This is a genomic window from Acinetobacter sp. 8I-beige (assembly GCF_902505955.1).
In the GTDB taxonomy this organism is placed as follows: Bacteria; Pseudomonadota; Gammaproteobacteria; order Pseudomonadales; family Moraxellaceae; genus Acinetobacter; species Acinetobacter johnsonii.
This window is the reverse complement of sequence record NZ_LR732790.1, coordinates 2016251-2073921: the sequence shown is the minus strand read 5'-3', so window position 1 is coordinate 2073921 and position 57671 is coordinate 2016251. Positions and strand designations below refer to the sequence as shown.

Below are 57671 nucleotides of genomic sequence, written 5' to 3'. Positions count from 1 at the left end.
TGAAAGCGCTGGTTGAACTGGTCGATGGCCAGATTATGGCCTTGATCCAAACGGTTCAGTTCATCTACCTTTTGATTGTAGGCATTCACTTGCAGGTTAAAGCTGGCAATTTGTTGGTCTAAAACGTGTTGCTGTTGACGCAGCTGCACCAAACTCTGTTGTACGGCCGCTTGCTGCGAAGCAGGGACTCCGCCGTGCTGGTTATACTGACGGATCATGGCATTATAGTTTTGGCTAAGGTCTTGTAGACTCTGTTTTTGCACATCTAAAGCCCCTGAGTGACGTGTCAGATTTTGTTGCATGGCTTTGAGTTCAGTATTTTTTTGACTCAGTCCTTGTTCATTTTGTGTCAGTTTAGACAGTTGATCGCGGCGTTGTACCGACTCATCTTGACGTTGGTCATAAATGAGTCGAATACTGAGCCGAGCATTGGGGTCATAGACAAAGTAGTCTTGGCCCAAACCCTGTTTCCAAATGTCCGTGGCTTGCTGGCTAATCTGCTTTAACTCATGTTCACTAAGAGCAAAACGTGGATCGACTTCCGCAATACGATAGCGAATACGTTGATCGAAAGGATGGGTGAGTCGATCCAGCAGGGGATTGAGGCGCAGCTGAGGCTGTTGCATATTTTGATACAGAATCAAACCTAAAAAGCCCAGCAAAGCAAACAAGAGACTTTGACGCATATTTCATTCATATATCTTTATTTTTAGCTACTTTAGCGTAAAAAATACCTTTGCAACATAAAAAATACGTCTTCTCTATGGGCTTAAATTATTCCCAGTGCTGTCAGACTTTGTTTGACCAGTTGCTCACGCACGCTGGCTGAAATTCCTGTTTTCATATGCATATTCAAAGCAAAATACACTTTTTCACCTGTTGCTGTTTCGACCCAGCCTGTCCACCAGCCCACTTGCGGTTCTAGGTCCATGCCCCAACCAGATTTGGCGTAGAGTTTATAATTCGGTTTTTGTTCAATCAGCAGCATGTCTTGTACGGTATGTTGCACATCTGGCTTAAAAGCGAGTTGCGTATTGGCCAGCTTCTCTACAAAAAGGACTTCTTGAACAGGCGTAATTTGCAGTGGACCGACTAACCAAAAATTATCGACAACGGTGCCAATCTGTTGATTGCCATATCCAATGCGCTGTACTTCTTTTTGCATTAGATCTAGGCCAATGCGCCGTGCTAGCTCCTGATAAACAGGAACGGCAGATGCTTGCATGGCTTGCCCTAAAGTCATGTCTTTTTCCCAAGCAGGGAAGCTGTTCTTTTGACCATCCCATTTAAACACCTCGGTGCTGGTTGCTTTACCATGTTCTAGTCCGATTAAGGCATTCAGCATTTTAAAGGTAGAGGCGGGTACATAGGGTGTCTGAGCACGGCTCAAGTCATTGCCGTAGCTGTGTAAGCCATGCTTATCCTTTATGACAATCACCCCCGTGGTTTGGAGTTGATCGAAGGCCTGTTGGATCTGCTGCTGCGCACTTTGTTGCTCATGGTTTTTAGCTGTTTCTATGGAGGGGCTTCTTATTATGGTACATGCAGAACCGAAGGTAGTAATGAGGACGATGAGGCCCAACTGTAAAGTTTTCATGGGTAGCTAAGATCTAAATTTTTTATCAGCCTAAGGTAAAAGTGGAATGTGAAACAACAATATTTAGGTAATAAAAAACCGCGCTTTCGCGCGGTTTTTTATTAAAGAGACAAATTATTTTTTGTCATCTTTTACTTCAGTGAACTCAGCATCTACAACGCCATCGTCCGTTTTCTGTTGTTGACCAGCGTCACCGCCGAATGCATTCGGGTCGAAACCTTCAGCACCGCCTTGACCTTGCGCAGCTTCATACGCACGTTGTGTGATTGGCATGATGATGTTTTGAAGTGCTTCAGTTTTCGCTTTGATGTCTTCTACATCATTTTCTTTGGTCGAGGTTTCAAGCTCAGCGACTGCAGTTTCAACAGCAGTTTTTTCATCGCTTGTTACTTGCTCGCCTAGATCTTTCACTGCTTTTTGAGCAGAAGATACTAAAGCATCCGCTTCGTTACGTGCTTTAGCAAGTTCTTCGAACTTACGGTCTTCTTCAGCATTTGCTTCAGCATCTTTGATCATTGCTTCGATTTCAGCATCAGACAAACCTGAGTTTGCTTTAATCTGGATGGATTGCTCTTTACCAGTGCTCTTATCTTTAGCCGATACTTTTAAGATACCGTCAGCGTTAATGTCGAACGATACTTCAATTTGTGGCACACCACGTGGAGCAGGTGGAATGTCGCCCAATTGGAAGTTACCTAACAATTTGTTTTGCTGTGCCATTTTACGTTCACCTTGGAACACAGAAATGTCTACAGCAGGTTGGTTGTCCGCAGCAGTTGAGAACACTTGAGATTTCTTCGCAGGAATCGTGGTGTTTTTCTCAATAATTGCTGTTAACACGCCACCCATGGTTTCGATACCAAGTGTCAACGGAGTAACGTCAAGAAGAAGTACGTCAGTTTTGTCACCAGACAATACCGCACCTTGAATTGCAGCACCCATTGCTACCGCTTCGTCAGGGTTCACGTCTTTACGTGGTTCACGACCGAAGAATTCTTGTACTTTTTGTTGTACAAGTGGCATACGAGACTGACCACCCACCAAGATCACATCAGAAATCTCAGACGTTGAAAGACCTGCATCTTTAAGTGCAATACGGCAAGGTTCGATTGTACGTTCAACTAAATCAGCCACTAAACCTTCAAGTTTTGCACGTGTTACGTTGATCACTAAGTGTTTAGGACCAGTTGCGTCCGCCGTGATGTACGGTAGGTTAATTTCAGTTGCATTTGATGAAGAAAGCTCAATTTTTGCTTTTTCAGCTGCTTCTTTCAAACGTTGTAATGCAAGTGGATCTTGTTTCAAGTTGAAGTTTTGTTCTTTCTTGAACTCTTCAACCAAGAACTCGATTAAAGCATTATCGAAGTCTTCACCACCAAGGAAGGTATCACCGTTAGTCGACAATACTTCAATTTGTTGGTCGCCATCAAGGTCTGCGATTTCAATGATAGATACGTCAAAAGTACCACCACCTAAGTCGTAAACTGCAATTTTACGGTCGCCTTCTTTTTTGTCCATACCGAACGCAAGTGCAGCAGCCGTTGGTTCGTTGATGATACGTTTAACTTCTAAACCTGCGATTTTACCCGCATCTTTAGTTGCTTGACGCTGTGCATCGTTAAAGTAAGCAGGAACCGTAATCACGGCTTCAGTTACTGTTTCACCTAAGTAATCTTCTGCAGTTTTCTTCATCTTTTTCAAGATTTCAGCAGAGATTTGTTGTGGTGCAAGTTTCTTGTCGTTTACATCAACCCAAGCATCGCCATTGTCTGCTTTGATGATTTTGTAAGGGACAAGACCGATGTCCTTTTGAACCGCTTGGTCTTGATACTTACGACCGATCAAACGTTTGATCGCGAATAATGTGTTTTTAGGGTTAGTCACTGCTTGACGTTTTGCAGACTGACCCACCAAGATTTCGCCATCTTTATACGCAATAATCGATGGTGTTGTACGTGCACCTTCAGCGTTGTCGATCACTTTAACTTTGTCGCCTTCAAGTACAGCGACACAAGAGTTTGTTGTACCTAAGTCAATACCAATGATTTTAGCCATTTGGATGATTCCTCAAAAATTTTTGCAATGTTTTTGCTTGTTATTCGATATGAGAGCCTTTCAATTTTTTTCAAGTGATAATCACGAAAAAATTTCACAAACTCTCGAATTTATAGGGCTTATGCGCCAACCATGACCATTGCTGGACGGAGCAAACGACCATTTAAGGTATAACCTTTTTGCAATACCGTTCCGATCTCGTTGGCTTTCGCATTTGGATCAATCCCGACTGCTTGATGCAAGTCCGCATTGAAACCATTTGCTGTATCAACTGCAACCACACCAAATTTTTCCAGTGCAGTAAGTAACGATTTCAACGTCAGTTCCACACCTTCAAACATTGGTGTTTTTTCTTCACCCGATGCGCTAAGGGCACGTTCTAAATTATCCACTGAGTCGAGTAACTCTTTTGCGAATTTTTCGAGAACGGTGTCTTTATGCTTATCTGATTCACGTTGAATACGCTCTACACTTTTTTGTGCTTCGTATACAGCATTTGCAGTGCGTGCTTTTTCAAGCTTTAAGCTTTCTTCAAGATTGGTAATTTGAGCTTGTAAATCCTCAACTGAAACTTCAGCTTGCTCCGTTTCAGCTTGAGTTTGCGCTGTTTGTGAATCCGCTTGCTCTTGCCCTAGATCTTGAGCTTCTTGATTGTGCTCAGTCGCCATTGATTTACTCCGTTTAAATGGGTTCTTAAACATGTACAGTCCTTCAGGCATCAGTGTTAACTGGGTTAATCTGAACTGCCATGCGTTATTGAATTCAGGATTACTACAAAAGGTCGGGGCAACAGCCAAAAATTCAAGCGGCTTCAGTGATTAATTCATGTATTTTTGGTAAAAAATTGCTGAAATCAGACTTTCTTGGTGCTTATTCTGTCCGAAGGTCCATTTCCAATCCTGCTTGAGTTTTTTTATGTTGAAAAAGGCTAATCGTTACATTGAATTATTTTAATCAAATTTATCTGTTTTACTAATTTTTCGATTGTCCACATAATGAGTTCATCAGCGGTAATCATACTTTGTGGAGAGAGCAAAGTATGGTGACTGCGACCTATTTACATAGCTTGGGGAAACCCTCCTAATTTAGAGATTTAGGTTTGTGAATAGTACGTCTCCCAAAAGTACTTTATTCAGTGCAAAGGTATAATGCTGTCAGGATGCTTCGAGCTTTGCGCTCAAAATTCGATTTTTAAGGCTGTAGTTTCTTTATTTTTGTATGCTTTTTCGAGCTTAATCCGCCTTGGGTTAAGCTTTTTTTTTGCTTAAAATTTAAAAATAACATTATTTAATCGTGTATCAGCATACAAGAGTTCTGCAATGCTGAAGAGTTGATGGGCCAAGTATGGATTTCCTTTTGTGCTGCTAATCGAAGAGAGAAACAAAGAAGAATCAGTACATTAACTTGCGTTGCTGTTGAGATGTAGGATTAAGGCTGCATTTGTGCGCAATTAATAAAAAATTGCACAAGTTGTACTCGAGTCTGCAAAAACTACAACTCAGCACGTGTGTAAAAGTTTTCGGATTTGACAAAGATAGGCAGGGCAAAGTTTGGCTTTGCTATTTTGTATAACGTAAAAGGAAATGAAAGAATGTTAAATAAGAAAACTGCATTATTGTCTCTAGCGCTCTTAGGTTCAGCATTTGCCATTGTGGGCTGTAGCTCAAATGAAACCACTACAGCGCCTGAGTCCGCTCAAGTGACCACTGCACCAGATGCAGCAGCAACCGTTGAGGGAAGTGCTGGAGTAGAGGTTCAAGCGGATCCTGCTGCTCAGGTTGAACCCATCCAATCTGCACCTGCGACAACACAACAATAAAGCTTAAAAGAGCGTTCTCTTACACTCGCTTTGTTAAAGACCTTCACAGGATGCCGTGAAGGTCTTTTTTTTAAGGGTAAGTCACTAAAGCTGCTCAGCCGTGTTATTTCATCAGTCTGATGTACGATGACGATTTTCTCGTTCTTGACGTGAGTTATCCCAACCTTTGTTTTGATCGCGGCGTTGATCATCGGTACGTTGCTTACGATCGTTATTGGATTGTTTGCGTCGATCTTCAGTACGTTGACGCTCTTGCTCTCGACGTTGGCGTTCGGCATTTTGTCGTTGCTGACGTTCAGCATCATAACGTTTACGTTCTTGGTTTAATCGCTCTTGATCACGCTTTTTCTGTTGCCAGTCTTGATGACGTTGATTGGCGATCCGTTTGCGCTCAGCTTCAATACGTTGCCGTTCTTGTTCGCGGTTTTGGCGTTCCCATTCAGCATGTCTTTGGCGGTTTCGGTCTGCCTCGCGACGTTCACGTTCGATGCGGTTTTGTCGTTGTTGGTATTCCCAACGTTGGCGGTCTCGTTCACGTTCATAGCGATCATGCTGGTTGTAGCGTCGATCATCATAATCATAGCGGTGGTCATAGCGTCCGTCATAATAGCCATCCTCAGGAAAAGCCACACAGCCAACAAACAGGGTGCTGATGAGTGAGAGGAATATTATTTTTTTAGTCATGGCAGATCTCCTTCATAAAACGGAGTAGCAAAACACTCCTAAATCGGCATAAAAATTGTCAATGACAAGCTCTTAAAAGAAGATTAGCGTATAGGGCGTATTGCTATGTATCTTGATGTGAAGACTTATATAAGAGAATGGTCACGTAAGTGCTGATCATGTAGAGAATATGAAGAACGATAAAAGGATATTATTGACATGGGCGTGTTGAATCAAACTTTACAACAATGGATGGAACAAGGCCAAGGCAGTGCGGCACGAGTGATTGATCGCTTACCGACGGTAGCACAAGAAGGCTTGGTTAAAGCGCTGGGTTATCCTTACCAGTTTGAACAACTGGACCCCTTTATTAAATGCTTAATGGCAGCTCAATATAAGCAAGGCAAATCGGGCTTTATTTTTGAAGACTACCATCGTTCGCGTAAATTGTTTGATCATCAAATTCAAATGTTGACCGCGAAACCCAGCGCGGTAAAACAAGTGGAGGATTTACGTCTACCTTTACAAAGTGGAACTGTTTTTGCACGGCATTATCATCCTGCACCGAATAAGAAACTTCCGATGCTGGTGTTTTATCATGGCGGCGGCTTTGTGGTTGGCAGTCTCGACAGTCATGATGAAGTCTGTCGCTTACTGGCAATCCATGCCAAAGTGCAGGTGCTCAGTATTGATTATCCTTTGGCGCCAGAAGTTGGCCCGAACTTATTGATTCAATCTTGTGAAGATGCTTTGGCTTGGGTCTATCAAAACCGTCGTCAGTTCAAAATTTTGAAAAACCGAATTGCGGTGGCTGGCGATAGTGCTGGTGGTAATATCAGTGCCGTGGTGGCGCAGCGAACTGCTGCAAAAGCTTATGCGCCAAGTGCACAACTGTTAATTTATCCTGTAGTCGATTTCAAAAGTCGACATCCATCGTTCTTTGCTTATAAAGATGGACTGACCTTAACCGGGCAAGATGTTGATAGGGTGACGTCGTTGTATGCTGAACAACATCAGGTAGCTCTGGATGATCCTATTGTTTCGCCGACTTATGGCGTATTAAAAAGTGTCGCACCCGCTTTTGTCATCACCGCAGGTCATGATTTATTGCATGATGAAGGTGAAATTTATGCCATCAAATTAAAGCAGCAGGGCAATAAGGTTTATTATCAGAATTATCTAGATCAACCTCATGGGTTTGTGAACTTCACCATCATTTCTCGTCGAGCAAAAAAAATCACCATAGAAATGGCAAAGAACTTTAGGAAATTTTGGGTTAAGAATGCCAAATAAAAAAGCATGAATTTTCAAAAGAATGTTTCACGTGGAACATTCTTTTTTTATTTAGAGCGGATTTTGGCTTTTGGAAAAACCAGCTGAAAGCTCGGGACATAAAAACTTTGTAGAGCCTTGGCTTGGCCAAAGTCTGGAAAGAGAGTGGTATGGTTTTGCCATTCAAATTTTTTCAGTTTCATTAGTTTTGCGCGAAACTGTGGAGAAAACTCATAACGTTGACCTTGCCACGCTTGCTGTATTTTGAGCATAGAACGTGGAATGTGATGACTATTAATATAAAACGGACGTGCCTTTTTACATTGGGTGAGTGTTAAACGTAGTGTTTGGTTTTGAGTACTAAGCTGGCATTGTGTAGTTTCATTCTGAGTATGCCAATCAAACTGAGCGAACTCTTTCGGAATACCCCAAAGTTGTTGACCATGTTCAACTGAAATCTGTGTAGACACATAAATTTTAGGAATCGAGCTTAAACGCCGTTTGCTCAGTAAAGGATGGTCAAGCAAAAGCAGTTCATCATAAGGTCCAACAGGGGATTGATGATAACGAACCAACATGATTTGAACCACACGACCAATCGAGGAAGGCGCGATACGAAACGCTTTATATTGTCGGATAAATTGCGGACTAATCCAATAATTCAAAATAAAGGCTTCACCTTGTAAATGCCAAGGTGGAAATTGACTCAATTGAGGCAGGGCTAAAGCTTCATTCATCGTTATTCTCGTTTTCTTAGAAGAAGTAGTGTTTTATTTATACTGAACGATTAATATACCGAAATCTAATAACATCTGAATGCTGTGAGTAACGAAATGTTAAAGAAGAGTTTAGTTGCAGTGGCGGCTACATGTATGAGTATGGCGGTCATGGCAAATAACACGATTGTTGAAATGAAAACATCAATGGGCAACATCGAAATTGAACTGTTTAATGATAAAGCACCAATCTCAGCAAAAAACTTTGAAGATTATACGAAAGCTAAGTTTTATAACGGCACGATCTTTCATCGCGTCATTCCGGGTTTTATGGTGCAAGGTGGGGGCATGACTGCTGACCTGGTAGAAAAACCAACACGACCAGCCATTCAAAATGAATCAAGTAATGGTCTATCGAATAAACGTGGCACTTTGGCGATGGCACGAACCAACCTACCGCATTCTGCAACCAGTCAGTTCTTTATTAATGTGGTGGATAATAACTTTCTAGATAGAAGTACCAATAACGCAGGTTATGCGGTTTTTGGTCAGGTCACTAAAGGTATGGATGTGGTGGATAAGATCACTAAAGTACCGACAGGACGTGCAGGGCCACATCAAGATGTACCGAAACAACCTGTTAAAATTCTCAGTGTGAATATTAAAGCAGCAGCAGTGCAAAAGTAATGAAAAAAGAAAGCAGAAATATTAAATGTATATTTCTGCTTTAAAATTATTGAGTTAAGTTCATGGTTGTTTGTTTTTGAACCTTTTTAGTGCATAAAAATACAACACTCAATAAAACAACCAGTTAAAAGCACTTGCAAAGCTTTAGAAATCCTCTAGAATGCACCCCATACCGACGAGATAGACGGAAACGAACGAAGCACGAAGTGCTGAGTTGTTAAGTATATTGAGTCCAGCTTCTAGCACTGACGAGGTGTTAGAAAGATCATTAAGAGATTATGAAGAACAACTTGTGTGGATTTTTACTGATTGATCGATCAAGATCATTAAGAGATTATGAAGAACAACTTGTGTGGATTTTTACTGATTGATCGATCGAAAATATTTCATTGATTGAATGGTAAAAATTACTCGAAGTTTATTTGAGAAATATTTGTCAGAAAATTGATGAGCCAAGATTTGTAGCCATAAGCTACTAATGATTTTTAACTGAAGAGTTTGATCATGGCTCAGATTGAACGCTGGCGGCAGGCTTAACACATGCAAGTCGAGCGGGGAGATGTAGCTTGCTACATTTCCTAGCGGCGGACGGGTGAGTAATGCTTAGGAATCTGCCTATTAGTGGGGGACAACATTCCGAAAGGAATGCTAATACCGCATACGCCCTACGGGGGAAAGCAGGGGATCTTCGGACCTTGCGCTAATAGATGAGCCTAAGTCAGATTAGCTAGTTGGTGGGGTAAAGGCCTACCAAGGCGACGATCTGTAGCGGGTCTGAGAGGATGATCCGCCACACTGGGACTGAGACACGGCCCAGACTCCTACGGGAGGCAGCAGTGGGGAATATTGGACAATGGGCGAAAGCCTGATCCAGCCATGCCGCGTGTGTGAAGAAGGCCTTTTGGTTGTAAAGCACTTTAAGCGAGGAGGAGGCTACTTGGATTAATACTCTAGGATAGTGGACGTTACTCGCAGAATAAGCACCGGCTAACTCTGTGCCAGCAGCCGCGGTAATACAGAGGGTGCGAGCGTTAATCGGATTTACTGGGCGTAAAGCGTGCGTAGGCGGCTTTTTAAGTCGGATGTGAAATCCCTGAGCTTAACTTAGGAATTGCATTCGATACTGGGAAGCTAGAGTATGGGAGAGGATGGTAGAATTCCAGGTGTAGCGGTGAAATGCGTAGAGATCTGGAGGAATACCGATGGCGAAGGCAGCCATCTGGCCTAATACTGACGCTGAGGTACGAAAGCATGGGGAGCAAACAGGATTAGATACCCTGGTAGTCCATGCCGTAAACGATGTCTACTAGCCGTTGGGGCCTTTGAGGCTTTAGTGGCGCAGCTAACGCGATAAGTAGACCGCCTGGGGAGTACGGTCGCAAGACTAAAACTCAAATGAATTGACGGGGGCCCGCACAAGCGGTGGAGCATGTGGTTTAATTCGATGCAACGCGAAGAACCTTACCTGGTCTTGACATAGTAAGAACTTTCCAGAGATGGATTGGTGCCTTCGGGAACTTACATACAGGTGCTGCATGGCTGTCGTCAGCTCGTGTCGTGAGATGTTGGGTTAAGTCCCGCAACGAGCGCAACCCTTTTCCTTATTTGCCAGCGGGTTAAGCCGGGAACTTTAAGGATACTGCCAGTGACAAACTGGAGGAAGGCGGGGACGACGTCAAGTCATCATGGCCCTTACGACCAGGGCTACACACGTGCTACAATGGTCGGTACAAAGGGTTGCTACCTAGCGATAGGATGCTAATCTCAAAAAGCCGATCGTAGTCCGGATTGGAGTCTGCAACTCGACTCCATGAAGTCGGAATCGCTAGTAATCGCGGATCAGAATGCCGCGGTGAATACGTTCCCGGGCCTTGTACACACCGCCCGTCACACCATGGGAATTTGTTGCACCAGAAGTAGGTAGTCTAACCGCAAGGAGGACGCTTACCACGGTGTGGCCGATGACTGGGGTGAAGTCGTAACAAGGTAGCCGTAGGGGAACCTGCGGCTGGATCACCTCCTTAACGAAAGATTGACGATTGGTAAGAATCCACAACAAGTTGTTCTTCATGACGATGTATCTGAGGGTCTGTAGCTCAGTTGGTTAGAGCACACGCTTGATAAGCGTGGGGTCACAAGTTCAAGTCTTGTCAGACCCACCAAATCTGACTAACAAGCATTATTAAATGCTGAATACAGAAAACCAGAAACATTGACTTATTGATAAGCTGGGGACTTAGCTTAGTTGGTAGAGCGCCTGCTTTGCACGCAGGAGGTCAGGAGTTCGACTCTCCTAGTCTCCACCATATATTGTTCATCAATATATAAGCTAAGAAGTTAGATTATAGAAATTAGTAAGAAGTAGACATTGGTTTACATTTTATTAACTTCTGTGATTTATCACAGTTTCCTGACCTGACGAAGGCTGGAAAAATCATTAACAGAATATATTTGAGTTGAAATAATTTGTTCATACTCGTTTTTAAGATCGACATTAACAGTGATTTATTACTGATTGATGAAGATTGAAGAAATGAGTTACTAGCGAAATTAACTGAATCAAGCGTTTTGGTATGTGAATTGAATTGAAGCTGTACAGTGCTTAAGTGCACAGTACTTCAAACTGTAATGTTGAACGTTCTCACTTGTAGGAACGATCGACTGTTTGGGGTTGTATAGTCAAGTAATTAAGTGCATGTGGTGGATGCCTTGGCAGTCAGAGGCGATGAAAGACGTAATAGCCTGCGATAAGCTCCGGGGAGGCGGCAAATATCCTGTGATCCGGAGATTTCTGAATGGGGAAACCCACCTGTCATAAGGCAGGTATCGTATGATGAATACATAGTCATACGAGGCGAACGAGGGGAAGTGAAACATCTCAGTACCCTTAGGAAAAGAAATCAATTGAGATTCCCTCAGTAGCGGCGAGCGAACGGGGAAAAGCCCATTAAGTCATATAAGTTCTAGTGGAATGCTCTGGGAAGTGCAACCATAGTGGGTGATAGTCCTGTACACGAAAGGGCTTATATGATGATGTCGAGTAGGGCGGGGCACGTGAAACCTTGTCTGAATATGGGGGGACCATCCTCCAAGGCTAAATACTCCTGACTGACCGATAGTGAACCAGTACCGTGAGGGAAAGGCGAAAAGAACCCCTGTGAGGGGAGTGAAATAGATCCTGAAACCGCATGCATACAAGCAGTGGGAGCCGACTTGTTCGGTGACTGCGTACCTTTTGTATAATGGGTCAGCGACTTACATTCAGTAGCGAGGTTAACCGCATAGGGGAGCCGTAGAGAAATCGAGTCTTAATAGGGCGTTTAGTTGCTGGGTGTAGACCCGAAACCGGGTGATCTATCCATGAGCAGGTTGAAGGTTGGGTAACACTAACTGGAGGACCGAACCCACTGTCGTTGAAAAGCCAGGGGATGACTTGTGGATAGGGGTGAAAGGCTAATCAAACTCGGTGATAGCTGGTTCTCCCCGAAAGCTATTTAGGTAGCGCCTCGGACGAATACCATTGGGGGTAGAGCACTGTTTCGGCTAGGGGGTCATCCCGACTTACCAAACCGATGCAAACTCCGAATACCAATGAGTACTATCCGGGAGACAGACTGCGGGTGCTAACGTCCGTAGTCAAGAGGAAAACAATCCAGACCGCCAGCTAAGGCCCCAAAATTATAGTTAAGTGGGAAACGATGTGGGAAGGCATAGACAGCTAGGAGGTTGGCTTAGAAGCAGCCACCCTTTAAAGAAAGCGTAATAGCTCACTAGTCGAGTCGGCCTGCGCGGAAGATGTAACGGGGCTAAAACTATATGCCGAAGCTGCGGATTTGCAATTTATTGCAAGTGGTAGGGGAGCGTTCTGTAAGCCGATGAAGGTGTATTGAGAAGTATGCTGGAGGTATCAGAAGTGCGAATGCTGACGTGAGTAACGACAATGCGAGTGAAAAACTCGCACGCTGAAAGACCAAGGGTTCCAGTCCAACGTTAATCGGGGCTGGGTGAGTCGACCCCTAAGGCGAGGCCGAGAGGCGTAGTCGATGGGAAATTGGTTAATATTCCAATACTTCTATGTAATGCGATGAGAGGACGGAGAAGGTTAAGTCAGCCTGGCGTTGGTTGTCCAGGTGGAAGGTTGTAGGCATGTATCTTAGGCAAATCCGGGGTACTCTATGCTGAGAACTGATAGCAAGCTGTACTTGTACAGTGAAGTGGCTGATACCATGCTTCCAGGAAAAGTCTCTAAGCTTCAGTTACATAGGAATCGTACCCGAAACCGACACAGGTGGTCAGGTCGAGTAGACCAAAGCGCTTGAGAGAACTCTGCTGAAGGAACTAGGCAAAATGGTACCGTAACTTCGGGAGAAGGTACGCTGCCGACGGTGATAGGATTTACTCCTTGAGCTATTGGCAGCCACAGAAACCAGGCCCCTGCAACTGTTTATTAAAAACATAGCACTCTGCAAACACGAAAGTGGACGTATAGGGTGTGATGCCTGCCCGGTGCTGGAAGGTTAATTGATGGGGTTAGCGTAAGCGAAGCTCTTGATCGAAGCCCCAGTAAACGGCGGCCGTAACTATAACGGTCCTAAGGTAGCGAAATTCCTTGTCGGGTAAGTTCCGACCTGCACGAATGGCATAATGATGGGGGCGCTGTCTCCAGCAGAGACTCAGTGAAATCGAATTCGCCGTGAAGATGCGGTGTACCCGCGGCTAGACGGAAAGACCCCGTGAACCTTTACTGCAGCTTGACATTGAACTTTGATCTTACTTGTGTAGGATAGGTGGGAGGCTTTGAAACCGAGACGCTAGTTTCGGTGGAGCCAATCTTGAAATACCACCCTGGTAATATTGAGGTTCTAACTCTGTCCCGTTATCCGGGACGAGGACCATGTCTGGTGGGTAGTTTGACTGGGGCGGTCTCCTCCTAAAGAGTAACGGAGGAGTACGAAGGTGCGCTCAGCGTGGTCGGAAATCACGCGTAGAGTATAAAGGCAAAAGCGCGCTTAACTGCGAGACCCACAAGTCGAGCAGGTACGAAAGTAGGTCTTAGTGATCCGGTGGTTCTGTATGGAAGGGCCATCGCTCAACGGATAAAAGGTACTCTGGGGATAACAGGCTGATACCGCCCAAGAGTTCATATCGACGGCGGTGTTTGGCACCTCGATGTCGGCTCATCTCATCCTGGGGCTGAAGCAGGTCCCAAGGGTATGGCTGTTCGCCATTTAAAGAGGTACGCGAGCTGGGTTTAGAACGTCGTGAGACAGTTCGGTCCCTATCTACCGTGGGCGTTGGAAATTTGAGAGGATCTGCTCCTAGTACGAGAGGACCAGAGTGGACGAACCTCTGGTGTACCGGTTGTGACGCCAGTCGCATCGCCGGGTAGCTATGTTCGGAAGGGATAACCGCTGAAAGCATCTAAGCGGGAAGCCTACCTCAAGATAAGATTTCCCTAGGACTTTATGTCCTCTAAAGAGCCGTTGAAGACTACGACGTTGATAGGTTGGATGTGGAAGCATAGTGATATGTGAAGCTGACCAATACTAATTGCTCGTGAGGCTTGACTATACAACACCCAAACAGTTGGTGTTGTGGTTCAAATCACTGTAAACAACTTGATTTAGTTATAAAGCTAGATACATGAGCGAGGAATAAACAAACATTAATTATGTTTGTCCGAGCGCAAGACATAAAGCTATGCTTTATGTTAAAATCAACTCAAATATACCTGTTAATAACTCATTTGATGAAAGTTAGGCATACACAATGTGTAAATAAGACCCAACGAATAGTCATAAACAGTTGTGCTGGCGACAATAGCAAGAGTGAACCACCTGATCCCTTCCCGAACTCAGAAGTGAAACCTCTTAGCGCTGATGGTAGTGTGGAGTTATCCATGTGAGAGTAAGTCATCGCCAGCTCATTAATTCAAATCCCCCTCCGCTTATAGCTGAGGGGGATTTTTTTATGCACGAAAGGTTAAATAATATAAATAAAGAATTATTAAGAGGGAAAAATAAGAAGAAGTAANGTATTAATATCTCTTGGGAAAAAATTATTTGTATCAATACCATTGGGTATTAAAATGGTTTTTTTGCATAAGGGGGTTGAGTCATTTTTTAATTTATTACTTGCAAATAAACATATGTCAGATTTTTTCAATAAGAAATTATAAGAATTAAAACCTAGAAAATTCTTATAACCAGAAAAAGTATTGTATTTGTCATAAACATCAAAGATAAATTTGGCGAAACATATTTTTGATAGAATTAAACCTAATAATCCAAGATAGCAATCTCCACTTGCTACAATGGTTTTAGGTCTTTCAAATATAATAATAAATATTAGTTTAAATATAAAAGAAAAACTGAAAATTGCGGTTGAAGAAACTTCTAATTGGTCATCTATGTCTTCTATTTTTTCTTTAGTGTGGTAATCAATTAACCATAATTTCGTTTTTGTTTTTTTAGACCAATGGTACGGTAATTGATAAATACGTCCGAATTTCTCAGAATAAGCATCCCTATTTGTATAGAAACGTTTACCAATGAAAAGTATGCTCATTTTGCTTTAAAGTCCTTTAATATATTGTGTAATTACTTTGCTAGGAGATTGCTTTAATATTTTTTTATTTTTTTTAAGACTTAAATATTTTTTAGAAAAAATATATTCAGTTAATTTTTCAATATCATTAATCAATATTGCATTTTCACCCAGTCCGTCTTGTCGTTCTGTCGTTTCTCTAAGTAATAAGGTTGGATGTCCAAAAAATGCAAGTTCCTCTTGATTGGATCCACCATCAGTAATTACTACTGTGCTAGTTAAAGCTAATTTAAGGAAATTCTGATAGTTCATTCTGGGTAGAAGCTTAATTTTATTATTTCTAGATAATGTATTTAAGAGATTATATTTCTCTAGCTTTTTTTCCGTTGCTGGATGTAAGACAAAATTGATTGAATAATTTTTGGATAAGGAGTGAAGCATATTTGATATATCATTTAATCGATCTTTATTATAGATATTTTGAAATCGATGAATCGAAACTAAAATTATATTACTTTGTTGCCTACTCAAATTTTTATTTATATTTAAAAGATTAATACTATCAAGAATGGTATTACCAAAAGTATTTAATGCAGTTGTATTGGGGTAATGCTTCTGCATATGATCAAAGTCTTTTTGTGTTGGGCAGCAGGCGATATCGGTCGTTCTAAAAACAATTCTACGGATCATCTCTTCTGGAAAGGGGCTGAGAAGTTTTTTTGATGTTAGTCCACTCTCGAGGTGAATGACTTTATTGTTAGTAAGTTTTGCTGACAATGCACTAGCAAGTGTTGTAAGGGTATCGCCATGGACAAAAACATTTGCATTTTCGAATTTTCGTAGAAAATTAATAAGAAGTTTAAAAATTTTTGGAAACCAGCTTAGAAGAGCTAATATGTTTGAATGTTCTTTGTTGTTGGGAATTAAATGTATTGGACAGGTCTTAATTTTAAATTCATCAATGAGATCTTGCATGGTATCTCTGTGTTGTCCCGTCAGTATAAAAGTAACGGGTAATTGCTCTTTTTCAAAAAAGTAAATTACAGGAGCAACTTTTATCAATTGAGCCCTCGTGCCAACAATAAAGATATTGCTCATAAAATTTCCTTTTTATTAAACTATTAATTTTAATAGATTTAATTTTTTTTTTAAAGCTTTTATTTACTGATATAAAATTATTTGTATGACATTTTTGAAAATATTAGTGGCAAAAAATGTCACTTAATTTGGTTTAATATCTCATAGTTTTTGCAAATTTGAATAAAAACAAATGATTATGTTTTGGCACGATTTTTGTATTTTTGAGGTATGTCGGTATTGGGACGAATAAAATGCAAAAGGGTTTTACGTTAATAGAGCTTATGATTGTCGTTGCAATCATTGGTATTTTAGCTGCAATTGCAATCCCTGCGTATCAAAATTATACAACTCGTGCTCAGGTTTCTGAGGCTCTAGGTATGGCTAGTACTTATAAAGGAGATTTAATAGCAGTTTATGGTGATACTGGTGCTTGTCCTGTATCGTTATCTGATATGGGGGTGGTACCTACGGGGTTAATTAATTCAAAATATGTACAAAGTATTGCCTTAAATACAACTTATCCATCAGCTGTATGTGCTTTTGAGTTCACATTTAATAGTTCTGGTATGAATACTAGTGTTGCAGGCAAGAAGCTTATTTTTGCAATGATGAATTATGCTGGTAATGGCTCTGCACATTGGGAGTGTGCATCTACAGAAATTAGCCAATTATATTTACCTACAGCGTGTAAAGGTATTTAAGTTAAAGCCCGCAGTCACGGGCCTTAAAATGACTTAGATCTGACTCTGAATATAATTCTCTACACCGACTGTTTCAACTAGATCAAGTTGTGTTGTCGTCCAATCTAACCACTCTTCTTCTTTTTCTAAAATCTCTTGAACAAGATCTCGAGTAACGTAGTCTAGTTGCTCTTCTGCAAGCTTAGCAGCGGCTTGAATGGATTCAATGTTCTCTTTAACTTTACGCACATCGCAATTTAATACTTCAACAGTATGTTGACCGATGTAGAGTTTACCCAAGTGTTGTAGGTTTGGTAGACCCTCTAAAAAAAGAATACGTTCAATGATTTTGTCAGCATGCTTCATTTGGCGAATCGATTCTTTATATTCGGCAGAACCGAGTTGCTCAATCCCCCAATCATTAAACATACGAGAGTGTAGGAAATTTTGGTTAATGGCAGTTAAATGATGATAAAGCACCTGATTTAACTGATTAATTACATCACGATTGCCTTTCATGAGAAAGCTCCATTCAAACTGCGGCTTAAAAATAATATCAATAACTTATGAGAAATATCTTAAACAACAAAGTGGATTTTGGCGAGTAATTTATAGAACAGCAAATGAAAATCGCAATCAAAAGCATGCGGAATGGAAATTTGATTTTTAGGCATTTTAAGAGAAAACCCGCTTAGAGTCATAAGCGGGGGAGGAGCTACTCATAAAGAGTAAATTTATAATTATGATTATTCTAAAAAACGAATGAAATGCTTAGGCAGCAATAGCTAAGCGTGAGGCAATCGCAGAGACTTCAGCACTGATGATTGAGCGTGCTTCTGGTGCACAGCGACCACAGCATGTTCCGAGATCCAGCATCTCGCGAACTTCGCGATAACTGCCCGCACCATTTTCAACAGCGTCTTTAATATCTTGATCTGTAATACCACGGCATAAGCACACGTACATTTCAGCAAGCCACATGAAAGAAATAAGATAAGTGATATTATTGATAATTGTTATCGTTTGTCAATAAAAATCATTTGAAATTTCATTTGTCTTTATTGGAGTTTTGGATAAAAAAAAGCCACTCAATCGGTGGCTTTTTCTTAAAAAATATAACTTATTGATTAATAATCACAATACCATCCATCTCAACCAATGCATTTTTAGGTAGGCTTGCCACACCGAGCGCTGCGCGTGCTGGGTAAGGTTGTGCAAAATATTCACCCATAATTTGGTTGACCAACTGGAAGTTTGAAAGATCAGTTAAGAAAATATTCAGCTTCGCGATATCAGCCAGTGTTCCACCAGCGGCTTCACAGACAGCTTTTAAGTTATCAAATACACGGCGAATTTGTGCTTCAATGCCTTCAACCAACTCCATACTGTATGGGTCTAAACCGATCTGACCAGAAAGGTAAAGTGTATTGCCAACTAAGATTGCTTGCGAATAAGTGCCGATCGCAGCAGGGGCATTTTCAGTATGAATTACTTGGCGGGACATCGTGTTCTCCTATTATATTCACCATCAATCATAGCCTAGATTGGCATTAAAATGTGTGGATTTAAACAATTAACTCGCAATCGATGTTTCCGTAATGCTCGCTGGTTGAGCCAGTCGACTGATACGCGGGAAGCCAAAATGCATGCGTAGATCGCGAATAATTTTTGCAATTTGCTTACGATTGTGCACCACAACATTGACATAAGTCTTATCATCTTGATTACGCACCATTTCTACCCCGATTTTTTCTTTACGGCATTGATAAATTAGGTCAGAAATTTGTTCGTCATCCATGGCCATGTTAATCAATAAATATGCAGTAAAACTAATTTCTTCTTCATTCTCGTTAGTCCACTGCAACGGCATGATATTTTCAGGGTGCAGATGTTGTTCATGTAGGAGGTTATGACAACGTGCACGATGCACAATAAGACCGCGGCGTGATAAATGTCCTTGAATTGGGTCACCCAACACAGGGTTACAGCAATGTGCGTATTTAACATCGACACCCTCAGTACCTTGAATGAGTCTGTCAGATTCCTGTGCACTTTGGTCATGCGCAAACAAATGATTCGCAACCAATTGCGGCAGTAAATCGCCCACGGCAATTTGTTCAAAGAGTTGGTCTTTACTTTCAATATGTCGCCATTGTAAAAGTTCTAACCAATCTGATTCGGTTAAATCTTTAATGGATACATTGAATAGTTTTAAAGCGCGATTTAAAGCTTGTTGTCCAACAAGGCGTTGTTCTTCGATGTCTTGCTCACGCAGTATATTTTGTAAGGCACGACGGGCTTTTTGCGTGTTGACAAAGCTGAGCCAATCTGGGTTTGGGGTGGCCAAGACATCAGTAATAATTTCAATCACCTGACCACTGTGCAATGGCGTAGAAAGTGGTTTAGTTTCCCCATTGATTTTCGCACCTACCGCATGGTTACCTAAAAATAAGCTAGCAGAGTAGGCAAAATCGACTACCGTTGCACCTTGTGGTAACTCGTGTAGATGACCTTGTGGGGTATACACCCAAATTTTCTCTTGGTGTAAATAATCGAGCAGTTCGCTAAAAGTGGTTTTAGCACAGGCTCCATCGATCAAGACATTCAAGTTCTGCATCGAGGCTTGAATCGCAGAGCGGCAAGCTTGCGGAGCACTGTCGCCTAGGACTACACCAAAACGCGCAGCTTTGCGCATCAGTTCGGTTTGAATGGTGACTGATAAGGTTGTATTTTCACCTTTTAAACGTAGTAGTAGCGATTGGTTACCACCTGGGAGTGGTTTACGAATATGGTCTGCAAAGTGTAAAACTTGAAAACTCTCTCGCAACACATCGGCTAAGCGGTCACAGTCAGCAATACTATTTAGAATAATTTCAAAGGCATGACTATGCGTAAGTTCATGTAGATCAATGTCATTTTTTACAAAGTGACGTAACAGTTCGATATTATTATTTTTCTTTTTAATTCGACCTGAGATTTGATGGGTTTTTAATAGCTCAGTAAGATTATTTTCCCATTTGCTTTGATATTCACAGCGTTTGGGTTTGGTTTGCAGGAGGGCTTCTTGGACATTGTTATACATGTCGAGATCAAGGTTTTGATAACACAGATGTTCGAGGTTATCGCCCATCTCATTCATGCCAACAATACGTGCCATTGGGACAAAAATATCAAAGGTTTCTTGGGCAATACGCGCACGCTTATCGGGGCGTAGTGCATCCAAGGTAGTCATATTGTGATAACGATCAGCCAGTTTAATAATAATGACACGTGGGTCTTGTAGTGTAGCTTGCAGAATTTTTCGGAAAGAAGCGGCTTTGTTATATTCTTTATCGCTGGATTGACTAAGTTTGGTGACGCCATCGACCAATTCGGAAACGGTTTTTCCAAATTTTTCTGCAATATCTTCTTTGCTAAAGTCTGTGTCTTCAATCACATCATGTAAAAGTGCTGCCATCAGGGTTTCGGCATCTAGGCGCATATGCGCTAAAATACAACTGACTGCAATTGGGTGTAAAATGTAGGGTTCGCCACTTTTACGGGTAATACCATCATGGGCAATATCCGCATAATCACAGGCCGCAAGCACTCGCTCGACGTCGCTTTCAGTTAAGTAAGCATCGATAATAGTTTTGAGCTGTTGTTTAGCTTGGCTGACCATTGGGCCTGGCATAAAACACCTTTAAGACGTAGCAATTACAAGAAAATTTTACTGATCCTCTAATGAAAAACATATTGCATGAGTTGTCAAATTTTTCATTGAGAGAAAAGCAAAAAAGATACACCTAAACCACGATGAATCCTATCTTCTAGTTATAACGTGTATTGCACAAATATAAAAGTTATCCAATAAAAAAGCCTAGTTAAAAACTAGGCTTTTAAGCGATAAACTTTTCTTATTGGAAAGAAAAACCATCTAAATTCAAATTGTTTGCAGACAGTGCAAGATCAAGACTCGAAGTTTGGTAGTCTTGCTCACGTTGTTTCAAAATATCTTTAGAAACATGACCGATTGCGATTTCACGTAATGCAACAACAGTCGGTTTGTCATTGTCCCACTCAACAGTAGGTTCAATGCCTTGACGTGCCAATTGACGCGCGCGTTTGCTTGCCACTAGTACAAGCTCAAAGCGGTTGTCTACATGGTCTAAACAATCTTCAACGGTTACGCGTGCCATAAGAGTTCTCGTTACAAAGGCTAAAATTAAACAGACTGTGCAGTATAAAGTGCTTTGTCTGTAGACTCAAGTTTTAATCACTTTTCAACTGGGGTGATCAGCTCAGAAATCATTTTCTGATGACGACTTGCTTGCTGAGTAATGACCAAACGATTGGCAATAATTACAGACTCAAGATCATGCAATGCCTTATTAAAATCATCATTAATAATGACATAGTCGAAGTTAACATATTGTTGCATGTCTTCAACCGCACAGCCTAAACGACGCTCAATCACTTCAACCGAGTCTGTGCCACGGTTAGACAGACGTTGACGCAGATCAAACTGGCTTGGTGGTAAAATGAAAATTTGTTTAGAGTCAGGAAAAAGCTTACGCACTTGCTGTGCGCCTTGCCAGTCAATTTCTAATAGAACATCATGACCTTTCGCGAGTTGTTCTTTTACTGTAGCTTGAGCTGTACCGTAGTAATTACCGAAGACTTCAGCGTATTCAATAAAACCACCTTGTTCAACCAAGGCTAAAAATGAGTCTTTTTCGGTAAAATGGTAATGTACACCATCAAGTTCGCCGGGACGTTGCCCACGTGTAGTATGAGAAACAGAAACGTGAAGATTCGTTACACGGTCAAGGAGGGCTTTTACGAGGGATGTTTTGCCTGTTCCTGAAGCTGCAGAAACGACAAACAAGAGACCCGACATGATATTTTTCCTGATATGATAAAATATCTTCTCTATTTTAGAGCAGACAAGGTTTAAACGAAATAGCAAGGCGTCACTTTGTTTGCATTTATTTTATTAGTTTCCGCTGATTGAAAAGTGGTATCGAGGAACATATGGAAATTGTATTGGCCAATCCACGTGGTTTTTGTGCAGGTGTTGACCGTGCGATTGCCATCGTAAATCGTGCGCTCGAGTGCTTTAATCCCCCCATTTATGTACGACATGAAGTGGTACACAATAAATTTGTCGTGGACGATTTACGTCAACGGGGTGCAATTTTTGTCGATGAATTGGATGAAGTGCCTGATGACAATATTGTAATTTTTAGTGCACATGGGGTCTCTAAAGCGGTACAGATCGAAGCCGAACGTCGCGGTTTAAAAGTTTTTGATGCAACCTGTCCATTGGTGACCAAGGTTCATATTGAAGTTACTAAATATGCTCGTGAGGGAGTTGAGGCTATCTTAATTGGTCATGAAGGCCACCCTGAAGTTGAAGGTACCATGGGGCAATATGACCTGAAAAATGGTGGTGCGATTTATTTGGTTGAAGATGAACAAGACGTGGCCGAGCTTCAAGTGCATCATCCTGAGCGAGTGGCTTTTGTTACTCAAACAACCTTGTCGATTGACGATACTGCAAAAGTGATTGATGCGTTACGGGCGAAATTTCCTGAGATTCAAGGACCGCGTAAGGATGATATTTGTTATGCAACTCAAAACCGTCAAGATGCGGTGCGTGATTTAGCAACCCAATGTGATGTGGTTTTGGTAGTCGGTTCACCAAATTCATCGAATTCGAATCGTTTACGAGAATTGGCCGAGCGAATGGGTAAAGCCGCTTATTTGGTCGATAATGCAGATGAACTTCAACAGGCATGGTTTGAAAATATCGCTAAAGTTGGTGTCACAGCGGGTGCATCTGCACCTGAAATTTTAATTAAGCAAGTGATTCAACGATTACAAGACTGGGGTGCAACGCCACCACAAGAGCTTGCTGGAACGGAAGAAAATATTACCTTTAGTTTGCCAAAAGAGTTACGTATTGCGGTAACCCAAGCCTAAAAGGTAGATTGGTTAACATTCTAATTTTATTGAAAAATTGACAGATGATTGTAAATTGGCAATCATCTGTTTTTTTATGCCTTTTATCCTGTATTGTGCTGATTGTGTAAAGAATTAGAATATGATTTTAAATAGGGTAAAGTTTTGTTGCCTTGGGGAGGGAGTATGCAAAATCAACAAAAAGGGTTCACCTTAATTGAGCTGATGGTGACGATTGCTGTTATGGCAATTATCGCGATGATGGCCGCTCCTTCTTTTAATGAGATTAATTCGAATCAAAATCTGAAAAAAAGTACGAATACTCTAGTGCAGGAAATTAAGGCTGCGCGTACTAAGGCGATTTTAGAAAAAAGGGTAATCACATTAAATTTAGCTTCGTCGGCTTCTAACACGCAAACGGTTTTAAATTGGACTCAAGATGGAAATGTGGTTTTGAAAACGCCTACAAATAATAAGCTCTTATTTAATAGCAATGGTGTGATGACTAGTACATTTTTTGAAATTGTGCTCTGTAAGGCATCTGGTGCAACCACAGCTAAGCCAACTACAGCAAAAAAGATCACTTTAACGAAATTTGGTCAAATTGAAAAAATAGAAGATGGGAGTTGTCCATGAGCACAAGATCATCTCAGAAAGGTGTAGGAATGGTGGAAGTCCTTGTTGCCTTGGTTGTGTTAGCAATTGGTGTATTGGGCTATGTCATGCTGCAAGTTCGTGCTATGGAGGCAACCATTGAGGGAACACAGCGTATTCAGGCAATTAATATAGCTCGAGATTTGGCAGAGCGTGTGCGGGTTAATCGAGAGGGGTGGCTCGGGACAAATACGTATTTGGCAGAGTTTTCTGGTACTCAAGCACGTGCTGATACAACGCCAGATTGTGCGGCTGCGAATTGTACTGCTGCTCAATTGGCTGATTTTGATGTGGCTGAGCTATCAGCTTATGCAGTTCAATATGGCATGACTTTAGGTATGTCTGCATGTCCGAGCACGAATGGTCGTCAATGTTTATTTGTGGCTTGGGGAAACACCGTGGCTTCAAGCAGTACATCAAATACAAACTCATGTGTCAGCGGTAATGCTTATAGAACAAGTTCGACGTGTGTAATGATGGAGGTTTACTGAAATGAAAAAGCAAGCCGGATTTACACTTATAGAGCTGATGATTTCAATTGGTTTGGGGTTGATTATAGTTGCTTCAGCTTTAATGCTGTTTTTAAGCGGCCAGCGAAATGTAGCAATGCAAAAAAGCGCTGCGGATTTGCAGGATGATCAAAACTTCGGTTTGAACTACATTGCGAAAAATATTCGAAATGCAAATTTAAATAGTCCTTCTGCCAGTTTAAACAATGCCTCTCAATTTTCAGGCATTGTTTTTAGTAAAGCTAATCTTAGCTCCAGTTTGACAGGCTTACCTACTGATTTTAATGCAAAATTTATAACAGCAAATATTAGTACGCATACAAGTAATATGCGTTCAAAAATCAACACAACTTATACTGACGCTGTAAATGATCAGTTGGTAATTCAGTATAGGCCAACGCAGGCAGGCGGTTATGACTGTGAGGGTAATTTAATAAACTCTTCATATGTTGTTGAGCGTTATTTTGTACGAACAGATGCGAATGGAGGCGGTACGGCTGCCGAACGTTCGGCCTTGGCATGCGCTGCCAGTCAGTATGAAAGCTCTGATACAGATTTAGAGGCTGCGGCTACGGATGGCATATATGGAAGCGGGCAAATTATTATGAAAAGGGTAGATTTGTTCCATGTGCGTTTTCTGGTGGCGGGCAAGCGTTACATGACTGTTGCGGAATATAACACTAGTGTGGCTAAACCGCGTATTTTAGCTGTGCAGCTTGGGATTATTGCTCGTGCACCAGATGGAAGCGGTGAGCGTTCGATTTCTACAACTCAAGAATTTTCTTTATTAGGCCAAACATTTACACAAAAAACGACTTTTCCGAACCGTTATCTTAGAACACCAATTATGCAGACAGTTGCTTTAAGGAATGCACTGGGAGACCGTTCATGAGAAAAAAACAAGTTGGAGCGACTTTAATTATTGTATTGCTGTTATTGGTTGCGATTACGCTAATAGGTAGTTTGGCAATTCGATCGAGTGTACTTTCTTTAAAGGTGTCTACTATGAGTCAGGCGCAGCAGCTGCTGCTGCAGAACTCAGATGCTGCATTATTTAAGATTGAAGATCCCGCGCAATTGATGAGAAGCATGGCGCTGAACGGTATGTTTGGCTACATCAAAGGTGAAGATAATGTGGGTAAAGAACTGGTCTTTTGTTTCAAATCTGGAAATACGGACTTTTTTAGCCTTTCGAAGTCAAGCTTGATTAGCTGGAATGGTTCTTCTATTACAAATGATGGTCTGGGCAGTACTGGTTTTTGTAAAATGGAGAGCGGTTTTTTTACATCAGGACGTAGTGCCGTTATAACGCAAATTGCCGTTAAAGCGATGGATGCAAAAGATGCGATTGCTTTCCAGCATATGCAAAAGGGTACGGATCCTGAATCTTCCAAAAAAGACCCAGCGCAAATGTATACCATTTATGCGACTTCAATTTTTCCAAATTTAAGCTCAAGTGAGTTGAGTGACAGTGCGCTAAAAACAGCAGTAAACACATGCTTCAACTCACGTTTTAACAGTATTCCTTCTGACAAGCAAAGTGAGTTGGATGTGGATATTTTAAGTGAAAATGCAAAGATTAATGACCCAACGACCTCAGCAGACGATAAGGCTGAGAGTGAGGCAAAGAAAGCAAGTTTGGAATTGGCTAAAGTGACGGTTTCAGCTTGTCTGGCGAACCTCGGTGTGCCTACGCATACACAAGTTGCCAATTATGCTTTGACGCAAACATTAAGCAAGTAATGAGGATATGAAAATGAAAGCTAAAAAATACAAACAAGGTTTAGTGACCAGTTTAACAGCCCTCTCGACTGCAATGTTGTGTCAAACAGCGGCGACTTATGCCAGCGATATTGAGATTTATAAAGCGCCGACCAATGGTGGTGCGACCTTAATGTTTTTGCTGGATCTTTCGGGGTCAATGGCGGGTTCCTCGCCTATACAGACCGATTTTTTTAATAATAATTCATGTGAAAATGAGAATCATAATATCTCCACTGAATTAAAAGGAACTACTTATAGTTACTCAGGACAATACTGTTTTATTAAAAATAGCACATCTACTTTAGTGACAACTGGGACGGCAAGTGAGGTAACTATCGTCGAAGAAAGACGGGGGAACGGGGATTGGACAGTTAAGTCAAGTTCACCACCTGCTCTTAAAAATGTAAATGAAACCTCAACAATTGTTAATGATTCATATAGTGGTTTGCCTGCACTATTGAAAAACAGAATACAAGGATCGTGTTTACAACAGCCATTAAGTAACAGTACATCATGGCGTAATACAGCTCAAACACAAGGGGATTATTTTAATCAGAGTGAAAGTGGTAACGGTCAAAATAAGATCAGAACTAGAAGCTATATTTTAACGACTCCTAATACTACCATCAGTAGGACAGAAACGGGGACAAAATATAGTTGTCCTGATCGTGTCACAATGCTGAAGCGTAGCCTTTTTGACTTAATTGTTGGTAGTTCGTCTGTTGCTGGAACAACAACAACAAATACTCCTTTACCGCCAACTTCTTCAATTGGTTTTACTACTTTTTATAAAGCAACCCCAGCTGTGTTGTCTTCACCACTTGTATTAAATGATACAAATAAAGCTAGATTATTAAATATTTTGACACAATGGAATGCTGATGGGGGGACACCAATCGCTCGAGCATATTCTGTTGGTGCAGCTGGTTTAATGAAACATGTATCTACAGCAGAAACAGCATGTGCTGGATATGGGCTTTATTACTTAACAGATGGTGCTCCAACGGGAGACAGTTTTTCACTTGCGGTAACAGATAATAATGAAAATTATATTAATAATTATTTGAAAACTGGTTCGAAGTTAACATATTCATCGGGCTGGGGATGGTCAACAGGTAATTGTACTGATTCATGGTCTTGTGTTGCTAATGCAGCAGGCTTCTTGTACAACAAAAATAATACATCGAATGTTGAAGTAAAGACTGCAATTGTTGGTTTTGGCAATGACTTTAGTTTTACTGATTCCAATGGAAATAATATTGTCTATAATCCAAAAAGCAATTATACAGATTCCACTCTAAGTGGTTATTTTACTGGAAATGCTTTGGATGCAGCAAAAGCAGCTGTTGCAGGTAAAGGCGGATGGTATAGTGCGTCAAATACGAGTGATATTGTTAATAGCGTACAGAACTTTGTTGATTCGATTAAAGTTCCAATTCCTGCTATTACTACAGGTACATCGGCTATTCCGCAAGATGTACTGAATACTTCGGTCATTCAGCCTTATGCCTATTTTCCGCAATTTCAACCGAAACCGTCAGAAGAGTTTCGTACATGGGCAGGGAATTTGAAAAAATATAAAGTCGATGAAGGATTATTAAAAGATAAAAATAATGCTGCATTATTTAGCAGTGCAGGTGTTTTAAATACAACCAATGAAGACCTCTGGACGCCAAATTATGCGACGGGTACAACTTTGACGGCTGATCAGCAAAGTTTAAAAGCATTAGGTGGTTTACTCAGCCGTTTAAATTTGAAAAAAACTGGTTCGAATTTAAATCGCAAAGTATTTACTAGCGATGGAACAACACTTACTGCTGTGGATGAAGCTTATATTAAAGGTGCTCCAGCAACACGTGGCTATTATTTAGGGTTGTTAGGATATAATGTAACTACAGCTCAGGTCGCTGGCCTAACAACAGCTCAATCTGTAGAAACCTTGATGGCTTCAGCGCCTGAATTACGTCAAGTCGGTGCTGTTATGCACTCCACGCCTGTTTTGTTAACACAATCAGGCAAGATTACTTTTGTTCCTGCACAAGCTGCAAAAGAAGCGGTGCCTGCGACAACAACTGAACCAGCACAACCAGCTGTAGCTGCACGAGCTGCGTATAATGATACAACAAATCGGGATGACTATATCCTATTTGGTACAACGCAAGGTGTGCTGCATGTTGTGAAAGCAGGAAAGTCAGATGAGATAACGACTGTTGGAAATACAGCTGGAGAGGAAGTTTTTGCATTTGTCCCTCAAGAAATGCTGGCGGCCCAAGGAAAGGCATTTTTAGATCCGCCGCAAACTGTTGTGGAGGGTAGTACTACAAATGGAATGAATAATTTGTACTATGGTGTGGATGGCGCTTGGACAGCACATACAGAATATGTTTATAACAATGTAGATGAAACGTTTAAAGTTTATGACACATCTTTAAAGTATGGTAAACAATGGGTCTATGGTGGTCTACGCATGGGCGGGCGAAGCTATTACGCTTTAGATTTAACAAATTTGGATTCACCAGCTGTGAAGTTCCGTATTAACCCTGTTACAAGCAGTGTGGATGGTTTTGCGACGCCTTCTGATCAAACAACACGTTATGCGAACTTAGCAAAAATGGGCCAAAGCTGGTCTAAGCCAACCATTGCCAATGTGCAATGGAAAGGTAAACGTCGTTTAGTGATGTTTGTTGGCGGTGGTTATGACTCTGGCTATGAAACCTTTAACTATGATCAGACCAGTGGCGTGGGCGCGGGCGTTTATATGTTTGATGCCAATACGGGTGAATTTTTATGGTCAACCTATGATGCTAAAGATGCAACTAAGCCAGCCGTTGCACCATATATTGGTGATGGTAATGAGTTAAAGTACAGTGTTGTGAGTCAAATTAAAGGGGTTGACCGCGATGGTGATGGCGATGTCGATCATTTGTATTTTGGTGATTTGGGCGGGCAAGTATTCCGTGTGGATTTAAATAGCACACATAGTGCGAGCGGCACAGCAGCGAATTATGCCAAACAAATTACTCGCATTTATAATGGCCATGTGGCCAATGGTGTCAGCCCGCGTTTTTATGAAATGCCAGCCTTTACCGTGTACCAAGGAACAGGCGGACTATTTGCTGTGATCAGTATAGGTTCAGGAAACCGCAGTACGCCATTGCTGGGTAAAAAAGTAAATACTGGTTATATTGTAACTGGTGAAAACGATGCGCTAAATACAACATTAACAAATGATGCAATTTATAATATTTATGACAAGGTCGTAACGGATACTGATCCTGCGGCAGTGACATTGCCAACGAGTCCAACACTGTCCAATTTGTACGAGTTAACAAGTGCAAATCGTGAACTAAACGCTACAACAGCAGGGACACCGCCTGCAAATTTGGCTGCCAATAAAGAGAATTCAAATTATAAAGGATGGTACTACTCTTTTATATCGCCTAATTTAGCATCTAATGATACTCGTAGAGCAATTGAAAAAGTTCAGGGTGATTTGATTGCTATTGATAATGACCTTTATGTCAGTACCTTTGATGCAGAGGGCGTGGGGACAACTGAATCATGCGGTGCAGGGATCTATGGAAATAGCCGCGCGCACCGTTTCTGCATGCCGTATGGCCAATGTCTAAATGGTGATACTGTTGCAAACAATACGCTGGTATTAGGCAAGGGGCTTTTAGGTATTACCATGGGACCAGGTACATCGGGTGCTGACCGTCGTATTATTACCCCATTAGGAAGTTTGCCGAACGGGAATAAAATTACGGGCATAACATATGGTGCAGCCAATAAATTGATTCCGCAAAGCTGGTATGAGAAAAATTAAGGATGCAGTGTAAATGATCATCAAAATGAAAGGATTTACACTTGTAGAGCTGATGGTGGTTGTGATGGTGGTTGCCGTTGTGGCAGCCATCGCATTGCCAAACTATCAAGCATATGTGCGTAAATCGATGGAAAATAGCGCACAGCAAGAAATCCAGAAAATCATGCGAGATTTAGAGCATCAGAAATCTAGGCAGTTTAACTATTTGGGTTATGTATTGTCTCCTGATCCTCTGTATTTACCGTCTGGTGCAACAGCAACAACGGCAAAATATAAAATTGAAGTGATGGATGGTGATTCTTCAGATGCTTCTCCGATAAAGTTAAATGCAAGTCCTGCACCACTTGGACGGAATTGGGTAATTCGAGCTTTGTCTGCGGATGATAGAATGTACAGCTATTTGATCAATAGCAAGGGTACCAGCTGTAAGAACAAAACGTATGCCAATGTATTACTGACAACGTGCGGTATAGGGAGTGAAGCATGGAAATTGCAGTAAAAAAAAGCGGTTTTACTCTAGTTGAATTAATTATTGTTGTGGCAATTTTAGGAATTATTGCTGCATTTGCTATACCAGCATATAAAAGTTATGTGCAAAAAACAAAAAGAGCGGAAGTACAGGCGGAGCTTGCGGAAGTTGCAGGACAGTTGCAGCGTTTCAAAATGGCAAATTATACTTTTGTGCAATCTGTATCTGGTACAACAATTACGCCAATTAATTTGACTCGTTTAGGATACTCAAGTACTACACCAAATTCTCAGAATGGCCTGTATCAATATGCTTTATCTTTTAATGCAGCAGCAACAAGTTGGACACTAACAGCATCACCAATTTCTTCAGGTATGCAAAAAGGCAGTGGCGGCTTAACTTTGAATTCTACTGGACAGCAGTGCTGGTATAAAGGAAAAGATAGCTTTGATGCATCTACTGATACATGTTTTGGCTGGAATGAAAAATAAATTCAAAACTGTGGATAAACAAATTTTAATCTTTCTTTCGCAGCAAAGATAACGTAAAATATTGCCCTCTATGAAAGGGGTTTGAAATGTTCCGGTGGTCGGGGCAGGGATAATCCGTAAAAACTATAAGGTTGTATCATGGTAGTTATTCGTCTTGCACGCGGTGGTGCTAAAAAACGTCCGTTCTATCAAGTTATTGTAACTGATAGCCGTAATGCACGTGACGGTCGTTTCATCGAACGTATTGGTTTCTTCAACCCAACAGCTCAAGGTAAAGCAGAAAAACTTCGTTTAGATGCTGACCGTTTTGCACACTGGGTTGCTCAAGGTGCTCAACCATCTGAACGTGTTGCTTCTTTAGCTGCTCAAGCTAAGAAAGCTGCAGCTACTGCATAATTTTTGCTAATTAAGTAGTAGGTAGCCCATGACACCAACACAGAATGTTCCCGAAGATCGTATTCAGATTGGACAGTTACGTTCAGCATATGGATTAAATGGGTGGCTCTGGATCTATTCCAATACAGAACCGATGAGCAACATCTTTGACTATCTGCCTTGGTACATTGAAACCAAAGCAGGTTGGCAAACAATAGATGTAAAACGTTGGAAACCGCATGGCAAAGGCTTAGTTGTTTCGCTAAAAGGCGTCATTGATCGCACTGCAGCAGATAACCTAGTTGGCGCAAATGTCTGGATTTCAAAAGCGCAACTTCCTAAAGCAGGAATGGATGAGTTTTACTGGTCAGATTTGAAAGGCTTAACAGTGTTAGGTTTGGATGATGAAGAACAAGAAGTAAATCTCGGAAAAATCCATGAAATGTTTGAGACAGGTGCCAATGATGTGATGGTAGTTCACGCAACACCAGACAGCGTTGATGCTGAAGAGCGTATGATTCCATGGCATAAAGATGTGGTGCAACGCGTTGATCTCGAAGCTGGTCGTATCTACGTTAATTGGGGCGTAGATTACTAATTATTTTTGGAAATACGGGGGGTCTGCGATGTTTTTTGCAGTCATTACGCTTTTTCCTGAAATGTTTGAAGCGATTACAGCCTACGGTATTAGCGGGCGTGCAGCAAAAAGTGATTTAGTACAAGTAACTTGTATTAATCCTCGTGATTATGCTGAGGGCAACTACAAACGAGTGGATGAACGTCCATTTGGTGGTGGTCCAGGTATGGTGATGATGGCTGAGCCTCTGGCAAAAGCAATTCAACATGCCAAAGAGCTTGCCATGCAAGCAGGTGCAGTTCATGTTCCTGTGGTGTATATGTCACCGCAAGGAAAAACCTTAAATGAGCCTGCAGTACAACAGTTTGTCGACTATGATGGATTGATTGTATTGTGTGGTCGTTATGAAGGGGTCGATGAACGTTTGATCCAAAAATATGTTGATCAGGAATGGTCCATAGGGGATTACGTTTTATCGGGTGGCGAGCTTCCTGCGATGGTTTTATTAGACAGTATTATTCGGAGACTCCCGGGTGCAATGTCTGATGAACAGTCTCATGTGCAAGACTCATTTGTGGATGGTCTTTTGGACTGCCCACAATATACCAAGCCAGACCATTTTGAAGGTTTAGATGTCCCTGAAGTCTTAAAGTCGGGACATCATGCCAATATTGAGAAATGGCGATTTTTGCAGCGTTATCAACGAACACAACAACGCCGACCTGAGTTGGTGGAAAATGTGGAGTTGACGAAGCAGCAAAAGAAATGGCTAACAGATTTGAATACTTAATTCAGAGTATTCTTTTAATAGGCTCTTTGTGCATTGAAGTGGTCAAGCATAAAGAGAAAGATAATCGGGTCTATGCGATTTAGCCTCTATACCCAGCGGATATCAGACCTCTTCTGACCCGCACATATTGGAGATACCCCATGAGCGGTAAGCATCCTTTAGTACAAGCTGTTGAAAATGCACAGCTTAAACAAGACATCCCAGCTTTTGCACCAGGCGATACAGTTATCGTTCAGGTTAAAGTAAAAGAGGGTGACCGTGAGCGTCTTCAGGCATTTGAAGGTGTTGTAATCGCGAAGAAAAACCGTGGCTTGAACTCTGCGTTCACAGTACGTAAAATTTCTAGCGGTGTTGGTGTTGAGCGTGTTTTCCAAACTCACTCTCCAATCGTTGCTAAAATCGAAGTGAAACGTCGTGGTGACGTTCGTCGTGCTAAACTTTACTACCTACGTGAATTGTCTGGTAAAGCTGCACGTATTCGTGAAAAGTTACCAGCTCGTAAAGTTAAAGCTTAATTTTAAGTTTTATACGAGTAAAAAAATGCGCCCAATGGCGCATTTTTTATGCCTAAATTTTAGAGTCCTTGAAGCTTCAAACGGTTGGCGTGTTGACGATAAACATCCACAGGGTCTGGAGCAAAAATAGAACGTAGACCAAAGAACTGGTTAATCACATCTAAATGGTTCCAATTATAGTTATCGCGCACGGTCTTGCCATATTTGGCACTACAACGTGAGACTAAGCCATCATTATCATTTGGCGCTTGCATGAGTAAGCCTGTCGCACCCAATAATGAGTCTGGATCAAGAATATTGGTTAATGTTGAGTTGCCAGAGAAAGAGTAAAAATAAACCCCATTCTCTTTCGCTAAACCTTCGCCACAGCTTGTTTTTGGCATACCCAATGGATATTTCTGTGCAAAAGCTTTAGACCCAGCTTGACTCAAACTTTTACCAGCACCGAGTGCATCATGTGGAAGTGAGTTCGGATTTTGCTGTTGTGCCCAAACAATAGCCTTGGACCCAAAGTTGATTAAGCCCACCAACGGTTGTTCTAGCGGCGTACCTTGCGCGGAAATAATCAAATCCGCCACAGGAGAGCCTTTTAAAGGACTAGAAATGGCTGTTGCAGACGCGATTTTATTGGGCATAACATTTGAGACATAGGCAATACTATGTCCGCCGTGACTATGACCAAGCAAATTGACTTTGGGTGCTCCTGTAATCGCTAAGATTTCATCAACTTGTTGCAGCAGTTGTTCACCACGAACTTCAGATGTGTTGAATGGCGAAACGCGTGTTGCCCATGCGTTTGCACCGTTACGGGCTAAATCTGGCAAGATTTGATACCAGTAATCCACACCAAGTTCATCGGTTCCTGCTCGAATCCAGCCACCCATACCATGTGCAAAAACCAAAGGGTATTTGGTCTTTGCATAATTAGAGGCAACGTAGTTTGATTTAATTTGTGAAGCAGCTGCTTGCGTTTGTGTAGCTGCAAGTGCGCAGGTCGACAGCAGTCCAGCTATCAATAATCCATATTTCATTGATCATCCTCGTTTTTTATTTTTTATGACGACAATTTAAGTTGTCAAAAATGAGTATAAAGGTGAGGGAGGAGGAGCGTAGAGAAATCCGATTAAATTAAATACAGTTTGTAACTGGATAATTCTAGGAGGCATCCCTCCGAAACGTTGAAGATTCGAAGGGAAAAATAGAATTAGAGTCCTTGCATTTTTAAGCGATTGGCATGCTGGCGATAGACATCAACAGGGTCTGCGCTAAATAGACCACGTAGCCCCATAACTTGATTGACCTCATCTAAATGGTTCCAGTCATAGTTATCACGGATGACTTTACCGAAGTGTGTACTACAGCGTGCCACTAAACCATCATTGTCTAAATGGCCATAGGCCAAAGGCCCCAACAGTGAGATCGCACTATCTGCAACATCGAGAATGTTCGTGACCTGAGACGTACCTGTCCACGAATAGTAATATACGCCATTGCTGGATGTTGCACCGCTCTTGTTACAGTCTGAAGCCAGTGCTGATGTTGGATATTTCTGATTAAAAGCACTGGAACCTTGCTCGCTAATCGAGGTGAGCGATGCCTTTAAATTGCTTTTTAATGCAGGGTTACTTTGTCCATAAGCAAGCATAGGACCAATAATATAATCCGCCGCTAGGCTGAGTAGTTGTGTTCCGCCTTGATTGGCAAGAAGCTGATCCGCCACTTTTGAACCTCTAAACGTTGCTCCCACGCCTGTCAGTGAGGCCACATATTGCGGTTTAACTGCTTCTACATAGCGAATGGTTGGTCCACCATGGCTATGCCCAATCAAATTAACTTTGGGCTTGCCAGTCAGGGCGATGACCTCTTCAACTTGTTGTAGTAACTGTTCGCCCCGTACTTCAGTTGACTCTAAAGGTGAAATTTGTGCTGCAAAGGTGGTTGCGCCATTTCGAGCCAAGTCAGGTAAAATTTGATACCAGTAATCCAGTCCAAGTTCGGCAACGCCCACTCGGCTGAACCCAAACATGCCATGGGTAAATAGCAATGGATATATAGTTTGAGCATAATTACTTTTTACGCTTGCAGTTACCGTCTGTAATCCAGCTGTGGCTGTGGTTGCGCTGAGTCCAAGGCTGGTAACCAGACCTACGAGTGACATTGTTTGTATCATTCTTTTCGTTATAAACATTTTTTTCATCCTGAAAAAGTCAAACACGGTATAGCTTTAATCTGCGAACGGAAGTTTTCCTCCCGTGTCATGTGTGGTTTCAAAGGCTCCTAGTCGAAGTTGTTCTTGCGAATTATTAAACTGTTGATCACGTAGTTTTTGAATGGCTTGTTGCTGCGCGTCTTGACTCATGTTGCTGTTGAGAATGCTGTCGCGTTGTTCTAAGTAAGTATTGACCCGAGATTTCCAATTGTTTCGATCTTGGTCGAGTTTTTCTAGGCGTACGGTCGCTTCGGCACCGACAAGATTCTGGCGCATTTGGCGAATTTCTTCGGCAGAGCCGCCGCGCGCTTTAATATCTGAGGTCAGTTTACGCAGATCTTCGAGTTTGGAGAGTTGTTCTAGGTTTTCTTTCCAATCTTCAGGCAGTTGAGCAAACAACTCTTTCAGTTTCTGCGCTTTTTGTACTTCGGTCAGGGACTGATCTGCCATGATGCTCATGCGGTCTAAGGTATATTCATGGTAGGTATTTTCAGCGCCAAAGAGACCTTCGATTTCATAGTCAGAAAAGAACTGGCTGCGTAGGTTTTTCATCAAAGTAAAAATTTTACGATAGTACTCAGGGTCTTCTTTATTTAGGCTTGGCTCCTTCAGACTACCCAATTGCACACGATAATCTAAATAACGAGTCCAAAGATCTAAAATTTGCTTAAGCGCAGGTTCTTGATAACCTTGCTGGATATAGGCTTTAAAATCTTGCTTGATCTGGTCAATATTTTTTTCACCATATTGGGTAATAAAATATTCAAAACAATTACGAGTTTGTTCATTTACAACTAAGCGATTACCTTGGTCGAGCACCAGTTGGCAGTTGACTTCGGTGTCCTGTTGGCTGTTACTGACAAAAGGCAGCCCTGAAGCATGTGGCAAGTCTGATGCTGCGGGTAATAAGCCTGTCGTATTTTGAGCGCTAGAGCGAATCGGCCCTTGGTTTGAGCCAACAGTTGCATTGGGTGCGAGCCAAATGAGAAAACCAAGAATCACAACGATGATCACGGCGAAAATGAGCCATAATTTCTTTTTTTGCATATCCTATGCCTAACATCCCTATTGTATTTTTTATTTGGTTCATATGACTGAACTCGATTTATTCTGAAACAAAAGGGCAAATAAACAACAGAAAAGTTGTAAAACTAGACAAGCGGTTGATAGTATTGCGGCAGCTTTAAGACGTGTCTATGTTATGAAATCATCTGCTTCAAAAATCCAGCGCCGTGCCGTGAATGGTGTATTTTTATTGAATAAGCCATTGGGGATCAGTTCAAATGCGGCATTGCAAAAAGTGCGCTGGTTATACCGTGCGCAAAAGGCGGGGCATACAGGAGCGCTTGATCCATTGGCATCGGGACTGCTGCCGATTTGTTTGGGCGAAGCGACCAAGTTTTCGCACTTTTTGTTGGACTCGGTGAAGCGCTATCAAACCATCATTCAGCTAGGGCACAGTACCACCACAGGTGATGTGGAAGGCGAACGGTTGTTAGAGCAGGCTGTACCTGAGTTAACCAAAGAGTTGATTGAAGCCGTTTTGGTTCAGTTTATGGGTGATATTCAGCAAGTGCCACCAATGTATTCCGCTTTGAAGAAAGATGGTCGTCCTTTATATGAGTTAGCCCGTAAAGGGATTGAGATTGAGCGTGAAGCACGTCCAGTTACCATCTCTGCGATTGAGCTGCTTTCATTCACAGCAGACAGTGTCACCCTCGATATTACCTGCTCGAAAGGCACATATATTCGTGTTTTAGGCGAAGATATTGCGAAGGCATTGGGTACTTATGGTCATTTAACTTATTTACACCGCATTAAAACGGGTCATTTTGATCTCATTCCAAGTTATACCATTGAGTATTTGGAAAGTTTGTCTGAACAAGAGCGCGAAGCACTGTTGTTACCTGTATATGCACCTGTAGATCATTTTCCTAAAGTACAAGTTCCAGAAGGACGCAGTGAATACTTTAGTCGCGGTATGGAAAGTAATATTGAGCATACAGCCGAAGCACAGGTCTTGGTTTTCGATGGGGAAAAATGCTTAGGCTTAGCTGAAATTACTGATAAGAAAAGATTGGTTCCAAAGCGGGTTTTAAATCTATAATCGAAATATATCACTCGGTAAAAAGGACAAGGCGTGGACATCGACATTATTATCAGTCTGATCTTTTTTGCCTTTTGTGCAGGCGCAATTGACGCTGCCGTCGGTGGTGGTGGGCTGATCCAAATTCCCGCTTTGATGAATGCATTTCCGTCAATGGCACCTGCCACTTTATTTGGCACCAACAAATTAGCGGCAGTGGTGGGTACAGCCACTTCAGCCGTTTCCTTTGCCCGCAAAGTGCGCTTTGAATGGAAACTTTTGGCTGTGGTCGCAGTGTGTGCCACCATCAGTTCATTTGGGGGCGCGGCCAGTGTCGCCATGATTCCAAAAGAAGTCCTCCAACCCTTTGTCTTGGTCATGTTGATTGTGATGGCGGTATATACCCTCATGAAGAAGCAATTTGGGCAAGTGCATATGGCACAGCGTGTGACGCCTAAAATTTTGCTGTTGGCGGGGATTGGAAGTTTAGCCATTGGCTTTTACGATGGTTTGTTTGGCCCAGGTACGGGCAGCTTCTTTATTTTCTATTTTATTCGCTATTTACGCGTTGATTTTTTGCATGCGGCGGCATTGGCTAAAATTGGCAATGTGATGACCAATCTTGCAGCGCTAAGCTTTTTCATTCCCTCGGGGCATGTGCTCTTTGCTGTAGGAGGCACGATGGCCGTCGCAAATATGATCGGGTCTATTTGTGGGGTAAAAATGGCGCTGAAATACGGCAGTGGTTTTATCCGCATTTTATTTCTTATTTTGGTAACTATTTTAATTCTCAGGTTGAGCTATCAAATGTTTTTGATGTAATGGTGCGATACCTTTAAAACTTCATTACAAAAAACGCGCAGTCTGTGACCTCATTTCTCGTTTATTGCATTTATGATCAATACAGTGCACTTAACGCTGTGCCAAGAAGCTTTTCAATAAAAAATGATGTTTTAAGTTGAATGGAACTGGAGCATAGAATGAATATATTTGAAGCCTTAAGAGAAAGTCACGTTATACAACGAAATTTGGCTGAACGACTACTCCAAACTTCAGGGGATACGCCTGAGCGCCGTGAGCTATTTGAACGCCTTAAAAATGAATTATTTGCCCATGCTGTGGCAGAAGACCGTTATTTTTATATCCCGTTAATGATGACTGATTCGGGCCTCAACATTACCCGCCATGCTTTGGCAGAACACCATAAAATGGATGAGTTATTAGAACAATTGACGGAGACGGAGTTCTCAAATCCGGGCTGGTTGGCAATTGCAAAAAAATTATCGGAAACTGTACATCATCACTTACAAGAAGAGGAGCATGGTTTTTTTCAGCAAGCAGGAAAAATCTTACTCGATGCTCAAAAGACTGCGCTCGCCAAGCAGTATCAGCAGGAATACAAAAAGTACAAAAAAATTGAAAAAGACAGTTTGGTTTAAGTGCATTTTAAACCAAAGATGGCGAGTGCCATCTTTTGTGATTTAAAGCGCGTCATCACTTTGTGGTTTGGCTCTAAAGGTAACACCAACAGAGGCAATCATAATGCAAACCAACGCCAACGTTTGCCACATACTAATTTGCTCTTTTAGTAGTAACCAACCTGCCAAGGCTGCTAAAGCCGGTGATAAACTTGAAAGCGTCCCATAGCTAAGTTTACTCAAACGTTTTAAAGCCATCAGGTCTAGAGCATACGGAATGGTTGTGGCGAGTAGTGCAATCAATAAGGCTTTGGGCCAGTATTCCGTTTGCATCAGCGCTGTAGGGTTATACGTGGCACTAATGGGCAGAAGCACCAAGGCTGAGATCACAATAGCAATACTGAGAGCATGCATGCCGATATTTTGACGGACGACTTTTTGCCCAAAATAAATATACAGCGCCCAGCAAGCACCCGCTGAAACCGCAAATGCAGCTCCTAAGAAGGAGAAGTTGGTTGCATTGGCTTGATGCCACGGCACCATCAGTGCAATGCCTAAAATCGCTAATCCGACCCAAATATAATCACGACGTTGTTTGATCGAGAGTAGCGCTAAAGTTAAAGGGCCTAAAAACTCTAAACCTACGGCAATACCTTGCGGCAGTTTACCCAGCGAAGCGTAGAATAAAATATTCATGAGGCATAAGGCTGCTGTATAACTGAGTAAATCTTTCCACTTTAAATGCGGTAGGCGTTTCATGATGCTCCATGAACGGAACATCAGCACAATTAAAATTGCGGCAAAGCACAGTCTAAGGGTCACCACGGTGAGGGGATCCAGCACGGCAATCAACTGCTTGGCAAAAGAAGCACTGATTTGATAGGACAGCATGGACAAGACCATGAACATCACTGCCATCAGTTGAGAATTAGGCATCATGCACACATCAGGTCATAGCGACCTATTTTTTTTAAGAAGGTGGATTAGTATAACGATTCAGCACCCAAGTTGGATGCTGAATAAGCTGAATTTTTTTAATGCAACGACATGAATTTAAAAGTAATTGATAGAGCCGTTGGATTTAAAAGCTAAATTCAAATGCTGGATCACATGGTTTAAACTGTAGTTTTTCGGTTTTTCTGGGCTGTATAGGTACAACCAATAGACGCCATAATAATCACACTGAGCGCAAGCCACTGTGACCACAATAGTTGCTCGCCTAGAAATACAAAACCGGATAGTGCTGCGATAGCAGGTTCAAGACTCATGAGCGTTCCAAAACTTAGAGCGGTTAAATTGCGTAGCGCAATCATTTCCAAGCTAAAAGGCAAAGCGCTGGCCAAAACTGCCAAAGCTACGAAATAGATCAGGTTTGAGGGTTCAAACACATTTGTGGGTAAACCACTGAACAGGGTGAGTGGCATTAATATCAGCATGCCGACAAACATACCTAAGCACACGGTATGATTGCCCGAAACACCCGATGGGCGCTGTCCCGCCACGATATACAAGGCCCAACATGCACCTGCACCTAGTGCAAATGCAATCCCAAGAGGATCTAAAGGTTGAGCTGCTTGGTCGAAAGGAAACAGTAAAACTAAGCCTAAAATAGCCAGCCCGACCCAAACAAAGTCAAAGCGTTGTTTGGCATAAAACAGAGCAACACTGAGTGGGCCAATAAACTCAAACGACACTGCAATGCCGAGTGGCAGGCGAGCAATGGATAAATAAAACAATAGGTTCATGCCTGCCAAAGCAAAACCATAGCTGAGAATGGCTTTATATTTAACTTGCTTAAAATCAACCTGCCAAATTTTAAACAGCACGGCCAAAATGATTGATCCCAACAGCAAGCGCATGGCGGAAACGGTTAAAATGGGAAATTGATCAAACAAAACTTTGGCCAGTGAACCACTACTTTGCAAGCTAAGCATTGCAATCAGCAATAAAAAAGTCGCTTGGAGGTGGGGAGTACTTTTTAGATTTGGCATTATTAGAATACTAGATAGAGAAATGAATACTTGCGAAAAGTAGCGGGGAATGTGCTTGGGTCGCACATAAAATTTTAACAAGTATTCAAAAATAAAAAAACCACAGCTTGGCAGCTGTGGTTTTTAAATAGAGTCGAATTAGAACAATACGCGAACGCGGATTGTGCCTTCAACATCTTGCAGAGTATCTAAAGCTTCTTGAGATGCTGTTGCGTCTACATCCATCACCAAGTAACCCACATCACCTTTGGTCATTAAAGACTGACCAGAAATGTTGATGCCGTGTTCAGCAAACAAGTTGTTGATTTTTGACAACACGCCTGGAACGTTTTTGTGGATGTGAAGTAAACGGTGTTTGCCTTCGGTCAACGGTAACGCGATTTCTGGGAAGTTCACCGCAGATAAAGTCATGCCTTTATCTGAATAAGAAACGAATTTCTCAGCCACTTCTAAACCAATGTTCGCTTGCGCTTCCATGGTCGAACCGCCCACGTGAGGAGTTAAGATCACGTTTGGAATGTTACGTAGTGGAGAAATGAACTCTTCACCATTGGCTTTTGGTTCTTTCGGGAATACGTCAACCGCAGCACCAGCAACATGACCTGATTTCAAGGCATCTGCTAAGTCTTCAATTACTACGCATGTACCACGTGCAGCATTGATGAAGATTGCACCTTCTTTCATTTGTGCAAATTTTTCTTTGGTCATGAAGTTACGTGTAGACGGAACATCAGGTACATGCAAAGAAACGACGTCAGCAGTTGCTAAAAGTTCGTTTAAGCTACCGACTTGACGTGCATTACCTAAAGGTAATTTCGTTACTGTGTCGAAGTAGATTACTTTCATACCTAAGCTTTCAGCAAGGACAGAAAGTTGTGAACCGATTGAACCGTAACCGACAATCCCTAAAGTTTTGCCACGAGTTTCGAACGAACCAACAGCTGACTTGTTCCAACCGCCTGCATGTGTATCTGTCGATTTTTCAGGTACACGGCGAAGAAGAAGAATAGCTTCAGCAAGTACAAGTTCAGCCACTGAACGTGTATTTGAGTATGGTGCGTTAAATACTGGAATACCACGAACCATCGCAGCATTTAAGTTCACTTGGTTGGTACCAATACAGAAACAACCAACAGCGATTAATTTATTCGCTGCTTCAAACACTTCTTCAGTGAGTTGTGTACGGGAACGAATACCAATGAAATGTGCATCTTTAATCGCTTCTTTCAACGCTTCACCTTCAAGCGCTGTTTTACGATAATCGATGTTGGTGTATCCGGCAGCATTTAGTGTGTCGATTGCGTTTTGGTGAACGCCTTCTAACAACAAGAAACGAATTTTATCTTTAGGAAGTGAAAGATGTTGGCTCATTACGGCTCCGCTACAAAGGCCAAATTTAGTGGCGATATAATAGCACGTACCGCGCCCGATATACATTTCCTTTATGCGGACTCTGCTGGGTATTTTTAGCCTCTATAGTGCGTAAAAAAGTCTTTTTGGTCTAATTAAACTAATCATTTCAAAGGTATCCTGAATAAAACAGCTTTTTCTGCGGGAAACAGAAAAAATGCCTTATAATATGACTCCGTGAAAATAAGCCAGTTGCACACTGCTGCTTAAATCCTCACGAACTGCCTGAGCCTTAGGGCATGGAAAGACTGAAATGAAGCGCTTTTCATGCAGAGAACCCTAGCGCCACAAACAACTTGTTTACTTCTTGCAAGGTCTGAAAACGATGAATGCTCCAGTCGCTTTAACCCCAGAGTTATTGACCCAATTGACAGCAATTGTAGGTGAAAACCGCATTAAAACCGATGCGGATAGCCTTGAAAATTGGGGACGCGATCATACCAAACATTTTGATCCAAACCCGTCAGTCATCGTTTTTCCATCGAGCACGGAACAAGTGCAAGCGGTTGTGAAACTTGCAAATGAGTTCAATGTTGCGATTACACCATCAGGTGGTCGTACTGGCTTATCTGCCGGTGCAGTCGCTGCCAACGGTGAAATTGTGGTAAGCATGGACAAGATGAACCAAATCTTGGAATTCTTCCCAGCAGACCGTATGGTTCGAGTCCAAGCAGGTGTGGTGACTGAACAGCTGCAAAACTATGCTGAAGAGCAAGGCATGTATTACCCAGTTGATTTTGCTTCTGCGGGTTCGAGTCAAATTGGTGGAAACATTGGCACCAATGCAGGCGGCATTAAAGTTATTAAATACGGCATGACGCGGAACTGGGTACTTGGTTTAACTGTAGTCACAGGTAAGGGTGATGTGCTGCGTCTAAACAAAGGTATGATCAAAAACGCAACGGGTTATGCGCTGCAACATTTATTCATTGGTGGTGAAGGGACACTGGGCTTAGTGACTGAAGCTGAAATCAAACTGGAACGCCAACCGCAGGACCTTCAAGTAATGGTATTGGGCGTGCCTGACTTTGATGCTGTGATGCCTGTACTGCATGCTTTCCAAGCAAAAATTGACCTGACTGCATTTGAGTTCTTTGGTGAACTGGCAATGCAAAAAGTGTTGGCACATGGTCATGTACAACGTCCGTTCGAAACCGAATGTCCATTCTATGTATTGTTAGAATTTGAAGCGCCATTTGAGCCAATTATGGACAAGGCGATGGAAATTTTTGAGCACTGCATGGAACAAGGTTGGGTAGTGGATGGCGTGTTGAGCCAAAGCCTCGATCAAGTGGAAAGCTTATGGCGTTTACGTGAAGACATTTCTGAGTCGATTGCTCCATTTACACCATACAAAAACGACATTTCAGTGTTGATTACGCATGTACCTGCATTTATTAAAGAAATTGATGCGATTGTGGCAAGCAACTACCCAGACTTTGAAATCTGCTGGTTCGGTCATATTGGTGACGGTAATTTACACTTAAATATTTTAAAACCAGCTGACCTAAGCAAAGATGAGTTCTTTGCTAAATGTCAGGTGGTGAATAAATATGTCTTTGAAACCGTGAAAAAATACGACGGTTCAATTTCTGCAGAGCACGGTGTCGGTATGACCAAAAAGCCATACCTTGACTACACGCGTTCGGCGGAAGAAATTGAATATATGAAGGCATTGAAGCAAGTTTTCGATCCAAACGGGATTATGAACCCAGGTAAATTATTCGACCTTTAAGTCCGAATTGAGTTTTAAAAGCGCATCCACTATGATGCGCTTTTTTATGGTTGAAGGGACTGAATTACATTTACTAAATAGTGTAATAGGCCTAAAAAAGGCATGATGGACTGATAAATAATGAATTTTGGGTGGGATTTATGTTGCGTCTTATTTTAGCTTCAGCCGTATGTGTGGGATTATTGTCTGGTTGTGCGACGACCAAAGAGTTAGTGAATAAAGTCGGTTCGTCAGATACGCCGTTGGCTCAGGTACTCAAAGAGCGTCCAGATTTGCGTAATGAGTTGGCTACGGTTGAAATCCGCCAGTACTTTAATACGGTTGAGTCACCGACTGCGGCAGAAGTTAAAGTGACTGAAACAGGGTTGTTAGATGATTCGGTGAAGTCGGTGCGTACCGTGTATAACTTTAAGTTGGTCGATGGCGACTGGGAAAAAACTGCGACGAAAACCTCTTACCAATGTGCGCGCGGTAAAAATACCAAAAACTTCCAAACAGCCAAGTGTTCTTGATTGAAATAGATGCTTGTTTTGCTGGTGATAAAAGTGGCGTAGTCGGTTTACGCCTTTTATCATTATTATCTTGAACAATTCAAACAAAGATGACGTCTTAAAAATGCGTCAGTCGATTCTGAATAATAATTTTAGAGCTGAGCTCACTTTTAGAATGAGCACCAAGCTTCTTCATTAAATTGGCTTTATGAACCTCGACTGTACGATGTGACAAGGAAAGTTTTCGTGCAATTTCTTTACAGGTTAGTCCATTTACAATGAGCTGCGTAATCTCAGACTCACGTTTTGTTAACTTCTGTTTACTGGTCAGCGGATGCTGTTCTTTACGTTCAAAATGCCACACCATCAATTGAAAAGGATCTTCAGGGGTGAGTGTACGTCCATGGGTATGTGTCCAGAAAATCTCTCCACTTTTATGCTGCATAAAGCGTTGATCCGAATAATGCAGGCTATTTTTTTGCAATAGGCTTTGCAAAGCATCATTTCCGACCTTCTCATAGTCTTCAATACTGGGGAAAATTTTAATAATGGAGTGATGAAGAAGCTCTTCACGTTCATAACCAAACATCTGAGCAAAGGCGTGATTCATTTCGACCATATGCCGATTACTGAGCACCACGATAGGTGCGGGGCTAAAATCAAAAGCCAATTTATTATAGTCAATCATAATAAGTATCCATACTTAGTATATGAAGCAATATAGTAAATTGTGCTGAATTAGCAATTGTAAAAAATGACCTTTTTATCTTTTCTATTGTTTTCAATGATGCATTTTTGATTCAAATATTGGGGTTGCCAAGTGCATCCTCAGCGCTTAAAAATCAAGAATTTATTTTTAAGTTTATGTAATTTAAATAAAAAATACTTTATGAAAACTACTTAAGTAATTAAGTAGATTGACTCTATTTCAAGATTAATCCACATTAATAAATTAGTGAATTTTAGTTCACTTTTATAATATTTTTCTTAAAGTTATGAGTCGTCATAGCTTTAAAGTGCATGAAATCATAACCAATATCGTTATAGTTGCGTGGTTTAAAAATCAGGACAGATTTTAAACGTGACAGAAAGCAGACAATACTAAGAATTGCAAGAGGTGGGTATGGAGCAGATACAAGGATCGGGTCTTCCACATAAAAAGTCTTCTCACCGTTTGGCTGGAATCTCCAGCATGGTGGGAACGACCATAGAATGGTACGATTTTTTTATTTATGGTGCCGCTGCGGCGCTGATTTTTAATAAATTGTTTTTCCCCAATTTAGACCCTTTAACTGGGGTATTGGCAGCTTTCGCCACCTATGCGGTGGGATTTATCGGACGACCACTGGGCGGGATTATTTTTGGACACTTTGGTGACAAAATTGGTCGTAAAACCATGTTGTTAACCACCTTGATTATGATGGGAGTTCCGACGGTTTTGATTGGGCTGTTACCCACTTATGAAAGTATTGGTTATTGGGCAACCTTCTGTTTGGTCATTCTTCGATTTATTCAAGGTATGGCGATGGGGGGAGAGTGGGGTGGTGCTGTTTTGATGGCAGTTGAGCATGCACCCGAAGGTGGCAAGGGCTTCTGGGGAAGTTTACCTCAGGCCAGTGCAGGGGGAGGTTTATTACTGGCTTCTCTTGCTTTAGGCGCTGTTTCTTTACTGCCTGAAGCTAGCTTATTTAGTTGGGGATGGCGTTTACCATTCCTTGCCAGCATTCTGCTATTAGGAGTTGGTTGGTATATTCGCGTCAAAGTGCCTGAATCACCTGACTTCGAAAAAGTGAAAGAGCAGGCGCAGGAAATTAAAGTTCCTGCTATGCAAGTCTTTAAAAATCACCCACGTGAGTTGCTGACGATTATTTTCGCGCGTGCAGCGGAAAATGCTTGGTTTTATATTGCCTCTACATTTGCCTTGGCGTATACCACCACCAAGTTAGGAATTCCGCGTCAGGATATTTTATTTGCAACGATTTGTGGTGCAGGCTTAATTATGGTGATGACACCATTGTGTGGTCATTTATCGGATAAAGTCGGGCAACGAAATATGTTTATGTTTGGTCTCTTGGTCTTGGCATTATATTGCTATCCATTTTTCACCATGTTGGGCACCAAAGACCCAGTATTAGTTTGGACGGCGATTGTGTTAGGTATTGGTGTGGTTTTCCCCATTATGTATGCACCACAAGCCCAGCTATTTGCCCGTCAATTTCCGGCTGAAATTCGTTACAGTGGCATTTCCATTTCTGTGCAATTTGCAGGTGTATTAGGAGGGGGGTTAGCTCCGCTTATTGCAACTAAACTCTTGAGTATTGGCGATGGCAGCCCGCATTTAATCATTAGTTATATTGTGGGGATGGCTGTATTTGCAATCATTTGTTCTTTCTTTATGAAGCCTGATCATCTCACTCGTGAACCGAACACGATAAAAGTCAAAACTGAAATCTCAGCTTAGCTACTGTAAGAAAAATTACAATTTCTCAAGTTATAAACTGCTAAACTACACCCACTCAAATTAGTGGGTGTATTAGTTTGAGTTATAAAAATCTCACAACTGAAATCGTTTGATCTATCTTAGACACCTTGTGAATACGGTGTATTAAGCCGCGAAATCTCAGCGCATTTAAAAAAACGTAATTTAATAAATTTCTCAGTGCTTGCCATTGGGCTTAGTCGTCTCTCCCTCTAACTGACTTTGCTCAGGCTTGTACGCATTTTATATGTAGATAACAATGCAAAACGTACAAACTTTAAAGTTAAGCCGTGCCACATTGATGTTTCCTTTGGCATTGGTTTTATTCGAATTTTCGGTCTATATCGGTAACGATTTAGTCCAGCCTGCCATGCTCGCGATTACCCAAGACTTTGGGGTAAGTAGTGCGTGGGCGCCATCCTCTATGTCCTTTTATTTACTGGGCGGGGCTTGTGTCGCGTGGCTGCTTGGACCACTCTCAGACCGTTTAGGCCGCAAAAAAGTGTTGCTCGCAGGTGTGGCATTTTTTGTGCTGACTTGCCTCGCGATTTTACTCACTCAAAATATTGAGTCTTTTTTGGCGCTCCGCTTTTTACAAGGCGTGGGGCTATCGATGATTTCTGCGGTGGGTTATGCCGCAGTACAGGAAAGTTTTGAAGAGCGTGATGCCATTAAAGTCATGGCACTCATGGCGAATATTTCTCTGTTGGCACCGCTGCTTGGCCCTGTAGTGGGTGCATTTATGATTGACCATGTGTCATGGCATTGGGGCTTTATTGGCATCGCCTTTTTGGCTTTTTTAAGTTGGTTTGGTTTAAAAGCCAAAATGCCTGCGACACAACAGCGTCATTCTAAAAAGCCGCTGCGCTATATTTGGGATGACTATAAGACGGTCTATAAAAATAAGACCTTTTTGGCGCTCACCTTTGGCCTACCGATGGTCGCGATGCCTTTGATGCTGTGGATTGCACTGTCACCCGTGATTTTGGTGGAAGAACTTGGCTTGAGCAGTATGCAATACGGCTTAGCGCAGTTCCCCGTCTTGGGTGGTCTCATTCTGGGCAACATTGTATTGATTAAAGTCATCGACAAAATGGCACTGGGTAAAACCGTGTTACTCGGTTTACCTTTGATGTTCGTCGGTACGCTGTTGGTGGTGCTCGGCACTATTTTCCAAAGCTATTTCTTACCGTTACTGATTGTGGGGATGACTTTGGTGAGCTTTGGCGAAGGCATTAGTTTTTCGGTGTTATATCGCTTTGCGTTGATGTCATCGGAAGTATCCAAAGGGACGGTTGCTGCAGCCGTTTCGGTACTGATGATGTTTACATTCTTCTTCGTGATTGAACTGATTCGTATGGCTTATGTGGCATTTGGTCTTTGGGCCTATAGTTTGGTCTGCCTGATATTGATTGCACTTTGGTTTAGCTTTCCACGTGCGACCGTGAAAAAAGTGATGCAAAAACGTCTCGAGAGTGGTGTCTACTAAGATTTTATTCACTGAATTCAGCGAGGTTCACATTAAAAAAAAAGCGCGCATTCATTTGAATGGGCGCTTTTTATTACTGCTCTAAAAAATCCTTTTTAAAGCCAGTTTTTTAACTCAGGCTTCAGCTTGCTCAGGTTCTAATTTTTTAATTTTGGCATCAAACACAAAAGGCCCAAAAGGTAAGATTGAAGCGATCAAACCTAAAATAAACATCTTCAAAGACCATTTTTTCTTTTCACAGACCACAAACAGCACAATTAAAAACAAGATAAACAATACGCCATGACCCATACCCACGTATTTGACTAGGATCGGGTTATCAAAGATGTATTTCATTGGCATCGCAACGAATAACAACAGTAAAAAAGAAATCCCTTCTAAAAATCCTACAACACGTAATGTCTGAATGTTCATGGTCAAAAAATCTATGAGAATGAAGCTCGAGTGTACGCAAGAACCAGATAAAAATGAACCACAATACACCCGTACATCATGAACCTTTTAAAGATCGTCGTTGTGTCATCCGTTTTATTTAATGTCTCGGGCGAGCAGTTCAGTTTTTAACTTCAGCAATTCGGGCAGAGTTTCCAGTAGTAGACTGATTTGTTTGAGTACCAAGTGTAAATTCTGATTCATGGTTTCTTGCGCATTTAAGCGTTTAATCTCTGCCAGTTTTTGCTGGATGTCGAGTTCAGCTAATGCCTGCTGATGGAGCAGTACATGATTTAGCGTATTTTGACACCACAGCATGAGTTCCAGCACTTGTGTATCCTGCACCAATTCTCGGTGACTTCCCAAAGCAGAAATATAACTGAGTTGACTGTGGCTATATACCAAGTAGCGAAAAGCATGATGTACCAGTTCTGGGTTTGGATTGGGTTCAGTACTAAGACTGGAGATCATGTTCGCCAGTTCAGTTTGGGCATTATGCGCAGTACGTCGCGCACTGCGGTAAGCGAGACTATTATTTTTGCCGTGTTGATATTGTTCACAAATGGCATTGAAATAGTTGAGGGTTGCATCGGATGCTTTTTTTATGGTGTTGGAAATATTGCGGAAGTCCCAATCGGGCCAAATAAAACTCACTGCGAACCAAGCAATGGCACAGCCAATGAGGGTGTCTATAATTCGTGGTAAAATAATGGCATAGCCTGCACCTTTTAAATTAAAAATCAGCAGCACCATGAGTGTTGCCATCAGGGTCGCCATGGCATATTTCTTGGAACTGAGATAGAAAAAACACACGCCAAAAATAATGGTTAGTAGCAGTTGTCCTTCAATACTTGGGACGAAATACAGCAGTGGAATCCCTAAAACAACGCCCAAAATAGTGCCCAAGGTTCGCATTTTTAAGCGGTTTTTGGTGGCGAAATAACGCATTTGGCAAACAAATAAACTGGTGAGCAAAATCCAATATCCATGTTGCGCAAAGGGCAGAAGCGAGATGCCATAACCGACAGCAAAGACAAAGGCGATACGCACCGCATGGCGAAACAGTGCGGATTGGGGAGTGAGATGTTGGTTGAGTTTGAGCCACAGATCATGCCAATCATGAATATCATCATCATATAAGTTGAGGTTATCAATATGCTGTTGATAACGCTGTTCTTGGCGCGATTGTAGTTGGTTGAGGTGCTGAAAACGTTCATGCACACTGTCCAAATTATTTAAAATCAGTTGTAGATTTTTGACTTCAATATTGTGTGGATGATCTCGAATCCAGTCCTGCATGGAACTGTGTAAATTCAGCAACACCTGAGTGGTCGTTGGATCGGATACATAGGTTTGATTGGCTAAGATACATCGTGCCAAAGCCTGACAGGCAAGGGCTTGCAGCCGAATATTTTTTTGAATACGAAAAATGAGGTCAGTACGGCTAAAGTTTTGATGTAACTGCTCATAGTGTAAATAATTAGAGCTGGCTTGTTCATGAATGTCTTGAACGAGAAAATAGAGGTTGAGCCAATAAATTGTATTTTGGTTGGCGCGAGATGCTTTTAGTCGCGTCAGTAGTGAGCTTTTGGTGTGGTTAAAACTTTGCACCACAGTACTGTTTTGTAAGGATAAATCATAGAGAAGCGCTTCTACATTGTCTCGATTGTCTGGGTCGAATAGACGTGCTTTTGCGTTGAGCAAATCGGCAACTTGATTAAAACAGCGGGCTAAGTTGTCCTGAACGGCCAAGGTGGGTTTAAGGATATAAAACACAATGGCGGTACAGCCATACCACAATGCTCCAAAGACAAAACAACTGGGTTGAAAGTACCAAACCGAATATTCACCTAGGCCAAACATGCTGTATAGGGAAAGTAGAATGGTGCCAAAGCTCATTGCTGCATAGCGTTGCCCCAGTGCCCCTAGTAAAATAAAACAAGCACTAGACAGTGATAAATATAAGATGAAGAAGAATTTATAAGGATGTAAAAAATCTAAAATGCTACTAACACTAAAGAACAAGATACAGACATAGGCAAGATTTCTGAGACGAATGCTGAGCCGGTCATCGAAGTCGGTCAGGGCTGTTGCAATTGCGCCTAATGTGGTCGGAACGATGAGCTGTTGCAGTCCTAAAAAATATAAACCTAAGGTTGTGCCACTCAGCACAATCAAGATTTGCAAGCAATACATAAAAATTGCATTGGACTGAAAGGACTGAAACCACTGACGAAGATTGTTCACGATGTAATAGTCTAGGCTTAGTTTTATTTTGGTTTTAGCCTGAACTTTTTTTAGAGCACTGTCAATTTAATGCGGTGCTCCACTGCATTAAAAATTCACCTATGACAATAAAAATGCAGCAGAGCATGGCTCCGCTGCATTGTGTATAAGTCGAAACTTATCCACATGTGCGAGTTCAAAACACTACTTTATTCACACTGCATGGGATAATAGATTTATTTAATTACGCCACACGCAATACGGTCACCGCCACCGCCAAGTGGTTTAGGGGTGTCTGAATAGTTATCACCACCTGCATGCACCATTACCGCTAAGCCCTCAACGTCAGCTAAACTTAAGCGAGGAGCGAGTAAATTGACTTTTGCATTACCTGCTGAATCGACATTCAAGATCGGTAAATCACCCATATGGCCATTGAGTGGTGTGCCGTGGTTTGGTGCTTTTTCTGGGTTAAAGTGTCCCCCAGCCGCTAAAGCAGCCACAGGTTTTCCTTCTTTTTCAGCCACATCACACGAACCTTTTTCATGGATATGAAAACCGTGTGGGCCGGGTGGAAGTTGAGTCAAATTGGTTTGAATCGCTAAACCAACAGGGCTATCAATAAAACGAATGGTGCCAATTTTTTGTCCCACACCTGTAGTTGAAACGGCGTGTACATCGACATCTTTAACCATCGTATTGGTTTCAGTGGGTGTGGTGGTACATGCTACAGTCCCTAAACCGATTAAAGTCACAAGTGCGCTTAATTTGAAAGCAGAAGACAACATGTTGGGTCCTTTTTCCTTAAAATTCAGAACCATTCAAACAAAGGCAGGGCTTCGGTTCAATGTTGTCCGTAGAGTGTTTTTGTATCTGATATAAAAAAACGCATACTTTCGAGGAAAGCATGCGTTCAAGTCATTTCACTGAACTTATTTTTTGGGCGTATCTAAAGGCTCTTCGGGTGGATCGTAAGCCAATGTCGCTTTCGGCATCATTAGGGGTTCATTGACTTGTTCATGTAGCCATTCGCGCCAAATGGCTAACAGTACTGCTAGAATCACGGGGCCGACAAATAAGCCGACCATACCAAAGCTGGCTAAACCACCCAATACACCAAACATGATCAGTAAGAACGGAATTTGCGTTGCACCTGAGATCACCAATGGGCGAATCACATTGTCTGCTGTGCTGACCACACAAACCCCCCACACCATCACTCCAATCGCTTCAATAGTCTGCCCTTGAGAGAATAACCATAAAGACACGGCACTATATGCCACAGGAGGGCCAAAAGGAATGAGTGCAAAGATAAAGGTCACAATGGTCAGTACCATTGGGTTTGGGACACCAGCAACAAAATAGCTCAGGCCTGCCAAGAGTGCTTGCGCAATTGCAGTCAGGCCAACTCCATAGACCACAGCACGCGTTGTTTCTGAAATGGTGTCTAAATAGTGGTGGATACGTGGGCCAATCACCATTTCCAGCGCTTTACTGACCTGATTTAAAATGGTTTGTCCGTCACGATAGAAGAAGAATAACGACATCACTGCAAAGCAAAGTTTAAAAATATTTTTACTGATTTCACTTAGCACCAAACGGCCATAATTTAAGTGGCTTTGAAACCAGCCCGAAACATTTTGCACAATACTGTTCGGATCGGTATTGATTTCTTTTAAAGTACGAGTGACTTCTTTACCAATAATCGGCAAATCCCGAATAAATTGCGGAACATCTAAATGACCTGAGAACACTTGTCTTTGTAGTTCATAAAATAGATTACGACCTTCATGTTGCAGCATAAAGATAGCAAAGGTCAGCGGGATACCGACAACTAATACCACCATACTGATCATGATGGTGGCGCTTAAGGTTGGACGTGGTCCACATAGTTTCTGTACTGAGTGATATAAAGGCCATGTGATGTAGGCAATAATCGCAGCCCAAAGCACAGGTACAATAAAGTATTTCAGGACTTGAAAGCTCAAATAGAACAGAATAAAAATCAGTCCAAATAACAATACTTTTTGTAAGGCTGGTGCGTATCGTTGCACGGTATTCACTGCTATATCTCTAAGGTCAAAGTCATATTAACTGAAAAAAATGCGCACGAGAACGTACCCTTGGTAAGTTCTCGTGAATAACCGACTATAAATAGGGAATAGTCCCGTTTTATCTATAGCAAAATATTTTAGAACCAAGCACTTGGGTCATCGACAATGGCATTGAGCAGCGGTTGCCATTGACTTTGAATGGAGAGGTAATTCTTTTGTGTTTTATCAAATACGCTTAAACCTTGCATTGCCAATTGGCCATATGCAGTACGTTCTGAAATCCACGCTACAGGCTGTTGTTCAATTTTTGCAAAAAAATCTTGGATGTCTTTGGCACTGGCGCTGTTGGCTTTGACCCGATTGGCCAAAAGCAAAATTTGCACTTTGCCTTTACGAATGCGTTTAATGTCTTGTAAATGCTTTAAAAAACGACGGGTACTGTCAATATCAAAAAACGAGGGTTGCAGTGGGGTCACAATCGCATGCGCTTCACTGACCAGCTGTTCGGCATGCTCACCAGACAGCGCACCCGGCGCATCGATAATTAAATATTCAATGTTTTTAGGCACTTCACCTATCGATTTCTCATGGCGCCAATCTAAACTTTGAATATGCGCCACTTGCTCTGGACGCTGTTTTAACCACTGACGAGCAGATTTTTGATTATCCGCATCGGCCAAAGCTACTTTATAACCTTTTTGTGCGAGTGCCGAAGCTAAATTGATTGCGGTTATCGTTTTGCCACAGCCACCTTTTTGGTTGGCGATTAATATCGTTTTCATGACCTTAAATGATTTTATTCTGCTCACCCCTAGCATATCATTCTTTTGTGTGTCGCATATGACACCAAACCAAAGTTGTAAGTTTAAATCTTGCTACCTGTAGCACAAAATTAGGAAAGAACCATGTCCATATGGATGGCAATGTTGATCGGTGCAGCAATTGGTGTGGTCTTGACCACCCTTATTTTAAGTCACAGCCGAAATGGACGCATCAAAGCAGAATATGAGCGCTACATTGCCGAATTAGAATTAGAGCATCAGCAGGCTTTAACCCATGCACAAAAGCGCAGTGTCAATACCAGTCGTGCGGTGCTTAAAGGCAAAATGGCGGAGCAACTGGCCCCGATCATGCCGCAATTTGAATACTTACCTAGCGATGCCAAATTTTTGGGCGATCCTGTCGACTATGTGGTATTTGATGGCTATACCGACCTGCGTGATGGTGAAGGGCGACCAGAGGATATTGAAATTGTTCTCATTGATATTAAAAGCGGTGGGGCGAGGTTAACCAAAGGACAAGTTGCTATTGCGCAAGCGATTCAAGCTGGGAGGGTTCGTTTTGAAACGGTCCGCATTGACTTTGATACGATTGAATAAGCTTGGCGATGTTCACCCATGAAAGTATCTTGCTTGATATAGAGCAGGTGCTTTCTTCATGACTTTCATGACCCATCACTTGAGTATGGCTTTTGAGCGCGTGCAAAAAACATCAGTTGTCCGAGTTTCGGAATACCTTCGGCATAAAAGTAGTGCTGTTCTATCATATTAAATCCTGTTGCTTTTAAGGCCTGTTCAATATTTCGATTGAGATGGCAGCCATCGGCTAAACGCTTTTGCACAGGCGTGAGTAAGTGTTGTAGGCGCTGAATATAAAGGTTATTTGTATTTAATACGTGCTCCACCACATGTAAGGTGCCACCCGGTTTGAGCACCCGTAATATTTCCGCCAAAGCCTGTTCTAGCTCAGCAATACTACACAGTGTCCATGTACTGACTACATGCTCAAGGCTATGGTCAGCAAAAGGCAGCTTTTCCGCACGGGCTTGTACATGATGCACTTCAAATGCTGCTGCTTGTATCCGCTCTAAAGCCAAATGATAAATTTCAGGACTGGGTTCAAGGGCAAAGACAGTATCGACATTTTGATAAAAGGGCAGATTCAGCCCTGTACCAAAACCAATTTCCAATACCTCTCCCTGAATTGGCAAAAGCAGTTCGTGGCGTTTGTCCATTAAGCTTGGTACTTGCATGACCTGATTCAGGACATGTGGAAAGATGTGTTGTTGATAGTATTTATAAAGCATGATTGTTTTTTGGGGCTCTGTTCTTCAGCTCTAGCCTAACTGAAAAGTGCTGTGGCTAAAAGTAGACTGCATAATTCATTCATAATGTTACTAAGTTCATAAGCTTCTTTTCAGGAAACTGGACTAAGATGAAATTGTTTCGTATTTTCCTAGGTTGATGGGAATGAGGTTTGCAATGAAATCTAAATTTATCCTGCTCGGTTTACTCAGCAGTTTGCTGTTGCCCATCAGTGCAAGTGCCACTGTGGATTACAACATTGCCAAAGGTTTAGCACCGACCTCTAAAGATCAATCGATTTCGGTATTGAAACCGTTTAAAGGTGATTTTCGAATTTTAGGTTCTAAAATGTATTCGGATGATGCACAAGCTAAATTCTCTCCGATTGACTACGCCGTGAGTTGGGGCTTGTTTGCTGAACCTGAAATTGCACGCCATATTACCGTGAATCAATACGACCGTTATCTCAACTGGAAAATTGATCGTTTGCCTGTGCCTGCCGAGCAAGCCATGCAAATGGTGTCAAATATGCACATCATTCCAGCCAACCCTGAAATTGCTAAACAAATTAAACACGTGAAACGTGGTGATTTGGTTCGTTTAAAAGGTGAGTTGGTTGAAATTAAAGACAAAGATATGGTCTGGACCTCATCCTTAACCCCGACCGATACGGGCGATGGAGCATGTGAAGTATTTCGGGTCAGCTCAATTCAATGGATCGAACGGGTAAAGGGGTAATGTGGAAGTAGCGCTGAGTTATTTCATCGTGCTGTTTTAATGTTTTCTAGGCGATTAATAGCCATATGAAGTCTTGCTCCACGTGAAACCTACTTGTCAAATCTGTGGATGCTTATAGGTGTATCAATGTTAATAGTGTTTATAAATATCTGATAATAAAATTAATATTGTATTTGTTTAAAACCACGTTCAAGTAACTTGAACGTGGTTTTTTATCTTTATTTTGCAGTTAATGCCGTACCATCAAATTCAATACCATCCCATCCATTCAACATAAATTGACGAATATTTTGATGATCTGTTGCATCAGGTGTGGCTAAAACAGAAGCATAGTGTTCTGCAAATAGGCTTAAAGTTTGCGTTTGATCGAGGCCTTGAAGCTGTGCAAACGAAAACACTTTTGCACTGCCTTGGTTTTCAGTTGCTGCATTGTGCTGTAAACCATTTTTAAATGCAGTTGGTGTATGTGTATAGGCTGCTTCAATGAATGCCAATACATCTGAAAATTTTGCTTCGCCCGCTGCAAGCTGAGCCAATAATACCTGTGCCATGCGTCTATTTCCGACTAAATTTATGTCCACATCATACCCAAAAATTGCATGTTTGGGAGTTTTTGCCTGAGAGAAAACCTTCTGTTTTGCATGAAGAACGGGTGCTAGTGATTTTGGGAATCTATGTTGTATTGGTCATAGAGCACACTAGGGTGAAGTAAAGATATTCGGCGATGCAGGGTTCAATATCCCATGTAAAGCATGTGCGAGTTCGAATGCTAATGTTCACTTTTGAGAGTGAGACAATAAGATATGTAAGGATCAACAACCGATGTTGAAAAACCTTGAAGTGCGAGGATTGATTCAGGTTTAATAGCATTATAGTTGATGAGCTGTGGATAACTTCGGACTTATCCATACGCATTTTGTAAAGAATAGGATAGGTCAATGAATTGGATCTTGGTGGCAATGGGGGGCGGAATAGGGGCCTGTTTACGCTACGGTGCAGGATTATGGTTGTTTAAACCCAGTATGAGTTTTCCATGGCCGACATGGTGGATCAACATCATCGGTTGTTTTGCTGCGGGTGTTTTTTTTGCATTTAGCCAGAAGTTTCCAGTACTGCAACAAGAAGCACGTTTATTTTTGATGGTAGGTATATTGGGCGGTTTCACGACATTTTCGAGTTTTGGTCTCGAAACTTTTCAGCTTTTTAGACAGGGACAAACTGTATTGGCTTTGAGTTATGCACTGTCTAGTTTAGTGGTGGGCGTCATCGTGCTTGGGATCGGATTTTATCTGTTAGATAGTGTGCTTAAACATTAAGAAAAAAAAGATGGTCAAAATAGGAACCAGAAAAGAACGCATAAAAAAGAAGCCTAAGCTGGAGGAGGTCTTAGGCTTCTTGATATCTTTACTATAACGCGTATAGCTTAAAGAAAAATGAAATTATTGTGAGCGTTTGAAACGCGCGAAACGTTTATTGAAGCTTGCAACACGACCTTCATTACTGGTTTGACGTTGTTCACCGGTATAAAACGGATGTGATGCACTTGAGATATCTAAACTGACGTAAGGATAAGTCTTGCCTTCATACTCACGAGTTTGATGACTTTGTAAGGTACTGCCGATCACGAAAAACGCGTCGGCATTGGTGTCGTGGAACAGGACTTCACGATACTCTGGATGAATATTGGCACGCATAGACTTCTCCTTAAATGTATTATTTTGGAATGTTATAATATAACAATTGATAAGTCAAAATAAACCCCGTGATTTTATGTAACGGGGTTTATTGAGTTGTAGCGATT

The 57671-nt window shown here is 41.8% G+C and carries 54 protein-coding genes, 2 tRNA genes and 3 rRNA genes (1 of these 59 cut by a window edge); 31 read left to right on the top strand and 28 right to left on the bottom strand.

Features of this window, described 5'->3' with window-relative positions:
• The 4 genes from GVX98_RS09965 to grpE all read right to left on the bottom strand — a co-directional run.
• On the bottom strand, nt 1–686 hold the 5' portion of the coding sequence (locus GVX98_RS09965; protein ID WP_004977704.1) for a matrixin family metalloprotease. It extends 226 nt beyond the left edge of the window; only the first 686 of its 912 coding nucleotides appear in the window; the start codon lies at nt 684–686; its stop codon lies beyond the left edge, outside the window.
• 83 nt (nt 687–769) lie between these two features.
• Nucleotides 770–1597 (bottom strand): OXA-211 family carbapenem-hydrolyzing class D beta-lactamase OXA-280, encoded by an 828-nt coding sequence (locus GVX98_RS09960; protein WP_004977701.1) that lies wholly within the window; start codon nt 1595–1597, stop codon nt 770–772.
• Between the two features lie 114 nt (nt 1598–1711).
• Entirely contained in the window at nt 1712–3652 is a 1941-nt protein-coding gene (gene dnaK, locus GVX98_RS09955; RefSeq protein WP_004977698.1) for a molecular chaperone DnaK, read from the bottom strand.
• A gap of 119 nt (nt 3653–3771) precedes the next feature.
• Entirely contained in the window at nt 3772–4320 is a 549-nt protein-coding gene (gene grpE, locus GVX98_RS09950; RefSeq protein WP_058951459.1) for a nucleotide exchange factor GrpE, read from the bottom strand.
• A 923-nt stretch (nt 4321–5243) separates the two neighbouring features.
• On the opposite strand from grpE, the gene GVX98_RS09945 reads away from it, so the two are divergent.
• Nucleotides 5244–5471 carry a hypothetical protein gene (locus tag GVX98_RS09945; RefSeq protein WP_159127924.1) on the top strand — a complete coding sequence of 76 codons (228 nt, stop codon included), beginning with the start codon at nt 5244–5246 and terminating at the stop codon, nt 5469–5471.
• A 111-nt stretch (nt 5472–5582) separates the two neighbouring features.
• Here GVX98_RS09945 and GVX98_RS09940 read toward each other — a convergent pair whose 3' ends face one another.
• The gene (locus tag GVX98_RS09940; RefSeq protein ID WP_159127923.1) at nt 5583–6155 is read right to left on the bottom strand and encodes a hypothetical protein; all 573 of its coding nucleotides are present in this window, start codon (nt 6153–6155) and stop codon (nt 5583–5585) included.
• Nucleotides 6156–6353: 198 nt separating this feature from the next.
• Here GVX98_RS09940 and GVX98_RS09935 point away from each other — a divergent pair, with 198 nt between their 5' ends.
• Nucleotides 6354–7427 carry an alpha/beta hydrolase gene (locus GVX98_RS09935; RefSeq protein WP_159127922.1) on the top strand — a complete coding sequence of 358 codons (1074 nt, stop codon included), beginning with the start codon at nt 6354–6356 and terminating at the stop codon, nt 7425–7427.
• Nucleotides 7428–7474: 47 nt separating this feature from the next.
• On the opposite strand, the gene GVX98_RS09930 is transcribed toward GVX98_RS09935, so the two are convergent.
• Nucleotides 7475–8143: an acetoacetate decarboxylase family protein gene (locus GVX98_RS09930; protein ID WP_159127921.1), complete on the bottom strand. Its 669-nt coding sequence runs from the start codon at nt 8141–8143 to the stop codon at nt 7475–7477.
• A 96-nt stretch (nt 8144–8239) separates the two neighbouring features.
• Between GVX98_RS09930 and GVX98_RS09925 the strand changes: the two genes are divergently transcribed.
• From GVX98_RS09925 to rrf, 6 genes are all read left to right on the top strand, one after another.
• Nucleotides 8240–8809: a peptidylprolyl isomerase gene (locus GVX98_RS09925; protein WP_005402030.1), complete on the top strand. Its 570-nt coding sequence runs from the start codon at nt 8240–8242 to the stop codon at nt 8807–8809.
• Between the two features lie 486 nt (nt 8810–9295).
• Nucleotides 9296–10833, top strand: a 16S ribosomal RNA gene (locus tag GVX98_RS09920).
• 61 nt (nt 10834–10894) lie between these two features.
• Nucleotides 10895–10971 (top strand) — tRNA-Ile (locus GVX98_RS09915).
• Between the two features lie 68 nt (nt 10972–11039).
• Nucleotides 11040–11115: transfer RNA gene (locus tag GVX98_RS09910), tRNA-Ala, on the top strand.
• A 371-nt stretch (nt 11116–11486) separates the two neighbouring features.
• Nucleotides 11487–14380, top strand: a 23S ribosomal RNA gene (locus GVX98_RS09905).
• Between the two features lie 238 nt (nt 14381–14618).
• Nucleotides 14619–14733 (top strand): 5S ribosomal RNA (gene rrf / locus GVX98_RS09900).
• Together the 16S, 23S and 5S rRNA genes with 2 tRNA genes alongside form the textbook arrangement of a ribosomal RNA operon.
• Nucleotides 14734–15382: 649 nt before the next feature.
• Here rrf and GVX98_RS09890 read toward each other — a convergent pair.
• Nucleotides 15383–16453, bottom strand: coding sequence for a UDP-N-acetylglucosamine 2-epimerase (locus tag GVX98_RS09890; RefSeq protein WP_159127919.1), 1071 nt, complete (start codon nt 16451–16453; stop codon nt 15383–15385).
• A 233-nt stretch (nt 16454–16686) separates the two neighbouring features.
• Between GVX98_RS09890 and GVX98_RS09885 the strand changes: the two genes are divergently transcribed.
• On the top strand, nt 16687–17136 hold the full coding sequence (locus GVX98_RS09885; protein ID WP_159127918.1) for a pilin: 450 nt from the start codon (nt 16687–16689) through the stop codon (nt 17134–17136).
• Nucleotides 17137–17169: 33 nt separating this feature from the next.
• Here GVX98_RS09885 and bfr read toward each other — a convergent pair whose 3' ends face one another.
• From bfr to gmk, 6 genes are all read right to left on the bottom strand, one after another.
• Nucleotides 17170–17634 (bottom strand): bacterioferritin, encoded by a 465-nt coding sequence (gene bfr, locus GVX98_RS09880; RefSeq protein WP_151835971.1) that lies wholly within the window; start codon nt 17632–17634, stop codon nt 17170–17172.
• 252 nt (nt 17635–17886) lie between these two features.
• A complete protein-coding gene (locus GVX98_RS09875) occupies nt 17887–18081 on the bottom strand; it encodes a bacterioferritin-associated ferredoxin (protein WP_010327639.1) in 195 nt (64 codons plus the stop codon).
• Between the two features lie 154 nt (nt 18082–18235).
• On the bottom strand, nt 18236–18619 hold the full coding sequence (locus GVX98_RS09870) for a RidA family protein (RefSeq protein WP_004691470.1): 384 nt from the start codon (nt 18617–18619) through the stop codon (nt 18236–18238).
• Nucleotides 18620–18688: 69 nt separating this feature from the next.
• Nucleotides 18689–20788 carry a bifunctional (p)ppGpp synthetase/guanosine-3',5'-bis(diphosphate) 3'-pyrophosphohydrolase gene (locus GVX98_RS09865; protein ID WP_159127917.1) on the bottom strand — a complete coding sequence of 700 codons (2100 nt, stop codon included), beginning with the start codon at nt 20786–20788 and terminating at the stop codon, nt 18689–18691.
• 223 nt (nt 20789–21011) lie between these two features.
• Nucleotides 21012–21293, bottom strand: coding sequence for a DNA-directed RNA polymerase subunit omega (rpoZ, locus tag GVX98_RS09860; RefSeq protein ID WP_004978050.1), 282 nt, complete (start codon nt 21291–21293; stop codon nt 21012–21014).
• A 77-nt stretch (nt 21294–21370) separates the two neighbouring features.
• Nucleotides 21371–21994 carry a guanylate kinase gene (gene gmk / locus GVX98_RS09855; RefSeq protein WP_005401338.1) on the bottom strand — a complete coding sequence of 208 codons (624 nt, stop codon included), beginning with the start codon at nt 21992–21994 and terminating at the stop codon, nt 21371–21373.
• A 134-nt stretch (nt 21995–22128) separates the two neighbouring features.
• Between gmk and ispH the strand changes: the two genes are divergently transcribed.
• From ispH to rplS, 12 genes are all read left to right on the top strand, one after another.
• Nucleotides 22129–23079 (top strand): 4-hydroxy-3-methylbut-2-enyl diphosphate reductase, encoded by a 951-nt coding sequence (gene ispH, locus GVX98_RS09850; protein WP_004978047.1) that lies wholly within the window; start codon nt 22129–22131, stop codon nt 23077–23079.
• A 165-nt stretch (nt 23080–23244) separates the two neighbouring features.
• Nucleotides 23245–23694: a prepilin-type N-terminal cleavage/methylation domain-containing protein gene (locus GVX98_RS09845; RefSeq protein WP_159127916.1), complete on the top strand. Its 450-nt coding sequence runs from the start codon at nt 23245–23247 to the stop codon at nt 23692–23694.
• Complete coding sequence (gene pilV / locus GVX98_RS09840) at nt 23691–24203, top strand: type IV pilus modification protein PilV (protein ID WP_159127915.1); 513 nt, start codon at nt 23691–23693, stop codon at nt 24201–24203. The genes GVX98_RS09845 and pilV overlap by 4 nt, the downstream gene beginning before the upstream one ends.
• A gap of 1 nt (nt 24204) precedes the next feature.
• Nucleotides 24205–25113 carry a PilW family protein gene (locus GVX98_RS09835; protein ID WP_159127914.1) on the top strand — a complete coding sequence of 303 codons (909 nt, stop codon included), beginning with the start codon at nt 24205–24207 and terminating at the stop codon, nt 25111–25113.
• Nucleotides 25110–25964, top strand: coding sequence for a pilus assembly protein PilX (locus tag GVX98_RS09830; protein ID WP_159127913.1), 855 nt, complete (start codon nt 25110–25112; stop codon nt 25962–25964). Before GVX98_RS09835 ends, GVX98_RS09830 begins: the two co-directional genes overlap by 4 nt.
• A gap of 13 nt (nt 25965–25977) precedes the next feature.
• On the top strand, nt 25978–29811 hold the full coding sequence (locus tag GVX98_RS09825) for a PilC/PilY family type IV pilus protein (RefSeq protein WP_159127912.1): 3834 nt from the start codon (nt 25978–25980) through the stop codon (nt 29809–29811).
• Between the two features lie 25 nt (nt 29812–29836).
• Nucleotides 29837–30310: a type IV pilin protein gene (locus GVX98_RS09820; protein ID WP_279734661.1), complete on the top strand. Its 474-nt coding sequence runs from the start codon at nt 29837–29839 to the stop codon at nt 30308–30310.
• Nucleotides 30295–30771, top strand: coding sequence for a type IV pilin protein (locus tag GVX98_RS09815; protein WP_159127910.1), 477 nt, complete (start codon nt 30295–30297; stop codon nt 30769–30771). The genes GVX98_RS09820 and GVX98_RS09815 overlap by 16 nt, the downstream gene beginning before the upstream one ends.
• 138 nt (nt 30772–30909) lie before the next feature.
• Nucleotides 30910–31167: a 30S ribosomal protein S16 gene (gene rpsP / locus GVX98_RS09810; RefSeq protein WP_004718284.1), complete on the top strand. Its 258-nt coding sequence runs from the start codon at nt 30910–30912 to the stop codon at nt 31165–31167.
• Nucleotides 31168–31195: 28 nt separating this feature from the next.
• Nucleotides 31196–31744 (top strand): ribosome maturation factor RimM, encoded by a 549-nt coding sequence (gene rimM, locus GVX98_RS09805; RefSeq protein ID WP_004978035.1) that lies wholly within the window; start codon nt 31196–31198, stop codon nt 31742–31744.
• 28 nt (nt 31745–31772) lie between these two features.
• Nucleotides 31773–32513 (top strand): tRNA (guanosine(37)-N1)-methyltransferase TrmD, encoded by a 741-nt coding sequence (gene trmD / locus GVX98_RS09800; protein WP_094148539.1) that lies wholly within the window; start codon nt 31773–31775, stop codon nt 32511–32513.
• A gap of 140 nt (nt 32514–32653) precedes the next feature.
• Nucleotides 32654–33028, top strand: coding sequence for a 50S ribosomal protein L19 (gene rplS / locus GVX98_RS09795; protein ID WP_004691454.1), 375 nt, complete (start codon nt 32654–32656; stop codon nt 33026–33028).
• Nucleotides 33029–33087: 59 nt separating this feature from the next.
• Here rplS and GVX98_RS09790 read toward each other — a convergent pair whose 3' ends face one another.
• The 3 genes from GVX98_RS09790 to GVX98_RS09780 all read right to left on the bottom strand — a co-directional run bounded on the left by GVX98_RS09790 (nt 33088) and on the right by GVX98_RS09780 (nt 36284).
• Nucleotides 33088–34059, bottom strand: coding sequence for a triacylglycerol lipase (locus GVX98_RS09790; protein ID WP_004978033.1), 972 nt, complete (start codon nt 34057–34059; stop codon nt 33088–33090).
• Between the two features lie 173 nt (nt 34060–34232).
• The gene (locus GVX98_RS09785) at nt 34233–35198 is read right to left on the bottom strand and encodes a triacylglycerol lipase (protein ID WP_159127909.1); all 966 of its coding nucleotides are present in this window, start codon (nt 35196–35198) and stop codon (nt 34233–34235) included.
• A gap of 54 nt (nt 35199–35252) precedes the next feature.
• Entirely contained in the window at nt 35253–36284 is a 1032-nt protein-coding gene (locus GVX98_RS09780; protein WP_159127908.1) for a lipase secretion chaperone, read from the bottom strand.
• A gap of 154 nt (nt 36285–36438) precedes the next feature.
• Between GVX98_RS09780 and truB the strand changes: the two genes are divergently transcribed.
• From truB to GVX98_RS09765, 3 genes are all read left to right on the top strand, one after another.
• Nucleotides 36439–37344 (top strand): tRNA pseudouridine(55) synthase TruB, encoded by a 906-nt coding sequence (gene truB, locus GVX98_RS09775; protein ID WP_159127907.1) that lies wholly within the window; start codon nt 36439–36441, stop codon nt 37342–37344.
• Between the two features lie 33 nt (nt 37345–37377).
• The gene (locus GVX98_RS09770) at nt 37378–38145 is read left to right on the top strand and encodes a TSUP family transporter (RefSeq protein ID WP_062032328.1); all 768 of its coding nucleotides are present in this window, start codon (nt 37378–37380) and stop codon (nt 38143–38145) included.
• 158 nt (nt 38146–38303) lie between these two features.
• Entirely contained in the window at nt 38304–38762 is a 459-nt protein-coding gene (locus GVX98_RS09765; protein ID WP_004978028.1) for a hemerythrin domain-containing protein, read from the top strand.
• A gap of 42 nt (nt 38763–38804) precedes the next feature.
• On the opposite strand, the gene GVX98_RS09760 is transcribed toward GVX98_RS09765, so the two are convergent.
• The 3 genes from GVX98_RS09760 to serA form a co-directional block, all read right to left on the bottom strand.
• Nucleotides 38805–39677: a DMT family transporter gene (locus GVX98_RS09760; protein WP_159127981.1), complete on the bottom strand. Its 873-nt coding sequence runs from the start codon at nt 39675–39677 to the stop codon at nt 38805–38807.
• 179 nt (nt 39678–39856) lie between these two features.
• Nucleotides 39857–40732, bottom strand: a complete 876-nt coding sequence (locus GVX98_RS09755; RefSeq protein WP_159127906.1) for an EamA family transporter — start codon at nt 40730–40732, stop codon at nt 39857–39859.
• 138 nt (nt 40733–40870) lie between these two features.
• A complete protein-coding gene (gene serA, locus GVX98_RS09750) occupies nt 40871–42103 on the bottom strand; it encodes a phosphoglycerate dehydrogenase (RefSeq protein WP_094148681.1) in 1233 nt (410 codons plus the stop codon).
• Nucleotides 42104–42467: 364 nt separating this feature from the next.
• Here serA and GVX98_RS09745 point away from each other — a divergent pair, with 364 nt between their 5' ends.
• Entirely contained in the window at nt 42468–43877 is a 1410-nt protein-coding gene (locus GVX98_RS09745; protein WP_159127905.1) for an FAD-binding oxidoreductase, read from the top strand.
• Nucleotides 43878–44017: 140 nt separating this feature from the next.
• On the top strand, nt 44018–44389 hold the full coding sequence (locus tag GVX98_RS09740; RefSeq protein WP_004978014.1) for a hypothetical protein: 372 nt from the start codon (nt 44018–44020) through the stop codon (nt 44387–44389).
• Between the two features lie 97 nt (nt 44390–44486).
• On the opposite strand, the gene GVX98_RS09735 is transcribed toward GVX98_RS09740, so the two are convergent.
• Nucleotides 44487–45056: a LuxR C-terminal-related transcriptional regulator gene (locus GVX98_RS09735; protein WP_228716282.1), complete on the bottom strand. Its 570-nt coding sequence runs from the start codon at nt 45054–45056 to the stop codon at nt 44487–44489.
• Nucleotides 45057–45491: 435 nt separating this feature from the next.
• Between GVX98_RS09735 and GVX98_RS09730 the strand changes: the two genes are divergently transcribed.
• Both GVX98_RS09730 and GVX98_RS09725 read left to right on the top strand, forming a co-directional pair.
• Entirely contained in the window at nt 45492–46829 is a 1338-nt protein-coding gene (locus GVX98_RS09730; RefSeq protein ID WP_159127904.1) for an MFS transporter, read from the top strand.
• A gap of 277 nt (nt 46830–47106) precedes the next feature.
• Nucleotides 47107–48336: an MFS transporter gene (locus GVX98_RS09725; protein ID WP_159127903.1), complete on the top strand. Its 1230-nt coding sequence runs from the start codon at nt 47107–47109 to the stop codon at nt 48334–48336.
• Nucleotides 48337–48450: 114 nt separating this feature from the next.
• Here GVX98_RS09725 and GVX98_RS09720 read toward each other — a convergent pair whose 3' ends face one another.
• The 5 genes from GVX98_RS09720 to GVX98_RS09700 form a co-directional block, all read right to left on the bottom strand.
• Complete coding sequence (locus GVX98_RS09720) at nt 48451–48750, bottom strand: DUF3817 domain-containing protein (RefSeq protein ID WP_151836794.1); 300 nt, start codon at nt 48748–48750, stop codon at nt 48451–48453.
• A gap of 114 nt (nt 48751–48864) precedes the next feature.
• Nucleotides 48865–51015, bottom strand: coding sequence for a YccS family putative transporter (yccS, locus tag GVX98_RS09715; protein ID WP_159127902.1), 2151 nt, complete (start codon nt 51013–51015; stop codon nt 48865–48867).
• Nucleotides 51016–51230: 215 nt separating this feature from the next.
• On the bottom strand, nt 51231–51782 hold the full coding sequence (gene sodC / locus GVX98_RS09710; RefSeq protein WP_159127901.1) for a superoxide dismutase family protein: 552 nt from the start codon (nt 51780–51782) through the stop codon (nt 51231–51233).
• A 144-nt stretch (nt 51783–51926) separates the two neighbouring features.
• A complete protein-coding gene (locus GVX98_RS09705) occupies nt 51927–53048 on the bottom strand; it encodes an AI-2E family transporter (RefSeq protein WP_168158788.1) in 1122 nt (373 codons plus the stop codon).
• A 137-nt stretch (nt 53049–53185) separates the two neighbouring features.
• Nucleotides 53186–53830, bottom strand: coding sequence for a ParA family protein (locus GVX98_RS09700; protein ID WP_004977991.1), 645 nt, complete (start codon nt 53828–53830; stop codon nt 53186–53188).
• Nucleotides 53831–53953: 123 nt separating this feature from the next.
• Here GVX98_RS09700 and GVX98_RS09695 point away from each other — a divergent pair, with 123 nt between their 5' ends.
• On the top strand, nt 53954–54427 hold the full coding sequence (locus GVX98_RS09695) for a Holliday junction resolvase-like protein (protein ID WP_131230694.1): 474 nt from the start codon (nt 53954–53956) through the stop codon (nt 54425–54427).
• A gap of 65 nt (nt 54428–54492) precedes the next feature.
• Here the strand turns inward: GVX98_RS09695 and GVX98_RS09690 are convergent, their stop codons facing one another.
• Complete coding sequence (locus GVX98_RS09690) at nt 54493–55134, bottom strand: class I SAM-dependent methyltransferase (RefSeq protein ID WP_159127900.1); 642 nt, start codon at nt 55132–55134, stop codon at nt 54493–54495.
• Between the two features lie 175 nt (nt 55135–55309).
• Here GVX98_RS09690 and GVX98_RS09685 point away from each other — a divergent pair, with 175 nt between their 5' ends.
• Nucleotides 55310–55870 carry a hypothetical protein gene (locus tag GVX98_RS09685; protein ID WP_004691412.1) on the top strand — a complete coding sequence of 187 codons (561 nt, stop codon included), beginning with the start codon at nt 55310–55312 and terminating at the stop codon, nt 55868–55870.
• 218 nt (nt 55871–56088) lie between these two features.
• Here the strand turns inward: GVX98_RS09685 and GVX98_RS09680 are convergent, their stop codons facing one another.
• The gene (locus tag GVX98_RS09680) at nt 56089–56421 is read right to left on the bottom strand and encodes a HopJ type III effector protein (protein ID WP_004691410.1); all 333 of its coding nucleotides are present in this window, start codon (nt 56419–56421) and stop codon (nt 56089–56091) included.
• A gap of 387 nt (nt 56422–56808) precedes the next feature.
• Here GVX98_RS09680 and crcB point away from each other — a divergent pair, with 387 nt between their 5' ends.
• On the top strand, nt 56809–57186 hold the full coding sequence (gene crcB / locus GVX98_RS09675) for a fluoride efflux transporter CrcB (protein WP_004977981.1): 378 nt from the start codon (nt 56809–56811) through the stop codon (nt 57184–57186).
• Nucleotides 57187–57309: 123 nt separating this feature from the next.
• Here the strand turns inward: crcB and GVX98_RS09670 are convergent, their stop codons facing one another.
• Nucleotides 57310–57564 (bottom strand): type B 50S ribosomal protein L31, encoded by a 255-nt coding sequence (locus GVX98_RS09670; RefSeq protein WP_004691406.1) that lies wholly within the window; start codon nt 57562–57564, stop codon nt 57310–57312.
• Nucleotides 57565–57671: the final 107 nt, after the last annotated feature.

Coding starts and splice junctions, on each gene's coding strand:
- dnaK (WP_004977698.1), bottom strand. CDS start 3,652: ATGGCTAAAATCATTGGTATTGACTTAGGTACAACAAACTCTTGTGTC.
- GVX98_RS09695 (WP_131230694.1), top strand. CDS start 53,954: ATGTCCATATGGATGGCAATGTTGATCGGTGCAGCAATTGGTGTGGTC.
- GVX98_RS09670 (WP_004691406.1), bottom strand. CDS start 57,564: ATGCGTGCCAATATTCATCCAGAGTATCGTGAAGTCCTGTTCCACGAC.
- GVX98_RS09790 (WP_004978033.1), bottom strand. CDS start 34,059: ATGAAATATGGATTATTGATAGCTGGACTGCTGTCGACCTGCGCACTT.
- GVX98_RS09935 (WP_159127922.1), top strand. CDS start 6,354: ATGGGCGTGTTGAATCAAACTTTACAACAATGGATGGAACAAGGCCAA.
- GVX98_RS09685 (WP_004691412.1), top strand. CDS start 55,310: ATGAAATCTAAATTTATCCTGCTCGGTTTACTCAGCAGTTTGCTGTTG.
- GVX98_RS09760 (WP_159127981.1), bottom strand. CDS start 39,677: ATGCCTAATTCTCAACTGATGGCAGTGATGTTCATGGTCTTGTCCATG.
- GVX98_RS09925 (WP_005402030.1), top strand. CDS start 8,240: ATGTTAAAGAAGAGTTTAGTTGCAGTGGCGGCTACATGTATGAGTATG.
- sodC (WP_159127901.1), bottom strand. CDS start 51,782: ATGTTGTCTTCTGCTTTCAAATTAAGCGCACTTGTGACTTTAATCGGT.
- GVX98_RS09745 (WP_159127905.1), top strand. CDS start 42,468: ATGAATGCTCCAGTCGCTTTAACCCCAGAGTTATTGACCCAATTGACA.
- gmk (WP_005401338.1), bottom strand. CDS start 21,994: ATGTCGGGTCTCTTGTTTGTCGTTTCTGCAGCTTCAGGAACAGGCAAA.
- pilV (WP_159127915.1), top strand. CDS start 23,691: ATGAGCACAAGATCATCTCAGAAAGGTGTAGGAATGGTGGAAGTCCTT.
- GVX98_RS09700 (WP_004977991.1), bottom strand. CDS start 53,830: ATGAAAACGATATTAATCGCCAACCAAAAAGGTGGCTGTGGCAAAACG.
- ispH (WP_004978047.1), top strand. CDS start 22,129: ATGGAAATTGTATTGGCCAATCCACGTGGTTTTTGTGCAGGTGTTGAC.
- crcB (WP_004977981.1), top strand. CDS start 56,809: ATGAATTGGATCTTGGTGGCAATGGGGGGCGGAATAGGGGCCTGTTTA.
- GVX98_RS09680 (WP_004691410.1), bottom strand. CDS start 56,421: ATGGCACAGGTATTATTGGCTCAGCTTGCAGCGGGCGAAGCAAAATTT.
- GVX98_RS09815 (WP_159127910.1), top strand. CDS start 30,295: ATGGAAATTGCAGTAAAAAAAAGCGGTTTTACTCTAGTTGAATTAATT.
- bfr (WP_151835971.1), bottom strand. CDS start 17,634: ATGAAAGGCAATCGTGATGTAATTAATCAGTTAAATCAGGTGCTTTAT.
- GVX98_RS09765 (WP_004978028.1), top strand. CDS start 38,304: ATGAATATATTTGAAGCCTTAAGAGAAAGTCACGTTATACAACGAAAT.
- GVX98_RS09875 (WP_010327639.1), bottom strand. CDS start 18,081: ATGTACGTGTGCTTATGCCGTGGTATTACAGATCAAGATATTAAAGAC.
- GVX98_RS09785 (WP_159127909.1), bottom strand. CDS start 35,198: ATGATACAAACAATGTCACTCGTAGGTCTGGTTACCAGCCTTGGACTC.
- GVX98_RS09820 (WP_279734661.1), top strand. CDS start 29,837: ATGAAAGGATTTACACTTGTAGAGCTGATGGTGGTTGTGATGGTGGTT.
- GVX98_RS09835 (WP_159127914.1), top strand. CDS start 24,205: ATGAAAAAGCAAGCCGGATTTACACTTATAGAGCTGATGATTTCAATT.
- GVX98_RS09740 (WP_004978014.1), top strand. CDS start 44,018: ATGTTGCGTCTTATTTTAGCTTCAGCCGTATGTGTGGGATTATTGTCT.
- trmD (WP_094148539.1), top strand. CDS start 31,773: ATGTTTTTTGCAGTCATTACGCTTTTTCCTGAAATGTTTGAAGCGATT.
- grpE (WP_058951459.1), bottom strand. CDS start 4,320: ATGGCGACTGAGCACAATCAAGAAGCTCAAGATCTAGGGCAAGAGCAA.
- rpsP (WP_004718284.1), top strand. CDS start 30,910: ATGGTAGTTATTCGTCTTGCACGCGGTGGTGCTAAAAAACGTCCGTTC.
- GVX98_RS09735 (WP_228716282.1), bottom strand. CDS start 45,056: ATGATTGACTATAATAAATTGGCTTTTGATTTTAGCCCCGCACCTATC.
- GVX98_RS09730 (WP_159127904.1), top strand. CDS start 45,492: ATGGAGCAGATACAAGGATCGGGTCTTCCACATAAAAAGTCTTCTCAC.
- GVX98_RS09720 (WP_151836794.1), bottom strand. CDS start 48,750: ATGAACATTCAGACATTACGTGTTGTAGGATTTTTAGAAGGGATTTCT.
- GVX98_RS09690 (WP_159127900.1), bottom strand. CDS start 55,134: ATGCTTTATAAATACTATCAACAACACATCTTTCCACATGTCCTGAAT.
- GVX98_RS09825 (WP_159127912.1), top strand. CDS start 25,978: ATGAAAGCTAAAAAATACAAACAAGGTTTAGTGACCAGTTTAACAGCC.
- rplS (WP_004691454.1), top strand. CDS start 32,654: ATGAGCGGTAAGCATCCTTTAGTACAAGCTGTTGAAAATGCACAGCTT.
- GVX98_RS09940 (WP_159127923.1), bottom strand. CDS start 6,155: ATGACTAAAAAAATAATATTCCTCTCACTCATCAGCACCCTGTTTGTT.
- GVX98_RS09725 (WP_159127903.1), top strand. CDS start 47,107: ATGCAAAACGTACAAACTTTAAAGTTAAGCCGTGCCACATTGATGTTT.
- GVX98_RS09780 (WP_159127908.1), bottom strand. CDS start 36,284: ATGCAAAAAAAGAAATTATGGCTCATTTTCGCCGTGATCATCGTTGTG.
- GVX98_RS09930 (WP_159127921.1), bottom strand. CDS start 8,143: ATGAATGAAGCTTTAGCCCTGCCTCAATTGAGTCAATTTCCACCTTGG.
- GVX98_RS09830 (WP_159127913.1), top strand. CDS start 25,110: ATGAGAAAAAAACAAGTTGGAGCGACTTTAATTATTGTATTGCTGTTA.
- GVX98_RS09870 (WP_004691470.1), bottom strand. CDS start 18,619: ATGTCCCGCCAAGTAATTCATACTGAAAATGCCCCTGCTGCGATCGGC.
- truB (WP_159127907.1), top strand. CDS start 36,439: ATGAAATCATCTGCTTCAAAAATCCAGCGCCGTGCCGTGAATGGTGTA.
- GVX98_RS09945 (WP_159127924.1), top strand. CDS start 5,244: ATGTTAAATAAGAAAACTGCATTATTGTCTCTAGCGCTCTTAGGTTCA.
- GVX98_RS09865 (WP_159127917.1), bottom strand. CDS start 20,788: ATGCCAGGCCCAATGGTCAGCCAAGCTAAACAACAGCTCAAAACTATT.
- rimM (WP_004978035.1), top strand. CDS start 31,196: ATGACACCAACACAGAATGTTCCCGAAGATCGTATTCAGATTGGACAG.
- GVX98_RS09755 (WP_159127906.1), bottom strand. CDS start 40,732: ATGCCAAATCTAAAAAGTACTCCCCACCTCCAAGCGACTTTTTTATTG.
- rpoZ (WP_004978050.1), bottom strand. CDS start 21,293: ATGGCACGCGTAACCGTTGAAGATTGTTTAGACCATGTAGACAACCGC.
- GVX98_RS09960 (WP_004977701.1), bottom strand. CDS start 1,597: ATGAAAACTTTACAGTTGGGCCTCATCGTCCTCATTACTACCTTCGGT.
- serA (WP_094148681.1), bottom strand. CDS start 42,103: ATGAGCCAACATCTTTCACTTCCTAAAGATAAAATTCGTTTCTTGTTG.
- GVX98_RS09890 (WP_159127919.1), bottom strand. CDS start 16,453: ATGAGCAATATCTTTATTGTTGGCACGAGGGCTCAATTGATAAAAGTT.
- GVX98_RS09885 (WP_159127918.1), top strand. CDS start 16,687: ATGCAAAAGGGTTTTACGTTAATAGAGCTTATGATTGTCGTTGCAATC.
- GVX98_RS09845 (WP_159127916.1), top strand. CDS start 23,245: ATGCAAAATCAACAAAAAGGGTTCACCTTAATTGAGCTGATGGTGACG.